This window comes from Pseudomonas sp. TE31087, assembly GCF_057284075.1.
The window spans coordinates 1,060,098-1,116,357 of record NZ_JBXVNN010000001.1; the positions used below are offsets into that span (position 1 = coordinate 1,060,098).

Here is a 56,260-nt window from a genome sequence, read left to right on the forward strand (position 1 = left end):
TCACCCTGACCCGTGGCATCACCGATATCGAGACCATCTGGAACCACCTGTTCAACGAACTGGGTTTCGCCGAGGTCGGTTTCGCCCCGGTGACCTCCGGCGACATGGCCGACTACAACCTCACCGGCGACGAGCTGGTGCAGGTGTTCGCCAACATGAAGGCCCTGGGCCGGCGTTACCTGGAGGCGGCGCTGGAGCATCGCAACATCGGTTTCTCCAACCTGCACCAGCTGATCACCGATATCCACGAGGGCCACAAGAAGGCCCTGCCGTGCGGCGCCGGGCTGAAGATGCTGGCGGTCGATCACGAGGGCGAGCTGAACCTGTGCCACCGTTTTACCGGCTCCAGCCTGCCGACCTTCGGCAACGTGCACCAGGGCGTGAAACAGGCGCAGCTCAATGATTTTCTCTCGCAGCGCCTGGACCGCAGCGGCACCGGCTGCGACAGCTGCCGCATCCGCAACCTGTGCTCCGGTGGTTGCTACCACGAGAGCTACGCCCGCTATGGCGATCCGCAGCACCCGACCTACCACTACTGCGAGCTGATGCGCGACTGGGTCGATTTCGGCATCGAGGTCTACAGCCGCATCATGGCCGCCAACCCGGCCTTCATCGATCGCTACATCACTCCCAGGAAGGCGCATTGACATGAAGCACCTCAAACCGCTGAACAACAAGGCGCGCATCCTCGAACAGGCCGCCGCCGAAGACCGCGTCGACGAAGTGCTGGCCATGAGCGCCGTGGCCGGCTGCACCGCCACCACCGACCCGGGCTGGGAAGTGGACGCCTTCGGCGGCGTCAGCTCGCTGTGCCAGCCGATGGAGGCCGACCTCTACGGCTGCTCCGACCCTTGCTGGTGGCCGGCCCAGGTGCCGGACATGATGAGCACCTACCAGGACTGGAACGCCCAGGCGACCAACTCCGCCGAAGACTGGCGCAACCTCGGCACCGTATTCCCGAAAGACAAATAGAACGACAAGGGGAAACCGCATGAAAGCTGGATTCTGCGCGCAGCTCGCGCTCACCATTGCCGCCACGGCCTGCGCCTGGGCGGCCCAGGCAGATGATGCAGGCCCGGCCTTGAAGGCCGGCCATGAATACCTGATCGCCACCAACTACCCGAACAACCTGCATGTGGTCGAGGTGGCCAGCGACACCCTGTACAAGACCTGCCGCATGCCCGATTCGTTCGGCCCCGGCACGGCGATGATGGCGCCGGACAACCGCACCGCCTACGTGCTGAACAACCATTTCGCCGATATCTACGGCATCGACCTGGACAGCTGCAAGACCACTTTCCACGCCAACCTCTCCAGCGTGCCGGGCGAGGTCGGCAAGGCCATGTACTCCTTCGCCATCAGCCCCGACGGCAAGGAGGTCTACGCCACGGTCAACCCGAGCCAGCGCCTGAACGACCACTACGTGGTCAAGCCGCCGCGCCTGGAGGTTTTTCGCACCAGCGACGGCCTGGACGCCAAGCCCGTGCGCAGCTTCCCGATGCCGCGCCAGGTCTACCTGATGCGCGCCGCCGACGACGGCAGCCTGTACGTGGCCGGGCCGGACATCTACAAGCTCGACGTCAAGACCGGCCAGTACAGCATCGCGCTGCCACTGCGCAGCTGGAACCGCCCAGGCTACAGCGCCCCCGACGTGCTGTACTTCTGGCCGCACCAGAGTTCGTTGCATGAGTTCTCGATGCTCTACACCATTGCGAAGTTCAAGGATGCCAAGCAGGACCCGGCCACCGCCGAGCCGCTGTACGGCTACCTGAGCATCGACCTGAAGACCGGCAAGGCCCACACCCAGGAGTTCGCCGAACTGACCGAGCTGTACTTCACCGGCCTGCGCTCGCCCAAGGATCCGAACCAGATGTACGGCGTGCTCAACCGCCTGGCCCGCTACGACATCCAGCAGAAGAAACTGGTCAAGGCCGCCAACCTCGACCATACCTACTACTGCGTGACCTTCGACAAGGCCGGCGACAAGCTCTATCTGGGCGGCACCTTCAACGACCTGGCGGTGTTCGACCCGAACACGCTGGAGAAGGTGCGCAATATCAAGCTGCCTGGCGGCGACATGTCGACCACCACGCCGCAGGTGTTCGTTCGCTAGGGGACCGGGATTGTACATCCCCTTGTAGGAGCGGCCTTGTGTCGCGAAAGGGCCGCAAAGCGGCCCCAACAATATTTGCATCAACGCTGAAATCCAGGGGCTGCTGCGCAGCCCTTTCGCGACACAAGGCCGCTCCTACAGGGACCGTGCTTGGCCTGCAAGAACAACAAGAGAGTACCAATGAGCCAGTCTAGCTACAGCCAGGGCAAGTCCGACAAGCCATTGCTCACCCACTGCATCGGTGACGCTTTCGACGCCACTGTCGCCCGCTTCCCCGACCGCGAAGCCCTGGTGGTCCGCCATCAGCACCTGCGCTACACCTGGCGGCAACTGGCAGACGCTGTCGACCTGCACGCCCGCGCCCTGATGGCCCTGGGCCTGCAGGCCGGTGATCGCCTGGGCATCTGGGCACCCAACTGTGCCGAGTGGTGCATCACCCAGTTCGCCAGCGCCAAGATCGGCGCGATCCTGGTCAACATCAACCCGGCCTACCGCACCAGCGAGCTGGAGTACGCCCTGGGCCAGTCAGCCTGCCAATGGGTGATCTGCGCCGACGCCTTCAAGACCTCCGATTACCACGCCATGCTGCTGGACCTGGTGCCCGAGCTCGGTGCCTGCCGACCGGGCGAGCTGCAAAGCACCCGGCTGCCCGAACTGCGAGGGGTCGTCAGCCTGGCCGATACGCCACCCAGCGGCTTCCTGGCCTGGCCGGCGTTGCAGGCCCGCGCCGGCGAAACCGACGCCGGGCAACTGACCGCACGCCAGGCCAGCCTGCACCGGCACGAGCCGATCAACATCCAGTACACCTCCGGCACCACTGGCTTTCCCAAGGGCGCGACCCTCAGCCATCACAACATCCTCAACAACGGCTACATGGTCGGTGAAAGCCTCGGGCTGACCGAGCACGACCGATTGGTGGTACCGGTGCCGCTGTACCACTGCTTCGGCATGGTCATGGCCAACCTCGGCTGCATGACCCACGGCAGCACCCTGATCTACCCCAACGATGCCTTCGATCCACTGCTGACCCTGCAGGCCGTGGCCGAGGAGCGCGCCACTGCGCTGTACGGCGTGCCGACCATGTTCATCGCCGAGCTCGACCACCCGCGCCGCCACGAGTTCGACCTGGGCAGCCTGCGCACCGGCATCATGGCCGGCGCCACTTGCCCGATCGAGGTGATGCGCCGGGTGATCGACGAGATGCACATGAGCGAGGTGCAGATCGCCTACGGCATGACCGAGACCAGCCCGGTGTCGTTGCAGACCGGCGCCGCCGACGACCTGGAGCGCCGGGTGACCAGCGTCGGTCGCACCCAGCCGTGGCTGGAGAGCAAGGTGATCGACAGCGCAGGCTGCACCCTGGCACGCGGCGAGATCGGCGAGCTGTGCACCCGTGGCTACAGCGTGATGCTCGGCTACTGGAACAACCCCAAGGCCACCGCCGAGAGCGTCGATGCCGATGGCTGGATGCACACCGGCGACCTGGCGGTGATGGACGACGAAGGCTATGTGCGCATCGTCGGCCGCAGCAAGGACATGATCATCCGCGGCGGCGAGAACATCTACCCGCGGGAGCTGGAGGAGTTCTTCTTCACCCACCCGGCGGTGGCCGACGTGCAGGTGATCGGCATCCCCTGCAGCCGCTATGGCGAGGAGATCGTCGCCTGGGTCCGCCTGCACCCGGGGCAGGTGTTGGGCGCGGACGAGCTGCGCGAATGGGCGCGGGCGCGCATCGCGCATTTCAAGGTGCCGCGTCATTTCCGCTTCGTCGACGCATTCCCGATGACGGTGACCGGCAAGGTGCAGAAGTTCAGGATGCGCGAGATCAGCATCGAGGAGCTGGCTGGCGGCACCGATCGATAGTCGTCAGCCTTGTGGCCGGGCACCGTTGAGGAACAATTGCTCGACCGTCTGCGCAGTGTTGGCGCTGGCGGCGCGGCCGCGGTGCTCGGCATCGACCATGCCGTAGATCATGGTCATGAAGATCTCGGTGAACACTGCCGCGCTGATGTCGATGCGTAGCACGCCCAACTGTTGGGCACGCAGGAAGAACGCATCCATGGCCTGGATATAGACCTGCCAGCGCAGGTCCTCGGCGTCGTTGAGCAAGGTATCGGGGCGGTACTGGAACATCAGGAACATCAGCAGTTCGCGATGCTTGAGGTGTTCGGCGATCAGGTGTCGGATGCCGGCCAGCGGTTCGACGCGCTCGAGGTCGGCTTCAAGAATGACCTGGTTGAGCACCTGCTCGCCATGGTCCTCGAGCAGTTTCACCAGGTTGTCGCGGGTGCCGCAGAAGCGGTGCAGGGTGGCCTTGCTGACCCCGGCGGTTTCCGCCAGCTCCTTGAGGGTGGCGCGGGGGTGGACGACAATGGCCTGGGCCAGGGCCTTGAGCAGGCGTTCTTCCTGGAGGGTTCTACGCATGTGGGACCTCGAGTCGGGGTTCGGCGACGAAATATCCACAATTGTATCATATGAGACGAATAAATCTCATAAAGGGTGCGCAAGGCCGCTCTCACGGAACAAAACACAATTCTTTGATTTGACTGGGGCAGCGTGGGAGCGGGCTTGCCCCGCGATGCGACGTTTGGCACCGGCTACGCCGGTGATCGCGGGGCAAGTCGCATCGGCGCACCGCCGCTCCCACGCTGGAACTCTGTTACCTGCGCGACAGCGTAGCCCGAAGGGCTGGGCGATCTCCTACAGGGATCGTGCGTGGCTTGAGGCAATGGCCGGGCTCACACCGTGTAATGCTTCAACTCACGCGCAATCAGCATGCGCTGGATCTCGCTGGAGCCCTCGTAGATCTGGGTAATGCGCGCATCGCGATAATACTTCTCCACCGGATAGTCTTCCAGGTAGCCGTACCCGCCATGCACCTGGATCGCCATCGAGCAGACCCGCTCGGCCATCTCCGAGGCAAACAGCTTGGCCTGGGAGGCCTCCGACAGGCAAGGCTTGCCGGCGCTGCGCAGGCGCGCGGCATGCAGGATCAGCAGGCGAGCAGCGTTGACCTGCACCTGCATGTCGGCCAGCAGGTTGGCGATGCTCTGGTGCTCGTTGATCGGCTTGCCGAACTGGATGCGCTCGCGGGAATAGGTCAGCGCCGCCTCGAATGCCGCGCGGGCAATGCCCAGGGCCTGGGCGGCGATGCCGATGCGCCCGCCTTCGAGGTTGGACAGGGCGATGGCCAGGCCCTTGCCGCGTTCGCCCAGCAGGTTGGCGGCCGGGATGCGGCAGTCGTCCAGGGTCACCGCGCAGGTGTCGGAGGCACGAATGCCCATCTTGTGTTCGCTGCGGTCGACCTTGAAGCCTGGGTTGTCGGTCGGCACCAGGAAGGCCGAGAGGCCTTTCTTGCCCAGCTCCGGGTCGGTCACGGCGAAGACGATGGCCAGCTTGGCGCGGCGGGCGTTGCTGACGAACTGCTTGGCGCCGTTGATGACCCACTGGCCATCGACCAGCTCGGCGCGGGTGCGCAGGTTGTGGGCCTCGGAGCCGGCCTGTGGCTCGGTCAGGCAGAAGCAGCCGATCGCCTCGCCACTGGCCAGTTGCGGCAGCCAGGCCTGCTGCTGCTCGGGCGTGCCGTAGGCCAGCAGCGGGCCGCAGCCCACCGAGTTGTGGATGCTCATCATCGCCCCGGTGGCGCCATCGGCGGCGGAGATTTCCTCCACCGCCAGGGCGTAGGCCACGTAGTCGGTGTAGCTGCCGCCGAACTGCTCCGGGGCGACCATGCCGAGCAGGCCCAGTTCGCCCATCTTGCGCACCACGTCATCGTCGATCCAGCCGGCCTTTTCCCAGGCCTGGGCATGGGGCGCGATCTCGCCGCGGGCGAAATCGCGGGCCATGTCGCGGATCATGATCTGCTCTTCGCTCAGTTCCAGGTCTTGCATCTGTGTACTCCCGGGCTCACAGGCCTTCGAAGAATTGGTCGACCCGCTGGGCAGTGAGGCCGGCCAGGGTCGGCGGGTTCCAGCGGGGTTGCTTGTCCTTGTCGACGATCAGGGCGCGCACGCCTTCGATGATGTCGCCGTGGGCGAACCACTGGCGGTCGATGTGCAGTTCCATGGCGAAGCAGTCTTCCAGGGCCAGGTGGCGGCCACGGCGCAGCAGTTCCAGGGTGACCGCCATGGCCAACGGCGAGCGTGTTTCCAGCAGGTCGGCGGTATCCAGCGCCCATTGACGGCTGTCGCCGATGGTCACGGCGCGCAGTTGCTCGATGATGCTCGGCAGGTCGGGCAGGGCGAAGAAGTGGTCGATCACCGGGCGCAGTGTCGCCAGCGGCGCGTCCGCCAAGGTCTGTGTGCCCTGCTTGGCGAGCAAGCCTTGCAGGTCCTTGAGCGGGTTGGCGCCGAAGGTCAGGCGGTCGAGCCCGTCATCCAGGGCCGCGAGCTGCTCACTGTCGACGTACCAGTCGGCCAGGCCGCAGTAGAGGGCATCGGCAGCCTTGATCTGGCTGCCGCTGACGCCCAGGTAGATACCCAGTTCGCCCGGTACCCGGGGCAGGAAGTAGCTGCCGCCGACATCCGGGAAGTAGCCGATGCCCACCTCGGGCATGCCCAGGCGGCTGCGTTCGGTGACGATGCGCAGGTCGCAGCCCTGGGCCAGGCCCATGCCGCCTCCGAGGGTGAAGCCGTCCATCAGCACCAGCACCGGCTTGCGGTAGCGGTGGATGCACAGGTCCAGGGCGTATTCCTCGACGAAGAAGTCCTCGTGCAGCTTCTCGCCGGCCTTGTAGCTGTCGTGCAGCGAGCGGATATCGCCACCGGCGCAGAAGCCCTTGGGGCCCTCGCCACGCAGCATCACGGCGTGCACCTGCGGATCCTGGGCCCATTGGTCGAGGTGGCGCTGCAGGCTGCGTACCATGTCCAGGGTCAGGGCGTTGAGGCCGGTGGGGCGATTAAGGGTGAGGTGGCCAATGTGGTTGCGGACCTCGGCCAGTACCTGATCCGTTGCCGAGGGTTGAGCGTGCGCGGTCATCGCGGTCTCCCTGCTTTGTTATTGATTTTCCAAGTGAAGTCCTGGAATGCGCGGGCGGATCGAACGATCCTGTCATGCAAAATTACCCTGCACAATTGGCAAATCTGCAGGGTTACCCTGCATTTTTGTCGCCATGCGCATTCCAAGTCTGATGCAGCACTGTAGCAACTCCACGCCCCCTGTAGGAGCGGCCTTGTGCCGCGAAAGGGCCGCTCCTACAGGGGGACGTGCAGCAATTGAGACTGGCTCCTCACCCCGAAGGGTGATAGCCGCCCCGTCCCCCCCATGAAACAATCCCGCCCAGCACTCACCCTGGCGGGGACAACAACAATGAGCAACGCCCAGCTGAATTCGCCCGACTGGTACGCGCAGATGGCCCGCGTGGTCGACGCCATTGGCACGCCCGGCTTCGTCGAGGCGTTGTTCGCTGCCCTCAACCAGCTGGCGCCGTGCCAGGCCATCACGGTGTTCCTGTACCCGCGCAAGGGCTTGCCGTCGGCGCTGTTCGCCAAGGACGACGAGGGGCCCTGGCTGCCCGAGGGCAATGTGCAGAAGTACCTCGAAGGCTACTACCTGCTGTGCCCGTTCTACCGCGCCTGCATGGACGGCATGCCCGCCGGCTGCTACCGCCTGAGCGATGTCGCGCCCGATCATTTCAAGCGCAGCGAGTACTACACCTCCTTCTACCAGCATGCCCACCTGGAGGACGAGCTCAACTACCTGGTGCCGCTGGACGCCCAGCTGTCCATCGCCGTGGCCCTGGGCAGCACCCGGCGCCTGGGCAGTCGCCAGGTGGCCGAGCTCAAGTGCGTTGCCGCCTGGGTGGTGGCAGTGGTGCGCCGACACTGGGGGCAGTTGGATGCCGAGGCCCTGGGCGGACGCTTCGAGAGCGCGCTGGGGCGGCAGATCAACGCCGCGCTGAACAATTTCGGCTCATCCCTGCTCACCGAGCGTGAATGCCATATCGCCCAATACCTGCTGCGCGGCCATTCCACGCGCTCGCTGGCCGAGCGCCTGGGGATCAGTGAGGACACCGTCAAGACCCACCGCAAGAACCTCTACGCCAAGCTCGACATCGCCACCCAGGCCGAGCTGTTCTCGCTGTTCATCGCCTCGCTGGCCCAGGCCCAGGAAGGCCTGAGCAAGGACCCACTGGAAAGCTACCTGCGGCGGCGCTGAACCACCGTTTCACCTCATCCAGACAACGACAATCACCGGCCCCGCGTGTGGCCGGAGGGGAGACCTGCGTGCATACGAAAAGCGATTGGCAGCAGCGCGCTGCACGGCAAAGCTTCATCACCACCGCGTTGATCGACGGCCGCCCGGTGGCGGCCCGTGACGGCGCCACCTTCGCCGCCATCAATCCGGCGACCGAGCAGTGCCTGGCCCAGGTCGCCGCCTGCGCCGACCACGAGATCGATCAGGCGGTGCGCGCAGCCCGTCGCGCCTTCGAGCACGGGCCCTGGGCACGCATGGCGCCGGCCGAGCGCAAGCGCGTGCTGCTGCGCCTGGCCGAGCTGATGCTGGCCCACCGCGAGGAACTGGCGCTGCTTGACTCGCTGAACATGGGCAAACCGGTGATGGACGCCTACAGCATCGACGTGCCCGGTGCTGCGCATGTGTTCGCCTGGTATGGCGAGGCGCTGGACAAGCTCTACGACCAGGTCGCGCCGACCGCCGCCAGCGCCGTGGCAATGATCAGCCGCGAGGCGCTGGGCGTCATCGGCGCGGTGGTGCCGTGGAACTTCCCGTTGGACATGGCCGCCTGGAAGGTCGCCCCGGCACTGGCCGCAGGCAACAGCGTGGTGCTCAAGCCCGCCGAGCAGTCGCCATTCTCGGCCCTGCGCCTGGCGGAGCTTGCATTGCAGGCGGGGTTGCCGGAAGGCGTGCTCAACGTGGTGCCGGGCCTGGGTGAAACCGCGGGCCGCGCCCTGGGGCTGCACCCGGACGTGGACTGCCTGGTGTTCACCGGCTCCACCCAGGTGGGCAAGTACTTCATGCAGTACTCGGCGCAGTCCAACCTCAAGCAGGTGTGGCTCGAATGCGGCGGCAAGAGCCCGAACCTGGTGTTCGACGACTGCCGCGACCTCGACCTGGCGGCGCAGAAGGCGGCGTTCGGCATCTTCTTCAACCAGGGCGAGGTGTGCTCGGCCAACTCGCGGCTGTATGTGCAGCGCTCGATCCATGACGAGTTCGTCGAGCGCCTGCTGCGCCAGGCCCGTGAGTGGCTGCCGGGCGACCCGCTGGATCCGGCCAGCCGCGCCGGCGCCATCGTCGATGCAGGGCAGGCCGCGCGCATCGAGGCGGCCATCGCCCAGGGCCGGGCCGAGGGCGCGCGCCTGCTGTGCGGCGGCGAGCGGCTGAGTGTCAACGGCTCGCAGAACTTCATCACGCCAACGATCTTCACCGATGTGCGCCAGGACATGGCCCTGGCCCGCGAGGAGATCTTCGGCCCGGTACTGGCGGTCAGCGCCTTCGACGACGAGGAGCAGGCCATCGCCTTGGCCAACGACAGCGTCTACGGCCTGGCCGCGTCGGTCTGGAGCGACGACCTCAACCGCGCCCACCGCGTGGCCCGGCGGCTCAAGGCCGGCACGGTGTCGGTCAACACCGTCGACGCCCTGGACGTGACCGTGCCGTTCGGCGGCGGGCGCCAGTCGGGCTTTGGCCGCGACCTCTCGCTGCATTCGTTCGACAAGTACACCCAGCTCAAGACCACCTGGATCCAGCTGCGCTGACATTCACCCGAGGAGAACAACAATGAACGCACCTTTTGCGCCCAAACGCGACACCCGCGACTACCAGGCCAGCGACGCCGCCCACCACATCCACGCCTTCCTCGACCAGAAGGCGCTCAACGCCGAGGGGCCACGGGTCATCACCCGGGGTGAAGGCCTGTACCTGTGGGACAACGACGGCCGCCGCTACCTGGACGGCATGTCCGGCCTGTGGTGCACCCAGCTCGGCTATGGCCGCAAGGACCTGACCGCCGCCGCCGCCGCGCAGATGGACCAGCTGGCGTACTACAACATGTTCTTCCACACCACCCACCCGGCGGTGATCGAACTGTCCGAGCTGCTGTTCAGACTGCTGCCGGGCCACTACAGCCACGCCATCTACACCAACTCCGGCTCCGAGGCCAACGAGGTGCTGATCCGCACTGTGCGTCGCTATTGGCAGGTGGTCGGCCAGCCGAGCAAGAAGATCATGATCGGCCGCTGGAATGGCTACCACGGCTCGACCCTGGCGGCCACGGCGCTGGGCGGGATGAAGTTCATGCACGAGATGGGCGGGCTGATCCCGGACGTTGCGCATATCGACGAGCCGTACTGGTTCGCCGCGGGCGGCGAGCTGACCCCGGCCGAGTTCGGCCGACGCTGCGCCCTGCAACTGGAGGAGAAGATCCTCGAGCTGGGCGCCGAGAACGTTGCCGGTTTCATTGCCGAGCCGTTCCAGGGCGCCGGCGGCATGATCTTCCCGCCCGAGAGCTACTGGCCCCAAATCCAGCGCATCTGCCGCCAGTACGATGTGCTGCTGTGCGCCGACGAGGTGATCGGCGGTTTTGGTCGCACCGGCGAATGGTTTGCCCACCAGCACTTCGGTTTCGAGCCCGACACCCTGTCCATCGCCAAGGGCCTGACCAGTGGCTACGTGCCCATGGGCGGGCTGGTGCTGAGCAAGCGCATCGCCGAGGCGCTGGTGGAGCGGGGCGGGGTATTCGCCCACGGCCTGACCTATTCCGGTCACCCGGTGGCAGCAGCGGTGGCGGTGGCCAACCTCAAGGCCCTGCGCGACGAAGGCATTGTGCGCCAGGTCAAGGAAGACACCGGACCGTACCTGCAGCGCATCCTGCGCGAGGTGTTCGCTGATCATCCGCTGATCGGCGAGGTGCAGGGCGCCGGGTTGGTGGCGGCGTTGCAGTTCGTCGAGGACAAGGCCACGCGCAGGCGTTTCGCCAATGAGAACGACCTGGCCTGGCAGTGCCGCACGTTCGGCTTTGAAGAGGGGGTGATCATTCGCTCCACCCTGGGGCGCATGATCATGGCGCCGGCGCTGGTGGCCAGCCGAGGCGAGCTGGATGAGCTGGTGGAGAAGACCCGTATTGCGGTGGATCGGGTGGCGGGGATGGTGGCAAAGCGTTGATGACCCATCGCGGGGCAAGCCCGCTCCCACGAATCGCGTGGGAGCGGGCTTGCCCCGCGATATATCCTTAACCCTGGATGAACAGCCGCGCAGGGCTGGTGCCCCAGGCGGGCGGTGAACCTGACGTATGGTTATCCAGCGTTGTCTGACAGCGCCTTCAACACCGCCATGGCGCTCTGGGCGTCGTCGACACCGACAAAGATGTGGTCATGGTAATAGGCCGCCACCACGTTGCAGCTGATACCTGCTTTACCCAGCGCGGTGGCGAACGCCGCAGTCAGGCCCACGGCCTCGAGGGAAGAGTGGACGGTCAGGGTGATCCAGGCGCACACGTAGGTGTAGGGCAGCTGCATCGCGTCCGCGACCGTTCGCTCCAGGATGACCGTCCAGCCTTCGCGCTCCCTGAAACTGCCGATGATGTTCAGGTCTTGCAGCTGTGAGGTGTCGGTGACTGTGGCAAAGACATACTCGCCCTCATTGAGTAGGGGACTCATGGACTGGAGGAGTTTTTCAATCGAGGTTTCGCCATGCATCGTGTGGGCTCCTGGGGTGGTGAGCGGGCAGTCTAGAGGGTTCACCGGGGACGATTGAAATTAGCATTGCACGCAGGGCATTAGGACAATCGATGTCGCCACTCAGCGCCACGCGGCCAGGCGCACCAGCGAGGGCAGCAGCAGCGCCCAGATCGGCGCCAGCAGCAGGGCGGTGGTGATTGCGCCCAACGGCAGGTCGACCTGCGCCAACCGGGCACCGGCCAGATAGGCCAGCGGTCCGCCCAAAGCGCCGAGCAGTGCCCCGCGCCAGAACGGTCGGCCGGCCCAGGCCAGGCTATGGCGCAGGCCGCTGGCCAACACCAGCCACATCAAAGCCAGCCACAGGGGGAGCGGACGGCTGTCGAAAGTAAACACGCCAATCGCGCCCAGCAGGCTGTCCACCAGGCAGCCGGCCAGCGTCACGCGCAGTAGCGCCCAAGCCTCGCCAGGGCGATCCCGGCACAGGTATACATGCACCGCCATGACCGGCGGCACCACCAGCAGCAACCCGGGCCATCGCGCGCCGAGCACGCACAGCCACCAGCCGGCCTGCAGCCACAGGGCATTGGCGATCAGCCAGCCACGGCGCATGGGTCAGTGCCCGGGCAACGGGGCGCGGCGTGCCAGGGGAGCTGCCCACAGCAACTGGGCGACGCCGATGGCGCGTTCCTCGAATCCGCCCTGGCAGTAGCACAGGTAGTACTCCCACAGGCGCTGGAACATTTCGTCGTAGCCGAGCGCCGCCAGCACACCACGTGCCTGGCGCAGGTTGTCGCGCCAATGACGCAGGGTGCGGGCGTAGTCCAGGCCGAAGTCCTCCAGGTGCACGAGGTTCAGCCCTGTCTGGCGGCTGGCGGTGTCGAGCAGCACGCTCAGCGACGGCAGGGCGCCGCCGGGGAAGATGTAGCGTTGGATGAAGTCCACCGAGCGACGGGCCTGGGCATAGCGCTGGTCGCGGATGGTGATGGCCTGCAGGAGCATCAGCCCGTCGGGCTTGAGCAGCGTGGCGCACTGGCGAAAGTACACGGGCAGGTAGCGGTGGCCGACGGCTTCGATCATCTCGATAGACACCAGCTTGTCGAAGCTGCCTTGCAGGTCGCGATAGTCCTGGCGCAACACCGTCACACGGTGTTCCAACCCCAATGCCTGGACGCGCTGGAGGGTGAACGCATACTGGGCCTCGGAGAGCGTCGTGGTGGTGACCCGGCAGCCATGCCGGGTCGCGGCGTGGATCGCCAGGCTGCCCCAGCCGCTGCCGATCTCCAGCAGGTGATCCTGTGCACCCAGTTCGAGCTTGCGGCAGATCTGCTCCAGCTTGTTCAACTGGGCCTGCTCCAGGGGTTGCTCGGGGTGCTCGAACTGGGCCGCCGAGTACATCATGGTCGGGTCGAGCAGGTGTTCGAACAGGACGTTGCCCAGGTCGTAGTGGGCCAGGATATTGCGTTTGGCGCCGCGCCGGTTGTTGCGGTTCAGGCGATGCAGCAGGCGCAGCAGGGGGCGACCCAGACGCGCCAGGCCACCCTCCAGGGCGTCCAATACCTCCAGGTTGGCCACGAACAGCCGGGTCACGGCCGCCAGGTCCGGGCTGTGCCAGTAGCCATGGATGTAGGCTTCGCCGGCACCGATCGAGCCATTGCCGGCCACCAGGTTCCAGGCCGCGCCTTCAAGGATCTCCACTTCGGCCTGCAACGGGCTGTCGGTGTCGCCGAAGCTCCATTGCCGTCCCCGCTCGCGCAGCCGCAGGTGGCCGTGGCGTAGCTTGCCCAGTTGCGCCAGCACCGCGCTGCGGGCCAGTCCACCCAATAGCGGTGTGAGGCCTGCGGATTTGCTAACGCTCAGGGTGGGGTTCGACATGGTCGGGCTCCTCGCGGCGATGGCCGAGCGCCAGGGTGCCCTGGCTGGCGGTATGGTCGTGAACGGGGACACGCTTGAACAACAGGCGCAGTGCTTGCCAGTAGATGGCCGAGACGGTGCGCAGGCTCATCCAGGGGAAGGACAGCAGGTAGCGATGCAGCGCGGCGCGGTCCAGCGGCTGGCGGCGCACGGCGAGGTCGGCTTCGAAGACCTTCTGGCCGTCTTGCCAGTTCTCCATGTGCACGTGAATCCGCTGCGTATCCAGATGGAAGTGCAGGCGGTAGTCCATGGCCATCGGCAGGAAGGGCGATACGTGGAAGGCCTTGGCCATGGTGAACGGTTGCTCGAGGCCGTCCCGCACCGGCAGCACATAGTGGAAGCGCTCGCGCCACGGCGTGTTGCGCACTTCCAGCAGAATCGCCGCCAACTGCTCGTCGCGGTCATGGCAGAAGTACAGGCTCACCGGATTGAACGACAGCCCCCAACTGCGCAACTGTGTCAGCAGGCGCACCGGGCCTTCGGGAACCTGGCCGGTGGCCTGGCCGACCAGTCGGCGGGCGGCCTGGGCCAGCGGCTCGCCCTTGCCGGTCAACGCCGGCAGGTAGTCGGTCTCGCGCCAGCTCAGGGGCGCCAGTCGCCAGCGCCCCACCCAGCGCGACAGGCCCAGCAGCCGGGCCTGCTCGTCGAGGTCCAGGTAGAACATGCCGATCCGGTAGCGGAAGGCATGCGGCCGGCGCCCCAGGCGCCGATGGCTGACCCAGCCCGGGCACAGGCTGCTGTTCACAATTGCTCTCCGAAGTGTTCGGCGACCTTGAGCGCACTGACCACGCCGTCTTCGTGAAAGCCGTTGCCCCAGTAGGCGCCGCAGTAGTAGCTGTGGTGCTGGCCCTGCAGCTCGGCATGGCGGGCCTGGGCGGCGGTGGCGGCGAGGCTGTATTGGGGGTGGGCGTACTGGTAGCGGGCGATGATCTGCGCCGGGTCTACACGTGAGGTCTGGTTGAGGCTGACGCAGAAGGTCACCGGGGCCTGGATGCCCTGCAGGATGTTCATGTTATAGGTCAGCGCGGCCGGGGCCTGTTCGGGGCCGCCCAGGCGGTAGTTCCAGCTGGCCCAGGCCTTGCGCCGGCGCGGCAGCAGGCGGGTGTCGGTGTGCAGCAGCACATCGTTGCTGGCGTAGGTGATGGCCCCAAGCACCGCGCGCTCCTGGGCGCTGGGTGCTTCCAGCAGGGCCAGGGCCTGGTCGCTGTGGCAGGCGAACACCACGTTGTCGAAGCGCTCACTACCGGCCTTGCCGTGCAGGGTGACGCCGCCTTCGTCGCGGCTCACCCGGTCGACCTTGCACGCCAGGCGAATGCGCTCGGCGAACGGTCGGCACAGCGGTGCGACATAGCTGCGCGAACCACCCTCGATGACCCGCCACTGCGGACGCCGGTTCACCGAGAGCAGCCCATGGTTGCGACAGAAACGCACGAAGAACTGCAGGGGAAAACCGAGCATGTCCGCCCGTGACATCGACCAGATCGCCGAGCCCATCGGCACGATGTAGTGCTCGACGAAGCGCCGGCCATAGCCCTGTGCCTGGAGGTAGCTGCCCAGGGTGGTGGACGGATCGATGCGCCCGCCGTCCAGTTCGGCCAGGGCTTGGCGGTTGAAGCGCAGGATGTCGCGCAGCATGCCCCAGAACCCCGGCGACAGCAGGTTGCGCCGTTGCGCGAACAGGGTGTCGAGGTTGTGGCCGTTGTATTCGAGGCCGCTGTCCGGGTCATGCACCGAGAAGCTCATCTGGGTCGGACGCGAGGCGACCCCGAGCTGGTCGAGCAGGCGGATGAAATTCGGGTAGGTCCAGTCGTTGAACACGATGAAGCCGGTATCCACCGCGTGGCGCTCGCCACGCCAGGCCACTTCGACGGTATGGGTGTGGCCGCCGATCCAGTCGTCGGCCTCGAACACCGTGACCTCGTGGCGGCGCGACAGCAGGTGGGCGCAGGTCAGGCCGGCGATGCCGCTGCCTATGATCGCGATGCGCATGGCGGGCTATTCCTGTGGCCGTCTTGCCAGGCGTCGACCCAGCGCCAGGCGCCAACGCGGCGGCAGCGCGCCGAGCAGGCGCAGGACCAGGGTGAACGCAGCAGGGAAGTTGATTTCCAGCGGCCGCCCGGGCAGGCGCCGGGCGATATGGCGGGCGGCGCGCTGCGCCGTCCAGCGCTGGGGCATGGGGAAGTCGTTGCGCCGGGTCAGGGGCGTATCGACGAAGCCGGGGCTGACCAGGGTGACATCGATGCCTTCATTGGCCAGGTCGATGCGCAGCGATTCGACCAGGTAACGCACGGCGGCCTTGGATGCGCCATAGGCGCCGGCCCGGGGCAGGGCGAGCCAGGCCACCGAACTGCCCATCACCACCACATGCGGGCGCTCGCCACGGCGCAGCAAGGGCAGGGCGATGGCCAGGCAATGACACAGGCCCAGCAGGTTGGTGCGCACCACGCGCTCGACCAGGTCAGGGTCGAATCGACCCGGCTCCAGGTATTCGCAGGTCCCGGCGTTGAGGATCACGCCATCGAGTGCGCCCCAGGCTTGCTGCAGTTCCCCGGCGATCAACGCCAGCCGTTCGCGGTCGTCGATATCGCCAAGGGCCGCCAGCGCCTGCCCGGGAAAACGTTCGACCAAGGGCGCCAGGCGCTCGGCGCAGCGGCCTCCCAAGGCTACCTGGTGCCCCTGTTCCAGCAGTTGCGCGGCCAGCGCCGCGCCGATGCCGCTGCTGGCGCCGGTCAGCCAGTAGCGGCTCATGCCAGCCGACCCTTGAGCCAGCGGATGGCGCCGCCCATGACCGGGACATGTTCATAGAGCAGGGCACCGGCGTCGAAGTAATCCTGGTGAACCTGTACCCGCTGCTGCCATTGCAGATGGCTGCAGCCCTGCAGGCTGATGGGCCGGCCACCGGCCAGGCGTGGATGGCGAAAGTGCAGGGTCCAGCGCAGGTAACCCTGCCCGGGCCGGACCTCGTCGGCGCCGGTGAAGGCATAGCGGATGTCGTGGGCGTTGGCGTAGAGCTGGGCGAAGTACGCCTTCAGGGCCGGCAGGCCATCGACCCGGTGCAGCGGGTCGCGAAAGCTGACATCTTCGCTGTACAGGTTTTCCAGCGAGTCCAGGTTGCCCCGGTGCAGGCGGGCGAAGCATTCGGCGAACTGCTGCAGGTAGTCTGACATGCGCGGCTCCGGGCAATCCTGTACAACGATGGCGAGTTGTACAGGTATGGCTGAAGCCTAGGACTAAAATTGTACAAACACAATCTTCTTGTACAGCTTTTGCCGTCAGCGTCCGGCTGCCGCCAGCGCCTCGCGCAAGCGCGCGACCTCCGCTTCCAGTTCACGCACTTTCTCCTCGGCGGCCACCTGGGCCGTGACATCGCGCTGGATACCGATGTAGTAGGTCAGTTGGTCGGCTTCGTTGCGCACCGGGGTAATCGACAGCTCGTTCCAGAACGGGCTGCCATCCTTGCGGTAGTTGCGCAGCACCTGGCGGCAGGGGTGGCCGGCGCGGATCGCCTGGCCGATGGCGGCGACGCCCGGCTGGTCATGGTCGGTGCCCTGGAGAAAGCGGCAGTCCTGGTAGAGGATGTCGTCCGTGGCGTAGCCGGTGAGCCGTTCGAAGGCCGGGTTTACGTAGATGAGAATGCTGTCGTTGCCCTCCTGTTCGGCGACGACGATGCCATCGTTGGACTGCTCGACCATCAGTTGCAGGAGTTTCGCGTTGATCATGGAGCTCACCTGTCGGATCGTGTGTGCGAATGCGCAGCGTAGCTTCCGTGCGAGAACCTCGGGCGCGTGTGCCGACCATGATGACCCAAGCAGGCTCGCCGCAACAGGTACCCATGGGGTTAGAATGTGTCTTCACCCATTCGAACCCTGGCCATGACCGACGCCCCTTCCTTCGACTTGCTGCCCATGCGCGACGTGGTCAGCCTGACCGGCATCAACCCCGTGACGTTGCGCGCCTGGGAGCGCCGCCATGGCCTGATCAGCCCGCAGCGCACCGAAGGCGGGCACCGGCTGTACACGGCCAGGGATGTCCAGCGCATTCGCGACATTTTGCGTTGGACCGGCAATGGCGTGCCTATCAGCAAGGTTGGCGGGTTGCTCGCCGGCCAGCCCGAAGCGCCCCCCGCGCAGGACGATGCCTTTCACGACTGGCGCCAGGCCGTTGTCCGGGCGACCAAGGCGTTCGACGCACAGGCGCTGGAAGGCATTCACGGGCAGCTGTTCACGCTGTTGCCCAAGGCCTCGGTGATGCACGAGGTGTTCATGCCGGTGTGGCGCGAGCTGGCCGAAGGTGAGGCTTTCGGCGAGCGCAGCCAGTGGCTGTTCCTGGACACTTTCCTGCGCGCCCGTCTGCTGCTGCGCCTGCACATGAACCAGGCCGATGCGCCACGGGTGCTGCTGGCCGGCGCCGAGGGCCTGGCCGAGCTGCAGTTGCTGTGTGCCGGCCTGCTGCTGAGTGATCGGCGCCAACGCATCGAGGTGCTGGGGTGTGGCCAGCCGCTGGAGGAGCTGGCGCTGGTGTGCAGGGCAATCCAGCCGGCGGTGCTGGTGGTTGCGGTGCGGGGGCCGGTAAGCGCGGCCTTGGCGAAACGACTGCGTTCGTTGCAGATGGAGATCGCTTGCCCGCTGGCGCTGGTGGGCGAGGGGCTGGGGGCGTCGCAGGTTGTGTTGCAAGGTATTCCGGTGTGTCTGCTGGATGAGTGTGATCCTCAGGCGCCCGGCATGCTTGATGCGTTGATCAGGGGCGCCTTGGACCTGTGATGGCTACCTACAGCGCCTTCATCTCCGCAATATCCCGCGCCACCTGATCCGCGGAGCGGTCGAACATCGCCTGTTCCTGCGCATCCAGCGGCAGCTCGATCACCCGCGTGATGCCCGCGTCCGAGAGCACGCAGGGCACTCCCATGGCGATATCCGTGCGTCCGTACTCGCCCTCGAGAATCGCGACCGCCGGCAGGATGCGGCTGCGCCCGTTGGCAATCGCATCCACCATCTGCGCGATCGCCACGCCCGGCGCATCGCAGGCGCTGCCGACCTTCTTCAGGGCAAGGATCTCGCCGCCACCTTTACGGGTACGCTCAACGATCTGCTCGATCTGCTCACTGGACAGCAAGTGCGCCAGCGGCACCGCACCGACCATGCAATAACGCATCAAAGGCACCATGCTGTCGCCGTGCCCACCCAGGACCAGCGCCGTGATATCCCGTGCCGAAAACCCGGTCTGCTCGGCGATGAAACATTTCATGCGCGCGGTATCCAGCACCCCCGCCTGGCCGAACACCTTGTCGCGGCCCAGTCCACTCAGGCTCCAGGCCCGGTAGGTGAGCACGTCGACCGGATTCGACACCACCAGCACCGTCGCGCTCGGCGCCTGCTGTTTCACATCGCGCATGATGCCGTCGAGTATCGGCAGGTTGATGGCCAGGACATCCTGGCGCGACTGGCCAGGCTTGCGCGGTACGCCCGCGGTGATCACCACCAGGTCGGAATCCTGCAGCAATTGCGCATCCGACCCGCCGTGCACCTTGGTATCGGACCCGGACTCCACCGCCGCCTGCCAGACATCCAGCGCCTTGCCCTGCGCCAGCTCACCCTGGACGTCGATCAGCGCCAGTTCACGGCAGAGCGCGTCCCGGGCGATGACCTGGGCCGCTGCCTCACCGACGATACCGGCACCCACGATTGATAGTTTGTTCACCTCGCACCTCCTCGTGGCTCGCGTTACCCGCAACATGCGCGCCTGTACAGGGAAGTATTGCCTGCCCGGGCGAAAAGGCTACCCGAGGTGGAGCCCTGTGGGCCCTTGGAGCCATCCCTTTCAAGGTTTTTGCGTTTTTTGGGATATGGCCGCTCTAATTCAAGATGCCCGGGGTCGCTTTGCGACCCTTTCGCGGCACAAGGCCGCTCCTACAGGCGATCGCGCCCCCCTGTAGGAGCGGCCTTGTGCCGCGAAAGGGCCGCAAAGCAGCCCCGGCGATTCGAAGCCGGACGCCAATTCAGAGCACTTTGACCGCCCGCCCGATGAACTGCACAGGCCCGTTCGGACGTCCGCTTGCAGAGCCACCCGCATTCTCCAGGGTCAGCTCGAACAACTGGTTGGGCTCTACCGCAGGCAGGCGCTCCAGCGGCACGGTGACCTGCTCCCCAGGTTTGATCAGCCCGAGCGAGATCGGTGCCGGCCACTGTTCACCCTTGGTCCAGAACTGCAGGACCTTGCCTCCCGGGACCTCGGACTTGCCCAAGGGAATCAGCTGGACCTGGTCAGCGCCACGGGCCTGGACCACCCAGCCAGGTGCCTGGGTGGCAGGCGCCACCAGCACGACCATATAGGTGGTGGCAGGCGACTGTACCGTCAGCAGTGCAAGACCCAGTAACAGACTGGCTGCAAGGCCGGCACCGGCCAGCCCTTGCCACAGCCCCAGGCGTCGCCACCATGAGGGCTGGGCAGGGCGGTTGCCCAGGCTACGGTTGATCCGTTGCCACAGTCGGGGACTGGGCGCAAGTGGCGTGGCCAGCGCGTTCAAGCCCAGCAGTCGCTGCTCCCAGGCGTCCACGGCGTCACGCAAGGCACGGTCCCTGTCCAGGCGCTTGAGCACGGTTTCCTGCTGTTCGGCCGACAACGTGCCTAGCACGTACTCCCCGGCCAGTTGCTCGAGGTCATCGGTGCTTTCGTTACCCGGCTCGTTGGTCATCCCATGCACTCCCGCAGCGCCTTGAGGCTGCGTTTGATCCACGACTTGACCGTGCCCAGCGGGGTGTCGAGCAGGCGGGCGATCTCGGCATGGCTGCAGCCGTCGACGTAAGCATGCAGGATGCACTTGCGCGGCGCGGCGTCGAGCTGGTCGAGGCAGCGGTGAATCCTCGGTGCATCGGCCTGCAAGGTCATGTCATCGTGATAGGGCGCGATATCGACGGTGGCAACATCGTCGATCACCACTTCTCGGCGGGTATCGCGTATGAAATTCAGGGCCAGGTGCCGGGTCAGGCTGTACACCCAGCCACGCGCCGAGCCACGTGCCGGATCGAAGCTGTCCGCGCGGGTCCAGATGCGGATGAAGGCGTCATGGACGATGTCCTCGGCGGTGGCGTGGTCGCGGGCGATGCGCCGGGCCACGCCGAGCAGCCGGGCACCCTCCTGGTCGTAAAGCGCCTGCAGGGCGCCGCGATCGCCCCTGGCACAGGCCTGGAGACAGCGCTCGTAGTCAAATGGTGTCGTGGGCAGGTTCAAGGTCGGGCCGATCCTCATGCTACCGGAAGCCCCGGCCGGTCGGCCGGGGACTGTCGATGAGCGTAGCTCAAGGGGGCTGGCGCGCAGGGCCTCAGTTGGCGGCCCAGAAGATGTAGTCAGCCTGGTACTTGACGATCTGCTTCTCGCCCTTGTTCTGCGCCGTGCAGGCGGTCTGCGGGGCGACGCCGCCGCGGGTGGCCAGGCGCTGGACGAAGCTGATGCCACTCATGGCGCCCTTGCCCTCGGCGGGGTTGGCCTTGACCAGCTGGAACGGCAGGTCACCCTTGGCCGCCGGGGCGATGGCCAGCTGGGTGCCGGTGATCTTCGAGCCGTCCTTGGCCTGCCAGGTGGCGGGCGGGCCGAAGTAATCGCCCACGGTCTTGCCGGTCCGGTCCTTGAGCACGGCCTTCGGTCCGACGAAGGTCCATTCGGTCTGGCCGGGGGCCTCAGCCTTGTCGCGGCATTCGTAGGTGATCTCGCCGACACCGACGGTTTCCAGCGCTACCTTGTGGCCGTCCGGCACCTTGACGGCATCGGGGACCCCGGTCTGGGCGTGGGCGGTCTGCAGCAGCATGGCCAGGGCGAGGCCGCAGGCGGGCAGGAACGAAACGTGTGCGATGTTCATCGAGCGATCTCCTGGTGGGGGCATGGCAGGGCATTCAGTTGTTGCCCTGAGTTGAATACCCACCAGAACGGGATCTGGATGCACTCAAGCGTAAAAAGAGAGACCTGGCCGACGGAGCGCAAGGTGGCCAGCAGTCTTCCTCCGATGTCGAGCGCTCATTGGGGAATGGCGTTTCTTTACGCTTTCTTTATGCCGGCCTTTGCAGCTTGAGAAGATACTGGCGCGGTTTTTCTGCCCCCCCAGCCTGCCTGCCCGCATTCAGTGTTTACGCGATACTGACGAGACGTTACCTGTGAGCCAATCCGCAACCGTTGAAAACCCGTCCCACGCCAACAAAAGCACGGGCGTCGGCCTGCTGGTCGCCGCCGTCGGCGTCGTCTATGGCGACATCGGCACCAGTCCCCTGTACACGCTCAAGGAGGTGTTCTCCGGCCATTTCGGCGTGCAGGCCAACCTTGAGGGGGTGCTGGGCATCCTGTCGCTGGTGTTCTGGTCGTTGATCTGGGTGGTTTCGGTAAAGTACGTCCTGTTCATCCTGCGCGCCAGCAACCAGGGCGAGGGCGGGATCATGGCGCTGACCGCGCTGGCCAGGCGGGCGGCACGTCCTTATCCGCGGCTGAGCAAGGTGCTGGTGCTGCTGGGGCTGTTCGGCGCGGCGCTGTTCTACGGCGACAGCATGATCACCCCGGCCATCTCCGTGCTGTCGGCGGTGGAGGGCCTGCAGTTGGGCATCGACGGCATTGAGCACTGGGTCGTGCCCCTGGCGGTGGTGGTGTTGGTCGGGCTGTTCATCATCCAGAAGCACGGCACCGCGCGCATCGGCATCCTGTTCGGGCCGGTGATGGTGCTGTGGTTCGTGGTGCTGGGGGCGCTAGGCATCCATGGCATCGTGCAGCGGCCCGAGGTGCTGCAGGCGCTGAACCCGTCCTGGGCGGCGCACTTCTTCGTCGCCCATCCGGGCATCGGCGTGGCGATTTTGGGTGCCGTGGTGCTGGCCTTGACCGGTGCCGAGGCGCTTTATGCCGACATGGGGCACTTCGGCCGCAAGCCGATTTCCCGCGCGTGGTTCATCCTGGTGCTGCCGGGCCTGGTGCTCAACTACTTCGGCCAGGGTGCGCTGATCCTCGACAACCCGGCAGCGGTGCGTAACCCGTTCTACCTGCTGGCCCCCGAGTGGGCGCTGCTGCCGATGGTCGCGCTGGCCACCCTGGCCACCATCATCGCCTCGCAGGCGGTGATCTCCGGCGCCTTCTCGCTGACCCGCCAGGCCATCCAGCTGGGCTATGTGCCGCGCATGTTCATCCAGCACACCTCCAGCGAAGAGCAGGGGCAGATCTATATCGGCATGGTCAACTGGGCGCTGATGGTCGGCGTGGTGCTGCTGGTGGTCGGCTTCGAGTCGTCCAGCGCCCTGGCGGCGGCCTACGGCGTCGCGGTGACCGGCACCATGCTGATCACCACGCTGCTGGCCTCGGCGGTGGTGCTGTTGCTATGGAAGACCCCGCGCTGGCTGGCGATTCCCTTGCTGCTGGGCTTTCTGCTGGTGGACGGCCTGTACTTCGCCGCCAACGCGCCGAAGATCCTGCAGGGCGGCGCCTTCCCGGTGATCGCCGGCCTGGCGCTGTTCGTGCTGATGACCACCTGGAAGCGCGGGCGCAGCATCATCGTCGAGCGCCTGGATGAAACCGCCTTGCCGCTGCCCTTGTTCATCGCCAGCGTGCAGGCGCAGCCGCCCCATCGCGTGCAGGGCACGGCGGTGTTCCTTACCGCCCGCTCCGATGCGGTGCCCCACGCGCTGTTGCACAACCTGCTGCACAACCAGGTGCTGCACGAGCAAGTGGTGCTGCTGACAGTGGTGTCGGAGGATTCGCCGCGGGTGACACAGGACAAGCGCTTCGAGGTCGAGGCGTTCGGCCAGGGCTTCTTCAGGGTCAACCTGCACTTCGGCTTCATGGAGGAGCCCGACGTGCCCCTTGCCCTCAGCCACAGCAGCACGACCGAGCTGGACTTCAGCCCCATGCGCACCACCTACTTCCTGAGCCGGGAAACCGTGGTGCCGACCAAGCGAATCGGCATGGCCAAGTGGCGCGAGCACTTGTTCGCCTTCCTGTTGAAGAATGCCAACAGCAACCTGCGGTACTTCAAGCTGCCGCTGAACCGGGTGATCGAACTGGGGACCCAGGTCGAGATGTGAGAGCGCTCAGGGGATGGACCGCCAGCCCAGGCCGGTTTCCATCCCCCGGCAGCGAACAATGGTCATGCCTCGGCACCCTCATGTCGCTATTCCCGACACGACATTCACCCCCTCCAGCGTTGCAAACGAAATGTCCTTGGCCGTCAGCAGGAAATCGCTGACATAGGGCACTTGCAGCATGTCGCTGCGGATCGCGGCGTACAGTCGGGCCTGCAACCCATTTTCGCCCAGGCGCTTGGCGGTCACATAACCACGCTAGCTGTACTCGTGCAGCGTCCAGTTGGGCAGGCAGCACACCCCGCGGCCCGAGGCGACCAACTGCATCATCATCACCGTCAGCTCCGAAGTCCGCACCTGCGCGGGCTCGATGTCCTCGGGTTCGAAAAAACGAGTGAAGATGTCCAGGCGGTGGCGCTCGATGGGGTAGGTGATCAGCGTCTGGCTGGCTAGGTCGCCGCGCTCCAGCGCGGGCAGCGGCGTCGTGCAGGCTATCGGTATCGCGCAGGGCGTGGATCGTGCGCAGGTGCCTTTGATTGATCGTGAAAAAAATTAAAGATCATCTCAAAAAAAGTGAGTTTGTCTCATGATGGTCGCTTGTTGACAATCCCCCCATTGAATTTTTCCTTCGAAGCCGGGCAAGCAGGAAGACTTTTCAGGATCTACTTCGGGAATCAGGGTGCCGGGTCACAATGAATAAAACCTTCACGTTCGCCATTAAAAGTATTCGTTTCGACGAAGATTATCTGCCCGCGGACAACACCCGCATCACCACCAACTTTGCCAACCTGGCCAGGGGCGCGAGCCGCCAACAGAATCTGCGCAACACGCTGGCGATGATCGACAATCGCTTCAATGCCCTAGCGCATTGGGACAACCCCAAGGGTGACCGTTATTCGGTAGAGCTCGATATCGTTTCCGTCGAGATGAAGATCGCGGGTGAACAGGCAGGCGATGCCTTGCCGTTGATTGAGATCCTGAAAACCAGCATTGTCGACCACAAGACCAACGAGCGCATCGAAGGCATTGTCGGGAACAATTTCTCCTCTTACGTGCGGGACTATGACTTCAGCGTGCTGTTGCTGGAGCACAACAAGGGGCAGTCCGGTTTCAGTACGCCGGAGGCGTTTGGCGAGCTGCACGGGAAACTGTTCAAGCGCTTCGTGAATTCGAGCGCTTTCAAGGAACACTTCAACAAGCCGCCGGTCATCTGCCTGAGCGTTTCGAGCAGCAAGACCTACCAGCGCACTGAAAATCAGCACCCGGTCCTGGGTCATGAATACCAGCAGGATGAGTACTCATTGACCGATGAGTACTTCGCCAAGATGGGCCTGAAGGTGCGCTATTTCATGCCGCCGAACAGTGTCGCGCCCCTGGCGTTTTACTTTGCCGGCGACTTGCTGGGCGATTACACCAATCTCGAGCTGATCAGCACCATCAGCACGATGGACACCTTCCAGAAGATCTACCGCCCCGAGATCTACAACGCGAACTCGGCGGCAGGCAAGTCCTATCAACCCAGCCTGAAACACCAGGACTACTCGTTGACTCGAATTGTCTACGATCGCGAAGAGCGCAGCCGTCTGGCCATAGAGCAAGGCAAGTATGCCGAAGAACAATTCATCAAGCCGTACCACGCCGTGCTGCAGCAGTGGTCCGCTCATTACGCTGTTTGATTGATCGAATACACAAGGCCTTGCGTCATGAAAAAACTACTCCCCACTTCGACTGCCGGCAGCCTGCCCAAACCGTCCTGGCTGGCCCAGCCGGAAACCCTCTGGTCGCCCTGGAAACTGCAAGACGAGGCGCTGGCCGAGGGCAAGCAGGATGCATTGCGTCTGTCGTTGCACGAGCAACAACTCGCCGGTATCGATATCGTCAGTGACGGTGAGCAGACCCGTCAGCATTTCGTCACCACGTTCATCGAGCACCTCGACGGCGTCGACTTCGAGAAGCGTGAAACCGTCCGCATTCGTGACCGCTACGACGCGAGTGTTCCGACGGTCGTGGGCGCCGTGGCTCGTCAGAAGCCGGTGTTCGTGGAGGACGCCAAGTTCCTGCGTCAGCAAACCTCGCAGCCGATCAAATGGGCGCTGCCAGGCCCCATGACGATGATCGATACGCTGTATGACGCGCACTATAAAAGCCGCGAAAAGCTGGCCTGGGAATTCGCCAAGATCCTCAACGAGGAAGCCCGCGAGCTTGAGGCTGCCGGCGTTGACATCATCCAATTCGACGAACCCGCCTTCAACGTCTTCTTCGATGAAGTGAATGATTGGGGCGTTGCCACCTTGGAGCGGGCGATCGAAGGCCTCAAGTGCGAAACGGCCGTGCACATCTGCTACGGCTATGGCATCAAGGCCAACACCGACTGGAAGAAGACTCTGGGCTCGGAGTGGCGCCAGTATGAGGAGGCGTTCCCTAAACTGCAGAAATCCAAGATCGACATCGTCTCGCTGGAGTGCCACAACTCCCACGTTCCGATGGACCTGATCGAGCTGATCCGTGGCAAGAAGGTGATGGTCGGGGCCATCGACGTGGCCAACCATGCCATCGAAACCCCGGAAGAAGTAGCCAACACCCTGCGCAAGGCCCTTCAGTTCGTGGATGCCGACAAGCTCTATCCGTGCACCAACTGCGGCATGGCCCCGCTGCCACGCGCCGTGGCACGCGGCAAGCTCAATGCACTGAGTGCAGGTGCAGAGATCGTACGCCGAGAGCTCGCGAAGTAAGACCGAGCGCGAGGTGGGAGGGCGGGGCATGCAGCTTCAGCCCTTTCCCATTTTTGGCGGCTTTCACCTAACCTTCAGGACTTACTATGTCGCTCCCCTGTACGGCTATCGAGCCGTTGCGCTTTCGCGAAGCGCTTGGGCATTACGCCTCCGGCATCACGGTGATCACCTCGCACAGTGATGGCGAACCGCTTGGCTTTACCTGCCAGTCGTTCTACAGCGTGTCGATGAATCCGCCGCTGGTGTCGTTCAGCGTCATGTCCAGTTCGGCCAGCTATCCCGGAATTCGCCAGGCCGGCCGTTTCGCGGTCAATATCCTGTCAGGCGAGCAGGTCGGGATTTCCAGCCAGTTCGCTCGGCGTGGCACAGACAAGTGGCAGGGCATCGACTGGCAGACGTCGCCGCTGGGCAACCCGATCATTGCCGGCAGCCTGCACTGGCTCGATTGTGAGATTCACGCCGAACACGCTGCCGGTGATCACCTGATCGTGATTGGCGAGGTGAAGGCGTTGAACGTGCAGGACGCCGACGCCGCGCAGCCACTGCTGTATTTCAAGGGACAGTATCGTAGTCTCGCCGCAGTGGATGCGGCTTGAGTCTTCATTCATCATGCGCGCGATCATGTTACTGCGTCAGGTACAAAGGTTGCGCCTAGGGTGGTGTACAGCACCCACAAAATGCTGCCCCCCATCCACAGACTCGAAACCGCAATAAGCGTGATCCGTTGCACCGCGTTACCGAACCGGCGCTTGATCACGCGAATGGGACTTTCGACCTACAGGCTGTCCGGATCCCCGAAGAACATTTTGACATCCATATAAGTCAAAAGGTTATGAACGGGAAACTGGATTTGTACCCCAGATGTACCCCTTTCAACAGCAGCTACGAGTGGATTCCAGTGGACGCAACGAGGAGGGATCGGTTTCAAACGTGCAATCTCTCACTCACTTGCGTAATTTATGCTTTGGGCTCGTCCCAGTCGCTACGCGTCGCAGCAGTCAGCGCATCCCAGTCATCAGGAGGGTTGCCGCGGCCCAGCATCTTCTCGAATACGGCGTAGGGATCGGATTTGCTGCCTGCGGAGCGTAGGGTATTTTCGTCGTTGACCCATGCATAGACGATGACCTTGGATCTTGAGTCGTAGCGAAAGAACAGCCGAAAGCGCCTGCCGATTTTTGCACGGCGCCAATGTCGGTAGGCGGTGCCCAGCGTATTGCCTTGGCGGAACTCATCACGGCCCGGATCGGCAGGCACAGCCTCCATGATCAGATGGCTCAATGCCCGAAACAGCTTGACGTTGGCGTTGCTCTCAAAACCTTGCGGGTCGTTCTGCTCGGCCCGGGCGGCCGCTTCTTGCAATTTGCGTAGCTGTAACGTCACACCTTCATGGAACAACAGTGTCCAGCCATGTCGCAGCATCAGATCGCGACCTCACCGTCGATATCTTCGTCCAGGTTTTACGGAGTGGTTTGCGTTGGCGAGCATGGTTTGCGCCAAGTCTTCCGGCAGAGTGGTGAGGTTGCGGCCGCCTCGGATATCAGCCTCCAGCAAACCCAGGAATGCACCGATGGCAGGGTCTTCGTGGGTGGTTTCTACGCGGCTGACCACGATTTCACCGTTGCGTACGTCGAATGCAATTTTGCCACCTGTGTCAATGCCCAGTAGCTGGCGAACGGATTTTGGCAGCGTGACCTGCCCCTTCGAGGTCAACGTGGCGATTTCGTGGATGGCAGGCATGAGCGTTCTCCCGGATGTGCTGATTGAATGGTAAGGAATAATCCTTACATGGTCAATCTTGGTTTTCTGCTGGTCAAGCATAGGCGGGTAGGACGCTCAGTAGCGCCGCAGGAAGCTTTACACCAATTCCTGGGACACGATCCCTAAAGACTATCGGGGTCCCCAAAGAACATCTGTATCCGCGACCGCAACCACTTCTCCGCCGGATCATTGTCCTGCGCCCCACGCCAGGCCATGTGCAGCTCGAAGGTGCGCACCTCCAGCGGCAGGTCTTCTGCCCGCAGCCCACCCGCTGCGGTCAGCGCATCGGCGGTGTAGTCCGGCACCGTGGCGACGATATCGGTCCCCGCCAGTAAACTCCCCAACCCGTTGAACTGCGGCACCGCCAGCACCACATGGCGCTTGCGGCCAATCTCGTCCAGCGCCTCGTCGATGAACCCCGAGAGGTCGCCGGCGAACGACACCAGGGCATGGGGGCGGGCGCAGAAGTCGTCGAGGGTGATGCTGCCGGGCATGCTGTCGGCGCGCAGTAGTTTGGGCATGCTGCGACGCAGCACCTTGCGCTTGGCGTTGGCGGGGAGTTCGTTGGTGTAGCTCACGCCCACCGAGATCTCGCCCGAGGCCAGCAGGGTGGGCATCAGCAGGTAGTTGACCCGACGCACCACCAGGACGATGCCGGGGGCTTCGGCGCGGATGCGCTTGAGCAACTGCGGCAGCAGGGCGAACTCGGCGTCGTCGGACAGGCCGATACGGAACACCGCGTTGCTGGTGGCCGGGTCGAAATCGGCGGCGCGGCTGACTGCAGTGGAGATCGAGTCCAGTGCTGGTGACAGCAGGGCGAAGATCTCGTGGGCCCGCGCCGAGGGTTCCATGCTGCGGCCGGTGCGCACGAACAGCGGGTCGTCGAACAGGTTGCGCAGGCGCGACAGCGCGGCGCTGATCGCCGGCTGGCCGAGGAACAGTTTCTCGGCGGCGCGGGTCACGCTGCGTTCATGCATGAGCGTTTCGAACACGATCAGCAGGTTGAGGTCTACGCGACGCAAGTCGTTACGATTCATTCGATGCGGCTCGCCAGAAGTGGGGCAGGGGTGAATCTTAAGGCCAAAGGCTGGTACCCTGCACCGATTTCCGGGTGCCAATGCACAGATTTGTCAGGGGCCCAATCAATGACAGGCATGTCGACTATTAACAGCCACTGATGGTCCAACCGTGAAAGCCCGGATAAAGTCCGTGGTAATACGAGATTCACACAGGCGAGGTATGCGATGTCCCGCATGATCCGTTTCCACAAGTTCGGCCAGGCCGATGTGCTCCGTTGCGAGGAGCAGGCCGAACCGTCCCCGGCTACCGGCGAGGTGCAGATCCGCGTCGAGGCGATCGGCGTCAGCTGGTACGACGTGCTCTGGCGGCAGAACCTGGCACCGTCCCAGGCACGCCTGCCGGCCGGTATCGGCCACGAGATGGCTGGTGTGGTCACCGCCGTGGGCGAGGGTGTGGACGATATCGCGGTGGGTGACCGGGTCGCCAGCTTCCCGGCCACCAGCGCCAACGACCACCCGGTTTACGGCGACGTGATCGTCCTGCCGCGCAGTGCCATCACCCGTTACCCGGATGTACTGACCCCGATCGAGGCCAGCGTGCACTACACGCCGCTGCTCATCGCCTATTTTGCCTTCGTCGACCTGGCGCGGGCCAAGGCCGGGCAGACCGCGTTGGTCACCGATGCCAGCCACTGCGCGGGGCCGGCCTTCGTGCAACTGGGCAAGGCCCTGGGGCTGAAGGTGTTCGCCGCCACCAAGGAGCCCGAGCAGCGCGAGTACCTGCTGGGCCTGGGCGCCGACAAGGTGATCGTCACCGAGGAGCAGGACCTGCTGATGCAGATCGGCAAGTACACTGATGGCCGTGGCGTGGACATGGTCCTCGACGGCATGGGCGGCCCGCAGATGTCGCTGCTCGGCGATGTCCTGGCGCCGCGTGGCAGCTTGGTGCTGTACGGCCTGCAGGGCGGCAACCAGACACCGTTCCCGGCCTGCGCGGCGTTCCAGAAGAACATCCAGTTCCATGTGCACTGCATCGGCAACTTCACCGGCAAGCCGGAGCTGGGCATCGCCCAGGACCAGGTGGCCCTGCAGCGGGCGTTGCGCGACATCAACCAGTTCACCGCCGACCAGCTGCTGACGCCGCAGATCATCAAGGTGTATCCGTTCGAGCAGGTGGTCGAGGCGCATCGGCACATGGACGAGTGTCCGTGTGGCGGGCGGGTGGTGTTGGACATGGGTGTGCACTGACCCCTCAGGTCATACGCGGTCCCTGTAGGAGCGGCCTTGTGCCGCGAAAGGGGCGCGAAGCGGCCCCAGGGTTTCAGCGTTGATGCAGAGATTGTCGGGGCCGCTTTGCGGCCCTTTCGCGACACAAGGCCGCTCCCACAGGGGGCGTGCAGCCTGCAGGACTGAGGCATCAGCCAAATTTAGCTAAATGTCCTACTAGGCTTTAGGAAGTTTCCTTCAAGCTCGGTTTGCTATTCATCTGCCAGAATCGGACTTCAATTCGAAGCCGTCAGGGAGATGGAGCGATAGCATGACCGAGACCCACGACCAAGCCATGCACTATGTCTACCAGCAAGTCCTGCAGCGCCTGCTGGAGCACATGTCCCAGGCCCAGCGCGCCTCGGTGCAGCTGCTGGTCCAGCGATTGCTGGTCATCGCCGGCGGCCAGGAATACGTCGGCAACGTCCGGGTGCTGGTGCTGCACGGTGTCGACCAGCGCAGCGCGCATCTGCTGGCCTGCCTGCGCGCCGCGCAGTTGAGCATCGCCCTGCGCCATGGCGCTACCTGCCGCCTGCGCGTGCTGGTGGCCCGTCTGCCGACCCTCGATGATACCGCCCTGGCCCTTCACGACCGCTGCTTCAGCGCGCTGTTCCTGCATGACGATCCGCGGGTGGAGCTGCTGCGAGCCGACGGCGGGCAGCTCGGCCCGTTCGGTGCCCGCCAGGCCTGCTCGGGCGAGCAACTGGCCGATGCCGGCAACGCCTGGTTGCTGTTCGGCCACCTGGTCGGCGGGCAGCCGGACGCGATGCTCGGTGCCCGGGGTTACCTGGAGCTGGCCAACAGCCTGGGCCAGGCGCTGGCGGGGGAGGCCGGCGAGCAGATCCTGATCAGCGCCGTGCCGTTTTCACAGCGCCACCGCCTGCTGGCTTGGGGGCGGCGCTGCCTGCGCCATACCGTGGAGGTGGCCCACGCCCTGACACCTCACAATGTGCTGGCGGCGGGTCTGGAGCAGTTGGGCGAGGTGCTGGCCGATCCCTGGCAACCGCCGACTTCGCCCGTGCTGCGCCAGCCCGCTGGCGAGCCGCGGCTGGTGATGGTCGAGGACCTGTTGCGCCACCCGGATGACGGTGGAGCGCTGGACCGCATGCTCGGCCGGCAGGACGTCAAGGGCAGTCAGGCCCAGGGGCCGTCAGGGCTGTTCGATCCCTTGCCGCTGGCCCACCTGCATGGGCTCAAGGCGCAGTACCTCGACCAGCGCAGCTATCGCGAAGGCACCCAGGCGTTCTTCCAGCGCTTGCGCCAGCCGTCGACCGCCTGGCCGCAGGGGCGGGCCTTGCGCAGCGAGGCACAGACGCGCCTGGCCGGTGCCTATGGCGTGAGCGAGGCACAACTGGTCTGCCAGTTGTTCACCCCGTTCGACGCGCAAGGGCACAACCTCGAGACCTTCGTGCTGCGCTGTCATCCAGGCATGCGCGTCGCGCTGCCGTACCTGCACCGCGCCTTGCAGGGGCGCCCCTGTCCGGAACCGGTCAGCCAGTGGCTGGTTGAAACCAGCGGCCTGCAGCTCGCGCAGTTGCGGGGGCTGTATGCCGGCACGCTCAGCCACCAGGCCCGCCGCCTGTTCCAGCTGCTGGGCCGACGCGACCTGTGGCTGCGGCCTTTGCCGGCCAGCCCAGGCGGCTATACGCCGTTGCGTGCCGTCGATTAGGCCTGCTGCCTGGGCAACGTTCGTAATGATCGTGTGACCGTCGATCCAGCGCACTTGCCCAGGCATGTGGTCTGTATGTATAACCAGTGCTTGATCCTCAACACCCGACTTGCACCGTGATCGCCCATTCCGTCGATGATCCCCTGTACTACCTGTACAACTTCCGCCAGGTCCTGAGCTGGGTCGGGCAGCGCTATGCCGACCTGCTGGACCGCGACGAGCACGGTTTCATCCAGGCCTTCAGCGAACTGCCGGTGCCCAGTCAGGCCCTGCTGGTGCGCATGGTCATGCGCAAGGGCGAGCTGTTTCGCAGTGACAAGCTCGACTATGCCGAGATTGGTGACACCGAGGCGGCCCTGGCGCCACTGCTGGCATTGGGTTGGGTGGCCGAAGATGCACCGTTGACCATCGAGCAGCTAGGGGCTTTGCTGCGCAAGGACGAGCTGGCGACGTGCTTCGCCGGGCGACTTCCCAGGCCGCGCGCCGGCAAGGCCGAGCTGCTGGAGCAGTTGCAGGCCCTGGGCTTGCCGCCTGGCCCGCTGGCCCAGTGGTGCCCCGGTTTCCCGCTGCGGATCCTGCACTGGTGCCAGCAGCCGTTGTGCGACCGCCTGCGCCTGCTGTTCTTCGGCAACCTGTACCAGAGCTGGTCGGACTTCGTGCTTGCCGACCTCGGGGTGTTTCGCTACGAACAGGTGGCGTTCAGCGACGACTCGCGGGCTTTGCGCCAGCGCGCCGAGGTCGACTTGGCCATGGCCCTGCACCAGTGCGCCGAGCGCCTTGAGCAAGGCGTCGCGCCCGCCGATCTACTCGCGGCGCTGGACGGCTTTGACGACAGCAACCCCTGGCTGGCCCGGCGCCGGGCGCGCCTGCTGTTCAGCCTCGGTCAACAGTGCGAGCGCCTGGGGAACTGGGACCTGGCACTGCGGATCTATGCTGGCTGCGCGCACCCCGAGGCGCGTATTCGCCAGGTCCGGGTCCACGAGCGCAGCGAGCAATGGCCAGAGGCGCATGCCCTGGCCCGGCACATGGCCCAGGCGCCAGCCAACGCCCTGGAACGCCAGGCCCAGGAACGCCTGCTGCCACGCCTGGCACGCAAGCTTGGCGGTCCGGCACAGCCGCGCCGACGCAGCGAGGCGGTGACACTTATCGAACTGGAACTGCCGGCCGAAATGGCAGTGCTGGGGGTGGAAGAGGCGGTGCGCCAGCATTTGGAGCAGGGAGGCGGCAGCGTTTACTACGTCGAGAACACCCTGTTCAACAGCCTGTTCGGCCTGCTGTGCTGGGAGGCGATCTTCGCCCCGGTGCCGGGGGCGTTCTTCCACCCGTTCCAGAGCGGGCCGCAGGACCTGCACGACGTCGACTTCCAGCAGCGTCGCGCGGCACTGTTTGACGCCTGCCTCGAGCGCCTGGACGATGGCAGCCATCGCCAGGCCATCCGCGACTGCTTCCAGGACAAGCAAGGCCTGCAGTCGCCTTTCGTGTTCTGGCAGATGCTCGACGAGCCGCTGCTCGAACAGGCGCTCGCGCACCTGCCGCCCGCGCACCTCAAGGCCTGCTTCCTGCGCCTGCTGCAGGATATCCGCACCAACCGCGCCGGCATGCCCGACCTGATCCAGTTCTGGCCGGGGCAGGGCTGCTACCGCATGATCGAGGTCAAGGGGCCGGGCGACCGGCTACAGGACAACCAACTGCGCTGGCTCGAGTTCTGCCATGCCCACGGGCTGCCGGTCGCGGTCTGCCATGTGCGCTGGAGCGATGTGTCGGCATGAGTTACACCGTGGCCGTGCGCGCCCTGTGCGAGTTCAGTGCCAAGGTTGGCGACCTCGACCTGCGCTTCACCCCGTCGCCCACCGCCCAGGAGGGCATTGCCGGGCACCGCCGGGTGGTGGCGCGGCGCGCCGCTGGCTATGAGTCGGAGGTAGCGCTGGAGGGTGAGTACCTGGGGCTGCGGGTCCGCGGTCGCGCCGATGGCTACGACCCGGCGGGTAATCGCCTGGAGGAGATCAAGACCCACCGCGGCGATCTGGCCAGGCAGCCCGACAATCACCGCCAACTGCACTGGGCCCAGGCCAAGGTCTATGCCTGGTTGCTGTGCCAGGCACGGCAGCTCTCGGTGATCGATGTGGCGCTGGTCTATCTCGATGTCGACAGTGACGCCCAGACGGTGATCAGCGAGCGTTGCCAAGCCGATGAGCTCAAGCGCTTCTTCGAGTCCCAGTGCCAGCGCTTCCTGGCCTGGGCGCAAGCGCAGGAGCGGCGGCTGGGCGAGCGGGACCGGGATCTTGGCGCGCTGGCATTCCCCTATCCCGAATTCAGGCAGGGCCAGCGCCAACTGGCCGAGACGCTGTACAAGGCCGTGAGCACCGGCCGCTGCCTGATGGCCCAGGCCAGCACCGGCATCGGCAAGACCCTCGGTACGCTGTTCCCGCTGCTCAAGGCCGTGGTCCCGCAGCAGCTGGACAAGCTCTACTTCCTTACGGCCAAGACCCCAGGCCGGGCGCTGGCCCTCGATGCACTGCGCCAGATCACCCGGGCGTCGCCGCAACCGGCCCTGCGCAGCCTTGAGCTGATCGCCCGCGACAAGGCCTGTGAGCACCCCGAGAACGCCTGCCATGGCGAGTCCTGCCCTTTGGCGCGGGGCTTCTACGACCGCCTGCCTGCCGCCCGCGAAGCCGCCGCGCAGGTGCCGTTGCTCGACCGCGCCAGCCTGCGCCAGGTGGCGCTGGCGCACCAGGTCTGCCCCTACTACCTGGGCCAGGAGATGGCGCGCTGGGTCGACCTGCTGGTGGCTGACTACAACTACTACTTCGACGCCCACGCCTTGCTGTTCGGCCTGGCCCAGGCCAACCAGTGGCGCACGGCGGTGCTGGTGGACGAGGCGCACAACCTGGTCGAGCGGGGGCGGCAGATGTACAGCGCCAGCCTCGACCAGGGGCAGTTGCTGGCGCTGCGCCAGAGCAGGCCGGCCGGGCTGGGCAGTACCCTCGACCGGCTGAACCGGCAGTGGAACGCGCTGTACAAGACCCAGGTGGCGCCGTACCAGGCCAGCGAGCAATTGCCGGACGCCTTCCTGCGAGCCCTGCAGCAATGCATCGGGCTGATCCAGGAGCGCATGAACCAGGCGCCCGCCGAGGTCGAGCCCAAGGTGCTGGAGTTCTTCTTCCAGGCCCTGCAGTTCAGCCGCATCGCCGAGCTGTTCGACGAGCACTTCCTGTTCGATATCAGCCCGCGCAACGGTCCACGGGGGCGGCGCCTGGCCACGCTGTGCCTGCGTAATGTGGTGCCGGCGCGGCTGCTGGGGCCGCGGATGAGTGCGGCGCGCAGCGTCACGCTGTTTTCCGCCACGCTGAATCCGCGGCACTTCTACAGCGACTTGCTGGGGATGCCCGCCGACACGGCCTGGCTGGAGGTCGCCGCGCCGTTCCGGGCCGAGCAGCTGCAGGTGCGCATCGTCAGCGAGGTGTCCACTCGCTACCAGCAGCGCCAGGCGTCGCTGGCGCCGATCGTCGAACTGATCGCTGCCCAGTTTGCCGGCCAGCCGGGCAATTACCTGGCTTTCTTCAGCAGCTTCGAATACCTCGAACAGGTGGCGCGGTTGCTGGCCGAGCGCTATCCGGCACTGCCCATCTGGTGCCAGGCGCCCGGCATGGACGAGGCCGGGCGCGAGGCGTTCCTGGCGCGGTTCGTGGAGCATGGGCAGGGGGTAGGCTTCGCCGTGCTCGGCGGCGCCTTCGGCGAGGGCGTGGACCTGCCGGGCACGCGCCTGATCGGCGCCTTTGTTGCCACCCTCGGGCTGCCCCAGGTCAACCCGGTCAACGAGCAGTTCAAGCAGCGCCTGGGCCGCCAGTTCGGCGCCGGTTTCGACTATGCCTACCTGTACCCGGGCGTGCGCAAGGTGATCCAGGCCGCCGGCCGGGTGATCCGCGGCGACCAGGACCGTGGCGTGCTGATGCTGATCGATGAGCGCTTCGCCGAGCCCCGGGTGCGACAGATGTTCCCCGGTTGGTGGCAGCTGGGGTGAACGCCGCCATCGCCTGGCGCTGAAACTCCCAGTACACTGCGCGTTCCAACACCTACTTCTGTTGATTTCGAGGTTCCGCATGACGCTCAGTCCTTTGGCAGGCAAGCCGGCTCCGGCCAGCGTGCTGGTCGATATTCCCCGCCTGTTGACCGCCTACTACACCGGCCGTCCCGACGCCGCGGTGGCGGCCCAGCGCGTGGCCTTCGGCACCTCGGGGCACCGCGGCACTTCGTTCGAGCTGAGCTTCAACGAATACCACGTGCTGGCGATCACCCAGGCCATCTGCCTGTACCGCCGGGAAAAGGGCATCGACGGCCCGCTGTTCATCGGCGCCGACACCCATGCGTTGTCCGCCCCGGCCGCCGCCAGCGCGCTGGAAGTGCTGGCCGCCAACGGCGTGCAGGTGATGCTGAGCCAGGATGACGAGTACACCCCGACCCCGGCGGTGTCCCACGCCATCCTCTGCTACAACCGTGGCCGCCAGCAGGGCCTGGCCGACGGCATCGTCATCACCCCGTCGCACAATCCGCCGCAGAGCGGCGGTTTCAAGTACAACCCGCCCAATGGCGGGCCGGCCGACAGCGACGTGACCAAGTGGATCGAGGCCAAGGCCAATGAGCTGCTGGCGGCCAACCTGGCCGGCGTCAAGCGCATGGACTACAAGCAGGCGCTGGCGGCACCGACCACCCAGCGTCACGACTACGTCAGCAACTACGTCGCCGACTTGGAAAACGTCATCGACTTCGACGTCATCCGCAGCGCCAATCTGCGCCTGGGCGTCGACCCGCTGGGCGGCGCCGGGGTGCGCTACTGGTCGGCCATCGCCGAGCGCTATCAGCTGAACCTGGAAGTGGTGAACACCGAGGTCGACCCGACCTTCCGCTTCATGACCGTCGACTGGGACGGCCAGATCCGCATGGACCCGTCCTCGCCGTACGCCATGCAGGGCCTGATCGGCCTGCGCGAGCGCTTCGACGTGGCCTTCGCCTGCGACCCCGACCACGACCGCCACGGCATCGTCACCGCCGACGGTCTGCTGCAACCGAACAACTACCTGGCCGTGGCCATCGACTACCTGTACCGCAACCGCCCGCAATGGCGCAGCGACGCTGCCGTGGGCAAAACCGTGGTCTCCAGTGGCCTGATCGACCGGGTCACCGCCGCGCTGGGTCGTGAGCTGTACGAAGTGCCAGTGGGCTTCAAGTTCTTCGCCCAGGGCCTGTTCGACGGCTCGCTGGGCTTTGGCGGCGAAGAGAGCGCCGGCGCCTCGTTCCTGCGCAAGGACGGCAGCGTCTGGGCCACCGACAAGGACGGCCTGATCCCGGCGCTGCTGGCGGCCGAGATGACCGCCCGCACCGGGCGCAACCCGAGCCAGATCTACGCCGACCTGACCGCCAAGCTGGGCAAGCCCTACGCCACCCGTGTCGAGGCCAAGGCCGATGCGCGGCAGAAGGCGCTGCTGAGCAAGCTGGCACCGGAGCAGGTCAAGTCCACCGAGCTGGCCGGCGAGCCGATCCAGCAGATCCTCAGCCACGCGCCGGGCAACAACCAGGCCATCGGTGGCCTGAAGGTGATGACCGAGAACGGCTGGTTCGCCGCCCGTCCTTCGGGTACCGAGGACATCTACAAGATCTATGCCGAGAGCTTCATCGACGAGGCGCATCTGACGCGCCTGGTGGCCGAAGCCCAGGTACTGGTGGACGCGGCGATCGCCTGATCGTCCGTTGAAGCCAATCGCGGGGCAAGCCCGCTCCCACAAGGACAACGTACATTGGCCTTGTGGGAGCGGGCTTGCCCCGCGATGCATTTGATTGTTCCAATTTTGGAACGAACCATGCCATTTTAGCTGTCTACCGGATCATTAGTCTCATCTGTAAGGTGATACCCATCAAACAGGAGGCTTCTCATGAAAAAGATCCAGGGCATCCACCGCAGCCCCCACGCCCATTGGGTGGGCGACGGCTTCCCGGTGCGCAGCCTGTTCACCTACGATCATCTGGCCCGGCACATCAGCCCGTTCCTGCTGCTGGACTACGCCGGCCCCCACGACTTCACCCCGACCACGGCCCGTCGCGGCGTCGGCCAGCATCCGCATCGCGGTTTCGAGACCGTGACCATCGTCTACCAGGGCGAGCTGGAGCACCGTGACTCCACCGGTGCCGGCGGCTTGATCGGGCCGGGTGACGTGCAATGGATGACCGCCGCGGGCGGCATCATCCACGAGGAGTTCCATTCCCCGGCCTTTGCCCGTAGTGGCGGTACCCTGGAAATGGTGCAGCTGTGGGTCAACCTGCCGGCCAAGGACAAGCGTGCCGCGGCGGGCTACCAGACGCTGCTGGCCAACGACATTCCCGTGGTGGCGCTGGCAGGCGAGGCGGGCAACCTGCGGGTGATCGCCGGACGTTACCTGGATCATCAGGGACCGGCGCGCACCCTTACCGAGATGGACGTCTGGGACCTGCGGCTGAAGGCCGGTGCCACGTTGCAACTGCCCTTGGCCGCCGGGCGCAATGCCGCGCTGGTGGTGCTGCGCGGCAACCTGCGGGTCAACGACGAGCGCGAGGCCGGCCCGGCCAGCCTGGTGCTGCTGGAGCGCGATGGCAGCGATGTGCGCCTCGAGGCGCTGGAAGAGGTCAGCGTGCTGCTGCTCAGCGGCGAGCCGATCGACGAGCCCATCGTAGGCTATGGGCCGTTTGTGATGAACAGCCAGGCGGAAATCGCCGAGTCCTTCGATGATTTCCAGGCCGGGCGGTTCGGGCAGGTGGGCGGTGTCGAGCGTGGTATCTATTGACGAATGCGGCAAAGGAGCTGCATGGGCCGCCTCTGCTGAAATAATGCCTAGTGTGGTGTTTCAGAAACACCACACTAGATTGAGGTACGCACGCCCCCATTTTGCCTAGCTGTTGATTCCTGTCTACGAGCATCCAATGCCTCCTGATTGGGAATCCACTCATCCCAGGAATCTGTTGATTCAATCGAGCTGCTGCGGGATCGTGAGTAATTGTTCTCGGCCGTACGTGCCTCGGGGCTGTATGCCACGTTGGCAGATGTTTGTGCTTGTACTGGACGTACTATCGCCATGGGCCTACGTGTTTGGGTCGAGGGTGGCAACGATATGAACGATCTGTTAGCGGGAGCGTTTGTCCAACCTGGCTGTGGCGACACCAAGTCATTTGCCGGTCGGGCGGGAAGGGTTGAGGAAATCACTGCCACACTGCGTTGAGTGGCTGGCTCGGTCCCTGTGCGAGGTGGCATGGAGGTCGTACGTAGAGACGCGTTACCGTTTGTGCCATTCGCGGGGAAGGGCTGATGAATCAATCCTCGGAACTTGGTAACAGCGGTTGTTACTACTGCCGCAATATATAAATTCATTGTGCTGCTCATGCCCGAGGAATCTGCTCGATTGATGGGGTCGTTATGGCAATAGGAGTAAGCATTAATACCTCCATCACCAAATGGGCTCATATCGTCGGCGGAGACAAAACGCATCAGTACTGGGTTGAAGCTTCGATAACCGTTTCCAAGCAGGTAAACACCGGTCGAAGGCTCGCGGTGCTGGCTATTGAAACCGAGCAGGGGCGCTACTGCTCGCGCAGATCCCAGGTGTCCAAAGGCACAGTAGACAAACACATCTGGCGGCTGGTCACTAAGTCGTTTCAAAACCGAGCCGGCAATATCTGTCACCAGCAGCCTTGTGGATGGCAGGAAGTTTGGATGAGACATGGCCGCTCCTGAGTTTGGCAAACTCGAAAAGCTGACTATGGAGTGGGTTGCCTGTACCGACAACTGGCAGAACTATCAGGGGGCTCAACGCTGGTTCAGCGAAAATCCTTGAAAGGGTGAAGGGGCCGCAAGGCAGCCCCAGGTATCGCATGTCGTTACTCCTGATCCGGCACCACCGCGATCACATCGATCTCCATCAACCACTCAGCCTGGGCCAACCCTGCCACCACCAGCCCGGTGGAAATCGGGAACACCCCCTTGAGCCACTTGCCCACTTCCTTGTACACCGGCTCGCGGAAGCGCGGGTCGGTGATGTAGGTGGTGGTCTTGACGATATGCGACAGGTCCGAGCCGGCTTCCTCGAGCAACTGCTTGACGTTCTTCATCGCCTGTTCAGTCTGGGCCTGCGGATCGCCCAGGCCTACCAGCCGGCCTTCGAAGTCGGTGCCGACCTGCCCGCGCACGTAGATGGTGTTGCCGGCCCGCACCGCCTGGCACAGGTCGTTGTCCAGGGTCTGGTTGGGGTAGGTGGCCTTGGTGTTGAACATGCGGATGCGAGTGTGGGTAGGCATCAGAGGGCTCCGAAAGTGCTGACGTTGCTGATCGAGGGTTGCTGCTCATCCGCCGCGCGCTGCTCGCGGTCGCGGTAAGCCAGGTAGGTGCGCTGGGTGGCGATATGGCCGGCAACGTGCTTGGCGTCGTGCCACACCCCCCAGATGAACGACGAGCCACGGCGCGACAGCCAGGGCAGGCCGAGGAAATACACGCCCGGCTCCCTCGACACGCCGCGCTGGTGCTGTGGCTTGCCGTTGGCGTCGAAGGTGTCCACCTGCAGCCAGCTGAAGTCCACGCCGTAGCCGGTGGCCCAGATGATGGTCCTGACCTTGGCCTGGGCCAGGTCCAGTTCCGGCAAGGGCTGGCTGACGCAGGCCGGATCGGGCAGGCGCTTGCGTGCCTCGGGCTCTTCCGGCAGGTCCAGGCCGTTGCGTTCGATATAGGCGTCGGCGGCGTCCAGCAGGGCCAGGTAGTTCTCGTCGCCGCGGTTGATGTTCTCGGCCAGGTTGTCCTGGAAGCGGGCCACGCCGCCCTCGAACGACTGAGTCAGGCCGACCAGGGTCATGCCCTGGTGGGCGAGGGCGCGGAAGTCCACGGTGTGGCCGCCGCGGGCGCCGGACACGGCGATGGTCACGTGCTCGCGGCCGGGCTTGGCGATCTCCGCGTCCCACTCGCCAAGCACGCCCAGCCACCAGCAGAAATCGCGGTTGCGGTAGCTACGCGGCGGACGGTCATGGGCGCCGACCGACAGGTACACCTGGCGCCCGGCGCGCATCAGTTCCTCGGCGATCTGCACCCCCGAGGAGCCTGCGCCGACCACCAGCACCGCGCCCTCAGGCAACTGCTCGGGGTTGTAGTAGGCGGCGGAGTGGATCTGGTGCAGGCTTTCGTCCTTGGGTGCGATGGCCGGGATCACCGGGCGCTGGAACGGGCCGGTGGCAGCCACCACGCGGTTGGCGCGGATCACGCCCTGGTTGGTGTCGATGGTGAAGCCCGGGCGGTCGGCGTTGCGCACCACCTTCCTCACCTCGACCCCGGTGCGTACCGGCAGGTTGTACTTGCGCACGTACTGTTCGAAGTAGTCGGCGACCTGCTCCTTGCCGGCGAAGGCGTCGGCGTCGAGGTCGAATTCCAGGCCAGGGAAGCGGTCGTGCCAGACCGGTCCGTTGGCCACCAGCGAATCCCAGCGTCCGCTGCGCCAGGCCTCGGCGATGCGCTTGCGCTCCAGCACCAGGTGCGGCACGCCGAGCTTGCTCAGGTGTTCGCTCATGGCCACGCCGGCCTGGCCGGCGCCGACCACGAGGGTGTCGATTTCGATGTTGTTCAGTGTCATGTCCCAGCCCTTCTTCAGCGGCGTTCTTGTTCAGGTCGGTGGGGACCGCCTTTGCCTGGGGCCAGACTAGGGATGGGCGGGAAATCGCGAAAATAGTATTTAGCTGGGGCTTGCCGATAAATTGGCGAAGGCCTGTGTTGTAAAGCGGATGTTCAAGATTGCGCAGGACCTTGTAGGAGCGGCCTTGTGTCGCGAAAGGGCCGCGCAGCGGCCCCGGCGATTGATGCATTAACGCTGAAACCCTGGGGCCGCTGTGCGGCCCTTTCGCGACACAAGGCCGCTCCTACACAGAATGCATTCGCAGGCGCCTTAGTTTTTTCCTGCCCAGTACCGAGGAAAATGTTGGTTTCGCAGCTCCCGAGGCCCACCGAGAATGCCGGTAACCTCAACACAGGAGCTGCACCATGACCTTCTCCATCATCGGCCGCTGCCAGGAAACCGGCCAGGTCGGCATCGCCATCAGTTCTTCGAGCATCGCCGTCGGCGCCCGCTGCCCGTGGGTACGTGCCGGGGTCGGGGCGGTGTCGACCCAGAACATCACCCTGCCGGCCCTCGGTCCGCAGATCCTCGACGCCCTCGAACAGGGTCAGTTGCCGCCCGCAGCGGCGCTGGACCGGGTGCTGAGCGCCAATGGCTGGAGCGAGTATCGCCAGGTCACGGTGATCGACAGCCAGGGCCAGGTGGCGCTGTTCACCGGCAAGGAGGCCCTGGGCGTGCACAACGCCGTGGCCGGCGAGCAATGCGCCGCGGCCGGCAACCTGTTGTCGTCGCGGGCGGTGATCGAGGCCATGGTGACGGCGTTCGAGCAGGCCGGCGGCCACCTGGCCGACCGCCTGCTGGCGGCGATGCACGCGGCCATGGCTGCCGGTGGCGAGGCGGGGCCGGTGCACTCGGCGGCGTTGAAGATCGCCGGAGAGCTGACCTGGCCTTTGGTGGACCTGCGCGTGGACTGGACCGAGCACGATCCCATCGGTGAACTGGACAGCCTCTGGCAGGCCTACCGCCCGCAGATGCAGGACTATGTGACCCGCGCCCTGAACCCGACCGCCGCGCCGAGCTATGGAGTGCCGGGCGATGAATGAGGTTTCCAGCCGTGCGCTGCTGGAGCGCTTGATCGGGTTCGCCACGGTCAGCCGCGATTCCAATCTCGAGCTGATCGCCTTCATCCGCGATTACCTGGCCGGACTTGGCGTTGCCAGCGAGCTGTTCCACAACGAGGAGGGCACCAAGGCCAATCTGTTCGCCACCATCGGCCCCGCCGACCGTGGCGGCGTGGTGCTCTCCGGGCACACCGACGTGGTACCGGTGGAGGGCCAGGCCTGGACGGTCGAACCGTTCCAGCTCACCGAGCGCGAAGGACGCCTGTACGGCCGTGGCACGGCCGACATGAAGGGCTTCATCGCCTCGGTGCTGGCGGCGGTGCCGGCGTTTCTCGCCCAGCCGCTGAAGATGCCGGTGCACCTGGCGTTTTCCTATGACGAGGAGGTGGGCTGCCTGGGTGTGCGCTCGATGCTCGCCGCCCTGGCGCAGCGTCCGCACAAGCCGCGGCTGTGCCTGATCGGCGAACCCACCGAGCTCAAGCCGGTGCTCGGCCACAAGGGCAAGCTGGCCATGCGCTGCCAGGTGCATGGCGCCGCCTGCCACTCGGCCTATGCGCCCTACGGCGTCAATGCCATCGAGTACGCGGCGCGGCTGATCGGCAAGCTGGGCGAGATCGGTGACGAGCTGGCGCGCCCCGAGCATCACGACGAGCGCTTCGACCCGCCGTTCTCCACGGTGCAGACCGGGGTGATCAAGGGCGGCCGGGCGCTGAATATCGTCCCCGAGGAGTGCGAGTTCGACTTCGAAGTGCGCGCCTTGCCCGGCTTCGAGGCCCAGGCCGTGGCCGACCGTCTGCAGACCTACGCCGAGGCCGAGCTGCTGCCGCGCATGCGTGCCGTCAGTGGCGCCAGCGACATTCGCCTGCGCGCCCTGAGCGCCTACCCGGGCCTGGCCACGCCAGCCGAGAGCGAGGCCGCGCAGTGGGTGGCGTTGCTCAGTGGTTCGGACGATTTCGGTACCGTGGCCTTCGGTACCGAGGGCGGTCTGTTCGACCAGGCGGGTATCCCCACGGTGGTCTGCGGGCCTGGGAGCATGGACCAGGGCCACAAGCCCGACGAGTTTGTCAGTGTCGAGCAGTTGCAGGGATGCGATGTGATGTTGCGGCGGTTGGTGGATCATCTGAAGCAAGCATGACAATCGCGGGGCCAGCCCGCTTCCACAGGTTGCGCAGGCATCTGTGGGAGCGGGGTGGCCCCGTGACAAGGTTACAGCGGCTCAGGCCTGAACAACGGTTTCTTCATCACGCCCTTGATCCACACGACGGCAATCAGCGACACCACCGCCAGTACCACTCCCGCCGTACCGAACACCTTCAGGTTCATCTCCGGGCTGGGCGAGGCATGCCAGATCGCGTACAGCATCCCGCCGATACCGAACAGCTGCGGCAGTGGGTAGAACGGTGTGCGAAATGGCCTCGCCAGATGTGGGTAGCGCAGCCGCAAGGCGATCACATCCAGGTGCACGATGATGTACGCCAGCAGCCAGGCCAGCGCGGCGGCCAGCAGCAACAGGTTGATTGCCGCGGCGTCCTGGCCCATCAGCAGGATAGGCAGGCCGGTGATCGCCGCGACGAACAGCACGGCCACCCAGGGCGTGCGCGCCCGCGGGCTGAGCTGCTTGAACTGGGGGAACGCCTGGCCGTTGCAGGCCATGCCGTAGAGCATGCGTGGAATGGCCGCGAGCGACGTGTTGAGGGTGCTGCAGGTGGCGGTCACCGCGGCGATCACCAGGAACACCTCGCCGGTCTTGCCGAACACCGTGGTGGCGAACAGATAGTGGGGCAGGGCGTCGCTGCTCAGGGCTTCCCGGGGCACCAGGAACAGCGCGCCCAAGCCGTACAGGCCGATGGTGGCGAAGATCACGGTCAGGCCGATGATCATCGAGCGCGGGATGTTGCGTTCGGGCTTGCGGGTTTCCTCCACCAGCGAGCAGACGAACTCGGCGCCGACGAAACCCCACACGGCCATGGCGGTCAGGGCCAGCACCCCGGCGCCCATGGGGTTCCAGTCGCCCTGCAGCAGGGTGGTGGTGACCCCCTCGGCATGCCCTTCGCTGATCGCGGCGACGCCGAGGATCAGCAGTACGATTACCATGACCACGGCCATGGCGCTCTGCAGCTTGGCGAAGATGTCGATGCCCATCAGGTTGAGGCCGGTGAACAGGGCGAGCACGCCGAAGGCCACCGAGTACTGCGGGAACACCCCGGGGTAGACCTTGCCGATGATCAGGTCGAGCAACAGCAGCTCGGCCGACAGGGCGAACATGGCCACCACCACGTAGCCGGAAAAGGTCGCCAGGATCGCCGGGAAGTGCCCCAGCGCCACTTCGGTGTAGCTCGACAGGCTGCCGGCGCGCGGCACCAGCAGGGATAGTTCCGAGAAGGAAAAGGCGTAGCTCAGGGCCAGCAGGTAGGCCAAGCCCAAGGGCACGATGAAGCCCAGGCCGGCGGCGCCGACCCCCTGCAGCATCATCACCATCACCCCTTGCGACACCACCAGGCCCACGGCCACCGCCAGCAGCGACCCCAGCCCCAGGACCCGGCGAAAGCCGGCTTGATCGTGCTGCACGCTGGCAGGCACGGACGCACTTGCACTCATGACAGTTTCCCCGCTCTTTGTTGTTGTAGTTGCGCCAGATACTGGGACAGGGGGCGGGGCGGGGAAATTAGTAAATATGTGGTTGCTGGGCAGGAAAAAGCTATGCGCGCCAACGCCGACCTGTAGGAGCGGCCTTGCGCCGCGAAAGGGCTGCGCAGCAGCCCCTGGGTTTTAGCGTTAAAGCATCAATCGCCGGGGCTGCCATGCAGCCCTTTCGCGGCGCAAGGCCGCTCTCATGGAACAAAACATAATTCTTTGATTTGACTGGGTAGCGTGGGAGCGGGCTTGCCCCGCGATGCGGTGTATGGCACCGGCTTCGCCGGTGTTCGCGGGGCAAGCCCGCTCCCACGCTGGAACTCTGTTTCCTGCGCGACAGCGCAGCCCGTAAGGGCTGTGTAATCTCCTACAGGTCACGCCAGGCTTGGTTTCAGAACGTCGCCTTGACCTGCAAGCCGAACACCAGCGCGTTGTCGATGTCCTTCCCGGAAAACGCCCCCGGCTCGACGATGTACTGCACATCCGGCCGCAGGTTCAGCCACGCGGTGGCCTGGTAGCCATAGCTCAGCTCGACCAGTTGCTCGGCGCTGTCGAGGTTGGGGACGGGCTGCCCGGCATCGACGGCCGCATCTTCCAGCACATCGCGGCTACGCGGGTTCGGCACCGCGCGGCCATACCCCAGCGCGACGGTATCCCGTGGCCGGCTTGCGAACGGCTGGTACAACACCACGCCTGCGCCATACCACCTGGTGAATGGCGAGGCGGCCTTGCTCGACGCCGAGTACTGGCCGAAGGCATGTAGGCTGCGCCCGGGCGATGCCGGGTCGTTCCACACGGCCTGGTCGACCAGCAGGTAATGCCCGCCACGACCGGCGACTTCCTCGCCGCTGCCGATGCGTTTCACGTTCGAGCTGTCGTAGTAGTAACCGAGCTTGTACTCGCCCGGCTGTTCGCCGCGCAGCTTGTACACCAGCTCCACCGGGACCACGGTGCCGGTGCTGTGCCTGGGCCCCAGGTGCCAGGCACGGCTGGCATTGCCGTTGCTCTCGGGGTCGACGTTGAACGCCGCCACCCGCAGCTGCCAGTCGGGCGTCAGGTCATATTTCACCCGTGCGCCGAGGTGGGCGTTGGGGTAGTTGGTCCAGCCGCTGCCGCCGGACATGTTCAGCGGGTGGCCGCAGAAGCCGGCGTTCATGAAGTTGCACAGGATGCCGCTGTCCAGACCGCCGAGGTCGTTGCCCATGGCCATGTAGCCGAGCTTGAGGTTCAGCGCGGGCGACAGGTTGCGCTCGTAGCTGAGTTCGGTCAGGCGGGTGTAGAGGCCGCCGTAGTTTTCCTGGATCGGCAGGCGGTTGCCTACCAGGTCGTCCGAGGCGCTGTTACCGCGGCGGTCGTTGATGGTCAGCTGGACCTTGCCGCCGTTGTCCAGGCCGTACAGCTTCGACAGGTCGAACTGCACGCCCAGCTTGAGGTTCTGTGAGTAGCGGGCGGAGCGATGCAGGCCGCCATGGGCGTTGTAGGCGGTCTCGCCGCTGTAGTCGCCGGTGAAGCTGATGCCGTCTGCCTCGAGCTGGTGGCGCAGGCCGCCCCAGTCGCCGGTCAGGGTGTTGCGGGTGAGCAGGTCGCCGTCGGCGAGGGCGGTGGTGCTGGCCAAGGCCAGCAGCAGTGTGGAGGGGAAGCGGGAACGCATTGCGATTTTCCTGGAATCAAAGGTAGAAGCCATCGCGGGGCAAGCCCGCTCCCACGACCCGCACCATCGGCAGCGTGGGAGCGGCGGTGCGCCGATGCGACTTGCCCCGCGATGAGGCCGGCGATTTACGGCAGGGCGTAGGAAATGACGTAGTCGCCGCGGTCGGTCGACTGGCGTGCGCCGCCGGCGGTGATCACCACGTACTGCTTGCCGGTCTTCGGCGACACATAGGTCATCGGGCCGCCCTGGCTGCCGACCGGCAGGCGGGCCTTCCAGATCTCGTTGCCGTTGCCGCTGTCGTAGGCGCGCAGGTAGAAGTCCTGGGTGCCGGCGATGAACACCAGGCCGCCCTGGGTGGACAGGGTGCCGCCCAGGGTCGGCAGGCCGATCTTGATCGGCAGGTGCATGCGGATGCCCAGGGGGCCGGTGTCCTCAACAGTGCCGACCGGTACCTGCCAGGCGATCTGCCGGGTCTTCATGTCGATGGCGGTGAGGGTGCCGAATGGCGGCGCCTGGCACGGGATACCGGCCACCGACAGGAAGCGGTTCTTGTTCACCGCATACGGTGTGCCCTTGAGCGGCACCGCGCCCATGCCGGTGTTCAGCGCCTCGCCGCCGCCCGCTGCCGCACCCGTGTTCTGCGAAGGGATCATCTGGATCCACAGGCCCAGGCGCATGTCATTGACGAAGATGAAGCCATGCACCGGGTCGGTGGAGAGGCTGCCCCAGTTCATGCCGCCCAGCGAGCCCGGGAAGCTCAGCGATAGGTCGGTGCCCGGCGCGGTGTACAGGCCCTCGTAGCGCATCTTCTTGAAGTCGATGCGGCACAGCAGCTGGTCGTACGGGGTGGCGCCCCACATGTCCGACTCGGTCAGGGTCTGCGCGCCGATCTGCGGCATGCCCACCGACTTCGGCTGGGTCGGCGAATACGGCTCGTTGGGGATGTTGCCCGGTTTTACCGGTACTTCGTCGACCTGGGTCAGCGGCTTGCCGGTGGCGCGATCGAGCACGTAGATCTGCCCGGCCTTGGTGCCGATCACCACGGCGGGCACGGTGCTGCCGTCATCCTTGGTGAAGTCGATCAGGCTCGGCTGCATCGGCAGGTCGAAGTCCCAGAGATCGTTGTGCACGGTCTGGTACACCCACTTTTCGTTGCCGGTGGTGGCGTCCAGGGCCAGCACCGAGGCGCCGTAGGTGTGATCAAGCTTGTTGCGTTCGACGCCGTAGATGTCGGTGGACGAGGAGCCCATCGGCAGGAACAGGGTGTTCATCGCCGGGTCGTACGACATCGGCGCCCAGCTGTTGGGCGTGCTGCGCACGTAGGTCCGGTCGTCTTGCGGGGCGTCGCGGTCCTGCGGGTTGCCCGGGTCGAAGGCCCAGCGCTGGGCGCCGGTGATCACATCGAAGCCACGGATCACGCCGCCGGGCATGTCGGTCTGGACGTTGTCGGCGACGCGGCCGCCGACCACCACGGTGGTACCGGCCATCAACGGCGCCGAGGACAGCTGGTAGTACGAGTCCGGCACGTTGCCCAGGCCGGCCTTGAGGTCGACCTGGCCGTTGTCGCCGAAGCCTTCGCAGAACGCGCCGGTGTCGGCATCGACTGCGATCAGGCGGGCATCGATGGTGTTGGTCAGCAGGCGGCGTTGGCAATTGGCGCCAGCTGGCACGCTGGCCACACTGACGGGTGTGCTGTCGGGTTGGGATGGCTGGGCGATCGGCGCGCTGGCGTCGAAGTAGGCCAGGCCGCGGCAGCGCTGCCAGACCTTGGACTGGGCGTTGATGGCGTTCTTCCACAGCTCCTTGCCGGTGTCGGCGTCGAGGGCGATCAGGTTGTTGTGCGGGGTGCAGATGAACACCTTGTCGCCCACCTGCAGCGGCGTGAGCTGGTCTTCGGCGCCGTTGCCGTCGCTGAGGGCGACGTCACCGGTGTGGTAGGTCCAGGCCACCTTGAGCTGGTCGACGTTGCCACGGTTGATCTGGTCCAGCGCGGCGAAGCGGCTGCCGCCCTCGGTGTTGCCGTAGTGGGCCCAGTCCTTCTGTTGCTGGCCGGGTTCCACTGGCGTCAGGCCCGGGCCCTTGCCGGTAGGAGCGACGCTGGGGTGGGCGACGAACATGTTGCCGGCGGCGATCGCCAGCGCCACGCCCAGCAGACCGGCGATGCCGTAGGCGCCACGCGCCGGGCGCCGGACCAGTTGCGGATACACCAGCACTACCACCAGGCCGATGGCGGCGAACATGAACAGCCGCGAGAACAGCGGCCAGAACACCAACCCGGCGTCGGCCACGGCCCAGACGGCGGTGCCAGCGACAAACACCGCGTACAGCCAGGCGCCGGCCGGCTTGCGGCGGGCGATGAGCAGGCCGGCGATGGCCATGGCCAGGCCGCCGACCAGGAAGTACCAGGAACCGCCCAGGCCGGCCAGCTTGACGCCGCCGGCGGCCAGGAGCAGGCCGAGCAGGGCGATGACGACGCCCAGGCCGACCAGGATGAAGGTTGAGGCGCCGGAGGCGCGGGGTGAGTCTTTCATGCCAGGGATCTCGCAGGTGGAATGCGAGAAGTTTAAGCCCTTAGCAAGCTAATTAACAAGTTAGTACATTTTGATTCGTGACCGATTGTCGCAGTTAGAGCAGGCGATTAACCGTCCACGTGGGAGCGGGCTTGCCCCGCGATGAGGCCAGTCGCTGCAACTAGGTTGGCTGGGGGGACGCCATCGCGGGGCAAGCCCGCTCCCACGCAGCACGCGCCAAAACCAGAATGAACTCAGGCCTGCAACCCCTCCATCAAACAGCGCAACGCCCCCTTCACCCGTTCCGCCGCCGCCTGCGGATCGTCCTGGGCGATCACCCACATGCCGCTGTCGCCCATCGCGCCGTTGATCAGGTGCGCCATGGCCACGGCGTCGAAGGCGCGCAGCCTGCCGGCCTGCTGCAACTCCACCAGCCCCTGGGCCATGGGCCCGATGTAGCTGGCTTCCTCCAGTTCGCGCAGGCGCGGGCCGAGTACCCCGGGGGCGTCCTGCAGCAGGATGCGCCGAAGGGCCGGCTCGTGCAGCAGGTCGTAGTAGTACAGGCAGGTGTCGATATAGCCCTCCCATGGGTCGTCGTGGGTGGCGTAGCGGGCGTCGAGCGCCTGGTTGATCTCCTCGAGCAGGTGCTCCACCACGGCGGTGAACAGCCCGGCCTTGCCGCCGAAATGGTGGTGCAGGGCGCCCCGGGTGAGGTCGGCTTCGGCGCACAGTTCGTCCATCACCACGGCGGCAAAGCCCTTTGCGGCGAACTGGCGGCGGGCGACGGCGATCAGCCGTTCGATGGTATCCGCGCTCATGGCGGCGCGGCTGCGGCGAGGGGTGGGCATGGAGGGCTCCGGGTGAAAAGCGATGGCTGCAAATTAGCATACGTTGCGTATGTCAATAAATGGCATTAGCATACGCGGCGTATGTCAATTGGAGGTTACTACCGTGACTGCCCTTGCTTCACGCAAGAACATTACCTGGCTGGGTGAGCTGCCCGGTCTGTTGCGCCTGGCGCTGCCGCTGGTGCTGGGCCTGTCGGCGGCCGAGCTGATCAGCCTGACCGATACCGTGCTGCTGGCCTCGCTGGGCACCGTGGTGCTGGCCTGTGTCGCGCTGACCAGCAGCGCCGGGCTGATCTTCCATGCCGGGCTCTACGGCATGCTTGCCACCCTCAGCGTGCGCGTCGGCCATGCCTTCGGCGCCGACGACCCCGGCACCGTGGCGCGCACCCTGCGCGCCGGGCTGGGCTATGGGCTGCTGGTGGGCATCCTCGGCTGCCTGGCGATGCTGGCCTGCCTGCCATTGGTGCAATGGCTGGGCGTGCCGCTGCCCGACGTGGCGCTGCTGACGCCGTACTGGCAGGCCATGGCGGTGTTCCTGATCCCGTACTGCCTGGCGGTGGTGTTCAAGGATGTGCTGGAAGCCATCGGCCGGCCCTGGGTGGGCGTGCTGCTGGTGATGAGCGCGGTGCTGTTCAACATTCCGCTGAGCTACGGGTTGATCCACGGCCATTTCGGCCTGCCGACGCTGGGCCTGCTGGGCGCGGGTATTGCCGGGGTGATCGCCGAATCGCTGGCGGTGTTGCTGGCCCTGGCTTATTGGCGCCTGGCGCCATCGCTGGCCCGCTACCGTCAGGCGCCGCAGGGGGCGCGACTGAGCTGGCGCACGCTGCTGGGCGAAGGCTGGCCGCTGGGCCTGGGTTATCTCGCCGAAGCCGGCGCGGTGGTGATCGCCGCCTGGATGCTGGGCTGGCTGGGCAATGCCGCACTGGCGGCCAACCAGGTGGTGCAATCGATCGGCGCGTTGCTGTACATGCTGCCGCTGGGCATGGCCGCGGCGGTGAGCATCCGCATCAGCCAGGCCCAGGGCCGCGGCGAGACGGCGCGCATCCGTGCCATCGGCAGCGCCACCTTTGCCAGCGTGAGCGCCTGGATGCTGGTGGCCACCGTGCTGTTGGCGTTGTTCGGCCGCTCCATCGCCGAGGCCATGAGCGACGACCCGCAGGTGATCGCCATCGCCGTGCCGATGTTCGTGGTGGTCGCGGCCATGCAGGTGGCCGATGGCTTGCAGTCCACCGCGCTGGGCGCCTTGCGCGGCCTGCAGGACTACCGCTGGCCGGTGGGCGTGACCATGATCAGCTACTGGTTGCTGGCGTTGCCGCTGAGCTACTGGCTGGCCTTCCACTCCGCGCTGGGCGCGGTGGGTGTGTGGGTCGGGTTCGCCTGTGGCCTGGCCGTGGCGGCGGTGCTGCTGCCGTGGCGGTTCTATCGCCTGCAGGCGATGCCTGCCGCAGCGGCCTTGGCTCAGCCCTGATAGAACACCGCCAGCCATACCGTGGCCACGCCGGGTTCGGTCCACTCCACGCGGTGGCGGCAACCGGGCGGGATGTCCAGATGGTCGCCGGGGCGCAGCACGCGGGTGCGCGGCTCATGCTCCAGGCGCAGCCCGGCGCTGCCACTGAGCACGACCACCCATTCGCCCTCGGTCTGGTCGTACCAGAACCCTGGCGGGCTGGCCTGGCCGCTGGAGACGATGCGCTCGATGCGCAGACCCGGGCGCCGGAGCAGGTCGGTGAACTGCTCGTCGGCGTCGGGCGCGAGCGGGGGCAGGGCGGTAAACAGGTTGTCGGGCATGGGCGCCTCGCGCATGGTTGATTCCAGCCGGTGATTGTAGGAAGGTTTCGGCCTTTGCCCCATGGAAGATTGACGATGGACAAGCTGCTGGCGCTCAAGGTGTTCATGGCCACCGCCGAGGCCGGCGGCTTCTCTGCCGCTGCGCGCAGGCTGGGGGTGGCGACCTCCTCGGTGACCCGCCAGGTCGACGCCCTGGAACTGGAGCTCGGGGCCAGCCTGCTCAACCGCTCGACGCGTCAGGTCAGCCTGACCGAAGCCGGCGCCAGCTACTACCAGCGGGCCCGCGAGATCCTCGAGGCCCTGGCCGAGGCCGACGCCAGCGTCGCCGACCGCGGCGAGGAACCGGTCGGCGTGTTGCGCCTGTGCCTGCCGGTGGAATTCGGTCGCCGGGTCATCGCTCCGCACCTGGGCGCGTTCCTCGCCCGCCACCCGGCACTGGAACTGGACATCGACCTGAGCGACCGCTTCGACGACCTGCTCGATGGTCGCTACGACCTGAGCATCCGCCTCGGCGAGCCGGCGCCCAGCGACGAACTGGTGTGTCGCCCGCTGGGGCGTTTCGAGCGCTGGCTGGTGGTGGCCAGCCCGGCATACCTGAGCCAGCAGCCAGTGCTTACCGAACCGCAGCAACTGGCCGCGTGCGCCTGCCTGCGCTTTCGCTACGGTCAGTCGGCACGGCCCTGGCGGCTGAGCCTGGGCGAGCAGCGCCTGGAACTGGACGTCAGCGGCCCGTTGCGCAGCGCCAACGCCGACCTGCTGCGCGAGGCGGCCATTGCCGGTAGCGGCGTGGCGCTGCTGGCCGACTGGCTGGTGCGCGAGGATGTCGAAGCCGGGCGCCTGCAAAGGTTGTTCGCCGACTGGACGGTGAGTCCGGGGGCGGCCAGCGCCAGCATCAACGCTCTGTACCTGCCCAACCACCGAGGCTCGCGCCGGGTCATGGCGTTCGTCGCCTTCTGCGAGGGGCTGCTGGCCGGCTGAGGTGTTGCGCGCCACGCAAAGGCCCGTTGCGCGGGCGATGGATTCTCGCCGGGGCGGTTGTCCGTCACCCTTCGCGCACATCCTTTCGCAAGCCGAGGTACCCTCGAATGAATCCCTCCCTCGCCGTCGCCCAGGCATCGGCCCCAGGCCTGAGCCGCACCCTGGTGACGCTACTGGCGTTCTGCTGCGGCGCCATCGTCGCCAACATCTACTACGCCCAGCCCATCGTCGGCCTGATCGCGCCGGACCTGGGGCTGCCCGCCGAACGGGCCAGCCTGATCGTGTCCCTGACCCAGATCGGCTACGCCCTGGGCCTGTTGTTCCTGGTGCCGCTGGCCGACCTGCTGGAGAACCGTCGGCTGATGATCGCCACGGCGGTGCTGGCCACCGGCAGCTTGTTGCTGGCCGGCACCAGTGGCCACGGGCAGGGCGAGATGTTCCTGCTGTACGCGCTGCTGATCGGCTTCAGTTCGGTGGCGGTGCAGATGCTGATACCGCTGGCGGCGCACCTGGCGGCGGAGCGCGAGCGTGGCCGGGTGGTCGGCAACATCATGGGCGGGTTGCTGCTGGGCATCCTGCTGGCACGGCCGCTGGCGAGCCTGGTGGCGGATCACTTCGGCTGGCGCGCGGTGTTTGTCGGTGCCGCCGGGGTGATGGTGGCGATCATCCTGCTGCTGGCGTTGACCTTGCCGCGCCGGGTGCCTGAGCACAAGGCCAGCTATGCCGGGCTGATGGCCTCGTTGCTGGTGCTGCTGCGCCGTTATCCGGTGTTGCGCCAGCGGGCACTGTTCCAGGCACTGATGTTCGCGGCGTTCAGCCTGTACTGGACGGCGGTGCCACTGGCGCTGGCCGGCGAGCACGGCCTGTCGCAGAGCCAGATCGCGCTGTTTGCCCTGGTCGGGGCGGTGGGCGCGGTGGCGGCGCCGCTGGCCGGTCGGCTGGCCGATGCCGGCCATGCGCGACGCGCTTCGCTGCTGGCGATGGCCCTGGCGCCGCTGGCGTTGCTGCTGGGCCTGAGCGCGCCGGGCGCCAGCGTGATCGGCCTGGGGTTGACCGGGGTGCTGCTGGATTTCGCCGTGCAGATGAACATGGTCATCGGCCAGCGTGAGGTGTATGCGCTGGATCCGGCCAGCCGTGGCCGGCTCAATGCCTTGTACATGACCAGCATCTTCCTCGGCGGGGCGCTGGGCTCGGCGCTGGCCAGTGGGGTGTATGCGCAGTATGGCTGGAGCGGCGTGGCGTTGCTGGGCGCGGGATTGCCGGCGCTGGCGCTGGTGGTGTTCCTGGTCGTTTCCCGGCGTTGATCCCTGGGGCTTCTATCGTCCCAGTGGCAGGGCCACGCCGATCAGCGCGAACAGGCTCCCGCAGCAGCGGTTGAACCCACGTCCGCCCTTGGCCAGCCACGGGCGGATGCGAAACGCCAGGCGGGCCAGCAGGTACTCCACCAGGCACTCGACACTGGCGAAGGTCGCCGCCATCACCACGAACTGCACCAGCAGGCCGCTCTGCGGATCGATGAACTGGGGCAGGAACGCGCCATAGAACAGCAGCACCTTGGGGTTGGCCAGCGCCGACAGGCAGCCCTGGCGGAACAGCCCGGCATTGCTCAGCGCCACGCTGCCGCGCGGTTGCTCCAGGTGCAGCGCCGGGGTGCGCCACAGCTGGATCCCCAGCCAGACCAGGTAGGCCCCGCCGACCCACTTGAGCACCGTCAGCACCGAGGCCGAGGCCTGCAACAGGGCGCTCAGGCCGAACATGGTCAGGGCGATCAGGAGACTGAAGCCCAGCACCCCGCCGAGGATGGTGAACAGCGTGCGGCGGGCGCCGTACAGCGCGCCATGGGTCAGGGCCAGCAGGCTGTTCGGACCTGGGGTCAGCGACAGGCCGATGCTGGCGAGCAGGTAGATGAGCCAGGTGTCGAGTGCCATGGGGGAGCCTTGTTTATGTGCAGGGCGTCAGTGTAGGGCAGGGCAGTGGGAATACAGGGTAGTATCTGGCCATTGAATGGTTATATCTGGACATACCTCAATGACACCCGACCTGCGCCTGCTGATCCTGCCGTTACCGGAGTTCGCCCTGCTGCCGTTCGGCGCGTTCCTCGACAAGCTGCGCTTTTCCGCCGACGACGAGGACTACAGCCGCCAGCGCTATTGCCGCTGGACCGTGCTCGGGCTGAACCGGGAGCCCGTGGTTTCAAGCAGCGCGGCGAGTGTCCAGGTCGAGGCGACGCCTGCGGACATCCGCTGGGACGACTACGACCACCTGGTGCTGTTCGGCGGGCGCAACGCCAGTGCCACGGCGGCTTTGGCGCCGCGCTACAAGGCTCTTTTGAAGCAGGCGACCAAGGCCGGGGTGAAGCTGGTGTGCGTTGACAACGCGGCTTTCCTGCTGGCCGCCTGTGGCCTGCTGGAGGGTCACCAGGTAGTGGTGCACTGGCGCCATGAGGCGGAGTTTCGCCTGGCCTTTCCCCGCGTGCGCCTGCTGACCGGGCAGCTGTTCTGCTTCGACGGTGGCCGCATCACCTGTGCCGGCGGCACGGCAGCCATCGACCTGGCGGTGGAATTGATTGCCCGCGCCAGTGGTCGCACCCGGGCGCTCAAGGGCCTGGCCGACATGCTGGTGGACGAGAGCCGCGATAGCCTCCATGCCTTGCGTTCGCTGGAGGCCGGTGCCGGGCAGGGGCGCCAGGTGCGGCGGGCCACGGCGCTGATGCGCCACCACCTGGCGACGCAGATGCCAGTGGAGGCGTTGGCGGCAGAGCTGGGCATCAGCCGGCGCCAGCTCGACCGCCAGTTCCAGGCCTGCCATGGCATGAGCGCCAAGGCCTGGTGGCAGGAACTGCGCCTGCAGCAGGCGCGCTGGCGCTTGCTCAACTCCAGCCACAGCCTGGCACAGATCGCCGATGAGGTGGGGATGGCAGATGCCAGCTACCTGGGCAAGTGGGTGCGGCGGCGGTTTGGTTGCACGGCG

50 protein-coding genes and 2 pseudogenes (2 of these 52 only partly in view) are annotated in these 56,260 nt (G+C 65.8%); 24 read left to right on the forward strand and 28 right to left on the reverse strand.

Features of this window, described 5'->3' with window-relative positions; translation table 11 throughout:
* The 4 genes from peaB to ACZ899_RS04805 form a co-directional block, all read left to right on the forward strand.
* On the forward strand, positions 1 to 647 hold the end of the coding sequence (gene peaB / locus ACZ899_RS04790; RefSeq protein WP_203652543.1) for a quinohemoprotein amine dehydrogenase maturation protein. Its footprint begins 784 nt before the window's first position; 647 of the gene's 1,431 nt are visible here — the last part of the coding sequence; its start codon lies off the left edge, out of view; the stop codon is at positions 645 to 647.
* A 1-nt stretch (position 648) separates the two neighbouring features.
* A complete protein-coding gene (gene qhpC / locus ACZ899_RS04795) occupies positions 649 to 972 on the forward strand; it encodes a quinohemoprotein amine dehydrogenase subunit gamma (RefSeq protein ID WP_050705338.1) in 324 nt (107 codons plus the stop codon).
* Positions 973 to 991: 19 nt separating this feature from the next.
* The gene (gene peaD / locus ACZ899_RS04800; RefSeq protein WP_234562562.1) at positions 992 to 2,113 is read left to right on the forward strand and encodes a quinohemoprotein amine dehydrogenase subunit beta; all 1,122 of its coding nucleotides are present in this window, start codon (positions 992 to 994) and stop codon (positions 2,111 to 2,113) included.
* 180 nt (positions 2,114 to 2,293) lie between these two features.
* The gene (locus ACZ899_RS04805; RefSeq protein ID WP_234562561.1) at positions 2,294 to 3,976 is read left to right on the forward strand and encodes an AMP-binding protein; all 1,683 of its coding nucleotides are present in this window, start codon (positions 2,294 to 2,296) and stop codon (positions 3,974 to 3,976) included.
* Positions 3,977 to 3,979: 3 nt separating this feature from the next.
* On the opposite strand, the gene ACZ899_RS04810 is transcribed toward ACZ899_RS04805, so the two are convergent.
* From ACZ899_RS04810 to ACZ899_RS04820, 3 genes are all read right to left on the reverse strand, one after another.
* Positions 3,980 to 4,537 (reverse strand): TetR/AcrR family transcriptional regulator, encoded by a 558-nt coding sequence (locus ACZ899_RS04810; RefSeq protein ID WP_203652546.1) that lies wholly within the window; start codon positions 4,535 to 4,537, stop codon positions 3,980 to 3,982.
* A 314-nt stretch (positions 4,538 to 4,851) separates the two neighbouring features.
* Positions 4,852 to 6,003: an acyl-CoA dehydrogenase family protein gene (locus tag ACZ899_RS04815; RefSeq protein ID WP_062363361.1), complete on the reverse strand. Its 1,152-nt coding sequence runs from the start codon at positions 6,001 to 6,003 to the stop codon at positions 4,852 to 4,854.
* Between the two features lie 16 nt (positions 6,004 to 6,019).
* A complete protein-coding gene (locus ACZ899_RS04820; RefSeq protein ID WP_203652548.1) occupies positions 6,020 to 7,090 on the reverse strand; it encodes an enoyl-CoA hydratase/isomerase family protein in 1,071 nt (356 codons plus the stop codon).
* A 330-nt stretch (positions 7,091 to 7,420) separates the two neighbouring features.
* Between ACZ899_RS04820 and ACZ899_RS04825 the strand changes: the two genes are divergently transcribed.
* The 3 genes from ACZ899_RS04825 to ACZ899_RS04835 all read left to right on the forward strand — a co-directional run bounded on the left by ACZ899_RS04825 (position 7,421) and on the right by ACZ899_RS04835 (position 11,233).
* Positions 7,421 to 8,269 (forward strand): helix-turn-helix transcriptional regulator, encoded by an 849-nt coding sequence (locus ACZ899_RS04825; RefSeq protein ID WP_232857244.1) that lies wholly within the window; start codon positions 7,421 to 7,423, stop codon positions 8,267 to 8,269.
* A 68-nt stretch (positions 8,270 to 8,337) separates the two neighbouring features.
* Positions 8,338 to 9,828, forward strand: coding sequence for an aldehyde dehydrogenase (locus ACZ899_RS04830; protein WP_234562560.1), 1,491 nt, complete (start codon positions 8,338 to 8,340; stop codon positions 9,826 to 9,828).
* Between the two features lie 22 nt (positions 9,829 to 9,850).
* Entirely contained in the window at positions 9,851 to 11,233 is a 1,383-nt protein-coding gene (locus ACZ899_RS04835; RefSeq protein WP_234562559.1) for an aspartate aminotransferase family protein, read from the forward strand.
* A 131-nt stretch (positions 11,234 to 11,364) separates the two neighbouring features.
* On the opposite strand, the gene ACZ899_RS04840 is transcribed toward ACZ899_RS04835, so the two are convergent.
* The 8 genes from ACZ899_RS04840 to ACZ899_RS04875 form a co-directional block, all read right to left on the reverse strand.
* Positions 11,365 to 11,766, reverse strand: a complete 402-nt coding sequence (locus ACZ899_RS04840; protein WP_234562580.1) for an ACT domain-containing protein — start codon at positions 11,764 to 11,766, stop codon at positions 11,365 to 11,367.
* Positions 11,767 to 11,868: 102 nt separating this feature from the next.
* Entirely contained in the window at positions 11,869 to 12,357 is a 489-nt protein-coding gene (locus tag ACZ899_RS04845; RefSeq protein ID WP_186712405.1) for a DUF2878 domain-containing protein, read from the reverse strand.
* A 3-nt stretch (positions 12,358 to 12,360) separates the two neighbouring features.
* Positions 12,361 to 13,620: an SAM-dependent methyltransferase gene (locus ACZ899_RS04850; protein WP_234562581.1), complete on the reverse strand. Its 1,260-nt coding sequence runs from the start codon at positions 13,618 to 13,620 to the stop codon at positions 12,361 to 12,363.
* On the reverse strand, positions 13,595 to 14,404 hold the full coding sequence (locus ACZ899_RS04855; protein ID WP_234562582.1) for a DUF1365 domain-containing protein: 810 nt from the start codon (positions 14,402 to 14,404) through the stop codon (positions 13,595 to 13,597). The genes ACZ899_RS04850 and ACZ899_RS04855 overlap by 26 nt, the downstream gene beginning before the upstream one ends.
* Positions 14,401 to 15,648, reverse strand: a complete 1,248-nt coding sequence (locus ACZ899_RS04860) for an NAD(P)/FAD-dependent oxidoreductase (RefSeq protein ID WP_234562583.1) — start codon at positions 15,646 to 15,648, stop codon at positions 14,401 to 14,403. Before ACZ899_RS04860 ends, ACZ899_RS04855 begins: the two co-directional genes overlap by 4 nt.
* Positions 15,649 to 15,654: 6 nt before the next feature.
* Complete coding sequence (locus ACZ899_RS04865; protein ID WP_234562584.1) at positions 15,655 to 16,407, reverse strand: SDR family NAD(P)-dependent oxidoreductase; 753 nt, start codon at positions 16,405 to 16,407, stop codon at positions 15,655 to 15,657.
* Positions 16,404 to 16,826, reverse strand: coding sequence for a nuclear transport factor 2 family protein (locus ACZ899_RS04870; RefSeq protein WP_232857234.1), 423 nt, complete (start codon positions 16,824 to 16,826; stop codon positions 16,404 to 16,406). Before ACZ899_RS04870 ends, ACZ899_RS04865 begins: the two co-directional genes overlap by 4 nt.
* Before the next feature lie 105 nt (positions 16,827 to 16,931).
* A complete protein-coding gene (locus tag ACZ899_RS04875; protein ID WP_050705354.1) occupies positions 16,932 to 17,378 on the reverse strand; it encodes a PAS domain-containing protein in 447 nt (148 codons plus the stop codon).
* A gap of 153 nt (positions 17,379 to 17,531) precedes the next feature.
* Between ACZ899_RS04875 and ACZ899_RS04880 the strand changes: the two genes are divergently transcribed.
* Positions 17,532 to 18,419: a MerR family transcriptional regulator gene (locus ACZ899_RS04880; RefSeq protein WP_232857232.1), complete on the forward strand. Its 888-nt coding sequence runs from the start codon at positions 17,532 to 17,534 to the stop codon at positions 18,417 to 18,419.
* Positions 18,420 to 18,426: 7 nt separating this feature from the next.
* On the opposite strand, the gene ACZ899_RS04885 is transcribed toward ACZ899_RS04880, so the two are convergent.
* The 4 genes from ACZ899_RS04885 to ACZ899_RS04900 form a co-directional block, all read right to left on the reverse strand.
* Positions 18,427 to 19,356: a malate dehydrogenase gene (locus ACZ899_RS04885; protein WP_234562585.1), complete on the reverse strand. Its 930-nt coding sequence runs from the start codon at positions 19,354 to 19,356 to the stop codon at positions 18,427 to 18,429.
* Positions 19,357 to 19,654: 298 nt separating this feature from the next.
* Positions 19,655 to 20,350, reverse strand: coding sequence for an anti-sigma factor (locus tag ACZ899_RS04890; protein ID WP_234562586.1), 696 nt, complete (start codon positions 20,348 to 20,350; stop codon positions 19,655 to 19,657).
* Positions 20,347 to 20,886: a sigma-70 family RNA polymerase sigma factor gene (locus tag ACZ899_RS04895; RefSeq protein WP_234562587.1), complete on the reverse strand. Its 540-nt coding sequence runs from the start codon at positions 20,884 to 20,886 to the stop codon at positions 20,347 to 20,349. The genes ACZ899_RS04890 and ACZ899_RS04895 overlap by 4 nt, the downstream gene beginning before the upstream one ends.
* Before the next feature lie 91 nt (positions 20,887 to 20,977).
* Complete coding sequence (locus tag ACZ899_RS04900; RefSeq protein ID WP_234562588.1) at positions 20,978 to 21,511, reverse strand: DUF3455 domain-containing protein; 534 nt, start codon at positions 21,509 to 21,511, stop codon at positions 20,978 to 20,980.
* A gap of 292 nt (positions 21,512 to 21,803) precedes the next feature.
* On the opposite strand from ACZ899_RS04900, the gene ACZ899_RS04905 reads away from it, so the two are divergent.
* Positions 21,804 to 23,705 (forward strand): potassium transporter Kup, encoded by a 1,902-nt coding sequence (locus ACZ899_RS04905; protein WP_234562589.1) that lies wholly within the window; start codon positions 21,804 to 21,806, stop codon positions 23,703 to 23,705.
* A gap of 78 nt (positions 23,706 to 23,783) precedes the next feature.
* Here ACZ899_RS04905 and ACZ899_RS04910 read toward each other — a convergent pair.
* A pseudogene (locus ACZ899_RS04910) lies at positions 23,784 to 24,158 on the reverse strand (LysR substrate-binding domain-containing protein); the annotation flags it as partial.
* Between the two features lie 236 nt (positions 24,159 to 24,394).
* Here ACZ899_RS04910 and ACZ899_RS04915 point away from each other — a divergent pair.
* The 3 genes from ACZ899_RS04915 to ACZ899_RS04925 all read left to right on the forward strand — a co-directional run bounded on the left by ACZ899_RS04915 (position 24,395) and on the right by ACZ899_RS04925 (position 27,030).
* Complete coding sequence (locus ACZ899_RS04915; protein WP_234562590.1) at positions 24,395 to 25,378, forward strand: DUF1852 domain-containing protein; 984 nt, start codon at positions 24,395 to 24,397, stop codon at positions 25,376 to 25,378.
* Positions 25,379 to 25,405: 27 nt separating this feature from the next.
* Positions 25,406 to 26,434, forward strand: a complete 1,029-nt coding sequence (locus tag ACZ899_RS04920) for a methionine synthase (RefSeq protein WP_234562591.1) — start codon at positions 25,406 to 25,408, stop codon at positions 26,432 to 26,434.
* An 86-nt stretch (positions 26,435 to 26,520) separates the two neighbouring features.
* Complete coding sequence (locus ACZ899_RS04925) at positions 26,521 to 27,030, forward strand: flavin reductase family protein (protein WP_234562592.1); 510 nt, start codon at positions 26,521 to 26,523, stop codon at positions 27,028 to 27,030.
* 361 nt (positions 27,031 to 27,391) lie between these two features.
* On the opposite strand, the gene ACZ899_RS04930 is transcribed toward ACZ899_RS04925, so the two are convergent.
* The 3 genes and pseudogenes from ACZ899_RS04930 to ACZ899_RS04940 form a co-directional block, all read right to left on the reverse strand.
* Positions 27,392 to 27,853, reverse strand: coding sequence for a type II toxin-antitoxin system YhaV family toxin (locus tag ACZ899_RS04930; protein ID WP_156859478.1), 462 nt, complete (start codon positions 27,851 to 27,853; stop codon positions 27,392 to 27,394).
* Positions 27,853 to 28,171: pseudogene (locus ACZ899_RS04935) on the reverse strand (type II toxin-antitoxin system PrlF family antitoxin). The gene ACZ899_RS04930 and the pseudogene ACZ899_RS04935 overlap by 1 nt, the downstream one beginning before the upstream one ends.
* Before the next feature lie 143 nt (positions 28,172 to 28,314).
* On the reverse strand, positions 28,315 to 29,229 hold the full coding sequence (locus ACZ899_RS04940; protein WP_234562593.1) for a LysR family transcriptional regulator: 915 nt from the start codon (positions 29,227 to 29,229) through the stop codon (positions 28,315 to 28,317).
* Positions 29,230 to 29,436: 207 nt separating this feature from the next.
* On the opposite strand from ACZ899_RS04940, the gene ACZ899_RS04945 reads away from it, so the two are divergent.
* From ACZ899_RS04945 to ACZ899_RS04970, 6 genes are all read left to right on the forward strand, one after another.
* Positions 29,437 to 30,459: a zinc-dependent alcohol dehydrogenase family protein gene (locus ACZ899_RS04945; protein WP_110738667.1), complete on the forward strand. Its 1,023-nt coding sequence runs from the start codon at positions 29,437 to 29,439 to the stop codon at positions 30,457 to 30,459.
* A gap of 289 nt (positions 30,460 to 30,748) precedes the next feature.
* Positions 30,749 to 32,146, forward strand: coding sequence for a hypothetical protein (locus tag ACZ899_RS04950; RefSeq protein WP_234562594.1), 1,398 nt, complete (start codon positions 30,749 to 30,751; stop codon positions 32,144 to 32,146).
* 116 nt (positions 32,147 to 32,262) lie between these two features.
* Positions 32,263 to 33,915: a VRR-NUC domain-containing protein gene (locus ACZ899_RS04955; RefSeq protein ID WP_234562595.1), complete on the forward strand. Its 1,653-nt coding sequence runs from the start codon at positions 32,263 to 32,265 to the stop codon at positions 33,913 to 33,915.
* Positions 33,912 to 36,167 carry an ATP-dependent DNA helicase gene (locus ACZ899_RS04960; protein WP_234562596.1) on the forward strand — a complete coding sequence of 752 codons (2,256 nt, stop codon included), beginning with the start codon at positions 33,912 to 33,914 and terminating at the stop codon, positions 36,165 to 36,167. Before ACZ899_RS04955 ends, ACZ899_RS04960 begins: the two co-directional genes overlap by 4 nt.
* A 79-nt stretch (positions 36,168 to 36,246) precedes the next feature.
* Entirely contained in the window at positions 36,247 to 37,884 is a 1,638-nt protein-coding gene (gene pgm, locus ACZ899_RS04965; RefSeq protein WP_234562597.1) for a phosphoglucomutase (alpha-D-glucose-1,6-bisphosphate-dependent), read from the forward strand.
* 189 nt (positions 37,885 to 38,073) lie between these two features.
* A complete protein-coding gene (locus ACZ899_RS04970; protein ID WP_234562598.1) occupies positions 38,074 to 38,958 on the forward strand; it encodes a pirin family protein in 885 nt (294 codons plus the stop codon).
* Positions 38,959 to 39,032: 74 nt separating this feature from the next.
* On the opposite strand, the gene ACZ899_RS04975 is transcribed toward ACZ899_RS04970, so the two are convergent.
* From ACZ899_RS04975 to ACZ899_RS04985, 3 genes are all read right to left on the reverse strand, one after another.
* On the reverse strand, positions 39,033 to 39,890 hold the full coding sequence (locus ACZ899_RS04975; protein WP_326491859.1) for an RHS repeat-associated core domain-containing protein: 858 nt from the start codon (positions 39,888 to 39,890) through the stop codon (positions 39,033 to 39,035).
* Between the two features lie 155 nt (positions 39,891 to 40,045).
* The gene (locus tag ACZ899_RS04980) at positions 40,046 to 40,462 is read right to left on the reverse strand and encodes a RidA family protein (protein WP_234562599.1); all 417 of its coding nucleotides are present in this window, start codon (positions 40,460 to 40,462) and stop codon (positions 40,046 to 40,048) included.
* A complete protein-coding gene (locus ACZ899_RS04985) occupies positions 40,462 to 41,778 on the reverse strand; it encodes a flavin-containing monooxygenase (RefSeq protein WP_234562600.1) in 1,317 nt (438 codons plus the stop codon). The genes ACZ899_RS04980 and ACZ899_RS04985 overlap by 1 nt, the downstream gene beginning before the upstream one ends.
* Positions 41,779 to 42,182: 404 nt before the next feature.
* On the opposite strand from ACZ899_RS04985, the gene ACZ899_RS04990 reads away from it, so the two are divergent.
* Both ACZ899_RS04990 and argE read left to right on the forward strand, forming a co-directional pair.
* Positions 42,183 to 42,860 (forward strand): DUF1028 domain-containing protein, encoded by a 678-nt coding sequence (locus tag ACZ899_RS04990; RefSeq protein WP_234562601.1) that lies wholly within the window; start codon positions 42,183 to 42,185, stop codon positions 42,858 to 42,860.
* On the forward strand, positions 42,853 to 44,013 hold the full coding sequence (argE, locus tag ACZ899_RS04995; protein WP_234562602.1) for an acetylornithine deacetylase: 1,161 nt from the start codon (positions 42,853 to 42,855) through the stop codon (positions 44,011 to 44,013). The genes ACZ899_RS04990 and argE overlap by 8 nt, the downstream gene beginning before the upstream one ends.
* Positions 44,014 to 44,084: 71 nt before the next feature.
* Here argE and ACZ899_RS05000 read toward each other — a convergent pair whose 3' ends face one another.
* The 4 genes from ACZ899_RS05000 to ACZ899_RS05015 form a co-directional block, all read right to left on the reverse strand.
* Positions 44,085 to 45,476 (reverse strand): APC family permease, encoded by a 1,392-nt coding sequence (locus tag ACZ899_RS05000; RefSeq protein ID WP_234562603.1) that lies wholly within the window; start codon positions 45,474 to 45,476, stop codon positions 44,085 to 44,087.
* A 427-nt stretch (positions 45,477 to 45,903) separates the two neighbouring features.
* Positions 45,904 to 47,163, reverse strand: coding sequence for a carbohydrate porin (locus ACZ899_RS05005; protein WP_234563070.1), 1,260 nt, complete (start codon positions 47,161 to 47,163; stop codon positions 45,904 to 45,906).
* A gap of 125 nt (positions 47,164 to 47,288) precedes the next feature.
* A complete protein-coding gene (locus tag ACZ899_RS05010) occupies positions 47,289 to 49,694 on the reverse strand; it encodes a glucose/quinate/shikimate family membrane-bound PQQ-dependent dehydrogenase (RefSeq protein WP_234563069.1) in 2,406 nt (801 codons plus the stop codon).
* 233 nt (positions 49,695 to 49,927) lie between these two features.
* Entirely contained in the window at positions 49,928 to 50,521 is a 594-nt protein-coding gene (locus ACZ899_RS05015; protein WP_234563068.1) for a TetR/AcrR family transcriptional regulator, read from the reverse strand.
* Positions 50,522 to 50,624: 103 nt separating this feature from the next.
* Here ACZ899_RS05015 and ACZ899_RS05020 point away from each other — a divergent pair, with 103 nt between their 5' ends.
* The gene (locus tag ACZ899_RS05020) at positions 50,625 to 51,992 is read left to right on the forward strand and encodes an MATE family efflux transporter (RefSeq protein ID WP_234563067.1); all 1,368 of its coding nucleotides are present in this window, start codon (positions 50,625 to 50,627) and stop codon (positions 51,990 to 51,992) included.
* Here ACZ899_RS05020 and ACZ899_RS05025 read toward each other — a convergent pair.
* A complete protein-coding gene (locus ACZ899_RS05025) occupies positions 51,983 to 52,327 on the reverse strand; it encodes a cupin domain-containing protein (RefSeq protein ID WP_232857602.1) in 345 nt (114 codons plus the stop codon). The two genes, ACZ899_RS05020 and ACZ899_RS05025, sit on opposite strands and share 10 nt — an antisense overlap.
* A 60-nt stretch (positions 52,328 to 52,387) precedes the next feature.
* On the opposite strand from ACZ899_RS05025, the gene ACZ899_RS05030 reads away from it, so the two are divergent.
* The gene (locus ACZ899_RS05030) at positions 52,388 to 53,290 is read left to right on the forward strand and encodes a LysR family transcriptional regulator (protein WP_485627401.1); all 903 of its coding nucleotides are present in this window, start codon (positions 52,388 to 52,390) and stop codon (positions 53,288 to 53,290) included.
* A gap of 107 nt (positions 53,291 to 53,397) precedes the next feature.
* A complete protein-coding gene (locus ACZ899_RS05035; protein ID WP_203646235.1) occupies positions 53,398 to 54,594 on the forward strand; it encodes an MFS transporter in 1,197 nt (398 codons plus the stop codon).
* Positions 54,595 to 54,606: 12 nt separating this feature from the next.
* Here the strand turns inward: ACZ899_RS05035 and ACZ899_RS05040 are convergent, their stop codons facing one another.
* Positions 54,607 to 55,218: a LysE family translocator gene (locus ACZ899_RS05040; protein ID WP_234563065.1), complete on the reverse strand. Its 612-nt coding sequence runs from the start codon at positions 55,216 to 55,218 to the stop codon at positions 54,607 to 54,609.
* Positions 55,219 to 55,318: 100 nt separating this feature from the next.
* Here ACZ899_RS05040 and ACZ899_RS05045 point away from each other — a divergent pair, with 100 nt between their 5' ends.
* Positions 55,319 to 56,260 carry the 5' portion of a GlxA family transcriptional regulator gene (locus ACZ899_RS05045; protein ID WP_485627404.1) on the forward strand. The gene runs 60 nt beyond the window's last position, so only the first 942 of its 1,002 coding nucleotides appear in the window; the start codon lies at positions 55,319 to 55,321; its stop codon lies off the right edge, out of view.

Coding starts and splice junctions, on each gene's coding strand:
- qhpC (WP_050705338.1), top strand. CDS start 649: ATGAAGCACCTCAAACCGCTGAACAACAAGGCGCGCATCCTCGAACAG.
- peaD (WP_234562562.1), top strand. CDS start 992: ATGAAAGCTGGATTCTGCGCGCAGCTCGCGCTCACCATTGCCGCCACG.
- ACZ899_RS04805 (WP_234562561.1), top strand. CDS start 2,294: ATGAGCCAGTCTAGCTACAGCCAGGGCAAGTCCGACAAGCCATTGCTC.
- ACZ899_RS04810 (WP_203652546.1), bottom strand. CDS start 4,537: ATGCGTAGAACCCTCCAGGAAGAACGCCTGCTCAAGGCCCTGGCCCAG.
- ACZ899_RS04815 (WP_062363361.1), bottom strand. CDS start 6,003: ATGCAAGACCTGGAACTGAGCGAAGAGCAGATCATGATCCGCGACATG.
- ACZ899_RS04820 (WP_203652548.1), bottom strand. CDS start 7,090: ATGACCGCGCACGCTCAACCCTCGGCAACGGATCAGGTACTGGCCGAG.
- ACZ899_RS04825 (WP_232857244.1), top strand. CDS start 7,421: ATGAGCAACGCCCAGCTGAATTCGCCCGACTGGTACGCGCAGATGGCC.
- ACZ899_RS04835 (WP_234562559.1), top strand. CDS start 9,851: ATGAACGCACCTTTTGCGCCCAAACGCGACACCCGCGACTACCAGGCC.
- ACZ899_RS04840 (WP_234562580.1), bottom strand. CDS start 11,766: ATGCATGGCGAAACCTCGATTGAAAAACTCCTCCAGTCCATGAGTCCC.
- ACZ899_RS04845 (WP_186712405.1), bottom strand. CDS start 12,357: ATGCGCCGTGGCTGGCTGATCGCCAATGCCCTGTGGCTGCAGGCCGGC.
- ACZ899_RS04850 (WP_234562581.1), bottom strand. CDS start 13,620: ATGTCGAACCCCACCCTGAGCGTTAGCAAATCCGCAGGCCTCACACCG.
- ACZ899_RS04860 (WP_234562583.1), bottom strand. CDS start 15,648: ATGCGCATCGCGATCATAGGCAGCGGCATCGCCGGCCTGACCTGCGCC.
- ACZ899_RS04865 (WP_234562584.1), bottom strand. CDS start 16,407: ATGAGCCGCTACTGGCTGACCGGCGCCAGCAGCGGCATCGGCGCGGCG.
- ACZ899_RS04870 (WP_232857234.1), bottom strand. CDS start 16,826: ATGTCAGACTACCTGCAGCAGTTCGCCGAATGCTTCGCCCGCCTGCAC.
- ACZ899_RS04875 (WP_050705354.1), bottom strand. CDS start 17,378: ATGATCAACGCGAAACTCCTGCAACTGATGGTCGAGCAGTCCAACGAT.
- ACZ899_RS04880 (WP_232857232.1), top strand. CDS start 17,532: ATGACCGACGCCCCTTCCTTCGACTTGCTGCCCATGCGCGACGTGGTC.
- ACZ899_RS04890 (WP_234562586.1), bottom strand. CDS start 20,350: ATGACCAACGAGCCGGGTAACGAAAGCACCGATGACCTCGAGCAACTG.
- ACZ899_RS04900 (WP_234562588.1), bottom strand. CDS start 21,511: ATGAACATCGCACACGTTTCGTTCCTGCCCGCCTGCGGCCTCGCCCTG.
- ACZ899_RS04915 (WP_234562590.1), top strand. CDS start 24,395: ATGAATAAAACCTTCACGTTCGCCATTAAAAGTATTCGTTTCGACGAA.
- ACZ899_RS04920 (WP_234562591.1), top strand. CDS start 25,406: ATGAAAAAACTACTCCCCACTTCGACTGCCGGCAGCCTGCCCAAACCG.
- ACZ899_RS04925 (WP_234562592.1), top strand. CDS start 26,521: ATGTCGCTCCCCTGTACGGCTATCGAGCCGTTGCGCTTTCGCGAAGCG.
- ACZ899_RS04930 (WP_156859478.1), bottom strand. CDS start 27,853: ATGCTGCGACATGGCTGGACACTGTTGTTCCATGAAGGTGTGACGTTA.
- ACZ899_RS04940 (WP_234562593.1), bottom strand. CDS start 29,229: ATGAATCGTAACGACTTGCGTCGCGTAGACCTCAACCTGCTGATCGTG.
- ACZ899_RS04945 (WP_110738667.1), top strand. CDS start 29,437: ATGTCCCGCATGATCCGTTTCCACAAGTTCGGCCAGGCCGATGTGCTC.
- ACZ899_RS04950 (WP_234562594.1), top strand. CDS start 30,749: ATGACCGAGACCCACGACCAAGCCATGCACTATGTCTACCAGCAAGTC.
- ACZ899_RS04960 (WP_234562596.1), top strand. CDS start 33,912: ATGAGTTACACCGTGGCCGTGCGCGCCCTGTGCGAGTTCAGTGCCAAG.
- pgm (WP_234562597.1), top strand. CDS start 36,247: ATGACGCTCAGTCCTTTGGCAGGCAAGCCGGCTCCGGCCAGCGTGCTG.
- ACZ899_RS04970 (WP_234562598.1), top strand. CDS start 38,074: ATGAAAAAGATCCAGGGCATCCACCGCAGCCCCCACGCCCATTGGGTG.
- ACZ899_RS04975 (WP_326491859.1), bottom strand. CDS start 39,890: ATGTCTCATCCAAACTTCCTGCCATCCACAAGGCTGCTGGTGACAGAT.
- ACZ899_RS04980 (WP_234562599.1), bottom strand. CDS start 40,462: ATGCCTACCCACACTCGCATCCGCATGTTCAACACCAAGGCCACCTAC.
- ACZ899_RS04985 (WP_234562600.1), bottom strand. CDS start 41,778: ATGACACTGAACAACATCGAAATCGACACCCTCGTGGTCGGCGCCGGC.
- ACZ899_RS04990 (WP_234562601.1), top strand. CDS start 42,183: ATGACCTTCTCCATCATCGGCCGCTGCCAGGAAACCGGCCAGGTCGGC.
- argE (WP_234562602.1), top strand. CDS start 42,853: ATGAATGAGGTTTCCAGCCGTGCGCTGCTGGAGCGCTTGATCGGGTTC.
- ACZ899_RS05000 (WP_234562603.1), bottom strand. CDS start 45,476: ATGAGTGCAAGTGCGTCCGTGCCTGCCAGCGTGCAGCACGATCAAGCC.
- ACZ899_RS05005 (WP_234563070.1), bottom strand. CDS start 47,163: ATGCGTTCCCGCTTCCCCTCCACACTGCTGCTGGCCTTGGCCAGCACC.
- ACZ899_RS05010 (WP_234563069.1), bottom strand. CDS start 49,694: ATGAAAGACTCACCCCGCGCCTCCGGCGCCTCAACCTTCATCCTGGTC.
- ACZ899_RS05015 (WP_234563068.1), bottom strand. CDS start 50,521: ATGCCCACCCCTCGCCGCAGCCGCGCCGCCATGAGCGCGGATACCATC.
- ACZ899_RS05025 (WP_232857602.1), bottom strand. CDS start 52,327: ATGCGCGAGGCGCCCATGCCCGACAACCTGTTTACCGCCCTGCCCCCG.
- ACZ899_RS05030 (WP_485627401.1), top strand. CDS start 52,388: ATGGACAAGCTGCTGGCGCTCAAGGTGTTCATGGCCACCGCCGAGGCC.
- ACZ899_RS05035 (WP_203646235.1), top strand. CDS start 53,398: ATGAATCCCTCCCTCGCCGTCGCCCAGGCATCGGCCCCAGGCCTGAGC.
- ACZ899_RS05040 (WP_234563065.1), bottom strand. CDS start 55,218: ATGGCACTCGACACCTGGCTCATCTACCTGCTCGCCAGCATCGGCCTG.